Raw genomic sequence first — 57,671 nt, 5'->3', positions numbered from 1 at the left:
GCGCCGCATGAACGGCAATCTATCAGGTGTGCTGATTGTCGAACTCGACGCCGTGTCCGGTACCGATCCTGTCGAAGACGGCCGGCCGGTTCCTGCGCAGCCATTCCCCCCTGATCAGCCCCAGGACACCGGTGAGCAGGATGACTGTCGGCATGCCGATCACCAGCGGGCTGAATCCTTCGGCGCCGACCAGCACATCAAAGTGGATGAGAATTTCGATGAAGACGAATCCCAGGCCGATCATCGCCAGCACCGGGGAGATGACCCGGGAGAAAAGGTTGATGCTCGCATCACCGCGGAAGAAGAAAACACAACTTAATGCGGTGATAAACAACAGGAAGACGATGCCGAAGGCACCGGCGTTGGTCAGCCAGCCGAACATGACGATGACCGGGAACTCAAACGGTGCACCGGTAACCGCTCCGTAGGCGGCGAAACCGATGATGCAGACGAACGCCAGTGCCGACTGGGTCAGCGAGCCACCGATCGGTGCATGGGTTTTCGGGCTGGTGCGTCCCAGAAACTCCGGGAGCACACCTTCCCTGCCGAGAGTGAGAATGTAACGGGCGATCGCATTGTGGAAGGCAAACAGGGCAGCAAACAGGGAGGTGATAAACACCACGCGCCCCAGATCGGCGAGGACGGGATGCCCGGTTTCAGCCAGGTACCAGAAAACGAGTTCGGGACCCATCTCGATGGATTTGTCGATGACCAGGGTTTCGCCGATGCCCACCTGCACCGCCCACACCGAGAAGGCGTAGAACAAGGCGATGATGGTGACAGCCCCATAGGTTGCGCGCGGAATCGTCTTGCGCGGGTTTTTGGTCTCTTCGGTGTAGATCGTGGCGGATTCAAACCCCATGAACGCGGCCATGCCGAAGGCGAGAGCAGCACCCACACCGGGGGATGAGACAAACTCGGGAACATCGAAGCCACCCATGGGGTAGCCGTCAGCCGGAGTCGACAGGGCAAAGAAGTCGACGGCGCCGACGATGAAAAACTCCAGCAGCACCAGCACACCGATGACTTTCGCGGATGCGTCAATGTTCATCGCCCCCAGGATGGCGGTCAAAAGCCAGCCGGTCAGGGCACACAACCACCAGGACACGGTGATACCGGCCATCGCATCCAGGGTGATCGCCAGCACGAACCCAAAAATGCCGTACAGGCCGATCTGCATGGCGTTGTAGCTGACCAAAGCCAGCCAGGCCACCGCCAGTCCCTGCCGTTTCCCCAGCCCCGCCGCCGTGTAGGCGTAGATCGCCCCGGCGTTGGTGACCCGCGAACTCATCGCGGCGTAGCCGACAGAGAAAAACAGGATCACAATACCGAGCACAAGATACCCCAATGGCACCCCCGCCATTTCAGTAACTGCGAAAGATGTGGGGGCACCGCCGGCAACCACTGTCAGTGGCGCGGAGGCGGCAATAATCAAAAAGATCAGCGATCCGGTCCCCAGATGACCAACAAGATCATGCTTGCCGTCATGCAGGGACGGATCCTGCGGATCCAGAATTTGTTGTTGGGTCATAGCTGCTCCTCTAGGGGATTTGAGCGTTTATCCAGCTCTTACGAGTGGCGGTCGTTGCAGTGTAAAAGCAGGACAGTGAGCAGCGAAACACCTTCACTGTCGATGTGCGCCCAATCACAAACTTGCTGCGCTCCTGTCACACAAAACACCCAACCGAAATGGTGGGATAACTGTCAGTCACCCCCCTGTCCAAATAGAAGATGATCCGCTACATTCCGATCAAGGGTCACCTTCGGCTGGTGGGGCACCACAGACAGGAGACAACGAATGGAAAAGAAGAAAAACATCGTCATCATCGGCGCCGGTTTCGCCGGTCTGGTGTCGGCCAGGGAACTCGAGCGGCTGGGGCATACGGTCACCGTGCTGGAGGCCCGCGACCGTGTCGGCGGCCGCACCTGGACTGACCAGCGCATGGGCCACAAGCTGGAGATGGGCGGTACCTGGGTGCACTGGATGCAGCCGTATATCTGGGCTGAAATCCAGCGCTACGGCGCCGAGATCATTTCTTCACCCATCTGCGACGAGGCGTTCTGGATTGTCGGCGATGAGGTGAAAACAGGAACGGAAGCCGATGTCGACCGTCTGCTGGCCACTGCGCAGGCCACCATCTTTGACGGCTCCCGTGCCTTGTTCGAACAGCCCCACTCCCCCTGGCTGAGGGCCGAGGAGGTGGCGGCAGCCGATAAGGGGACTGTCCTTGACCGGGTCCGCGGCGGTGATTTCACCGATGAGGAACTCGCCATTGTCGACGCCTACTGGTCGGCCGGCTACAACGGGTCCACCGCGACGGCATCGCCGATGATGGCCGTCCACTGGGCGGCATTGTCCGACCACCGGCTGTCGCTTCTCGACGACCAGACGCTCAGGTGGAAACTGGTCGACGGGATGAAGGGCATCTACTCCCAGATCGCGGCCGATGTGCGGGGGGATATCCGGCTGAACACTGTGGTGGACAAAGTCCACGACCACGGTAAGGGACAGGGGGTGACTGTCACCCTCACCGGCGGTAGCACGCTGGAAGCCGATGCGGTCATCACCACTATCCCGGTTGGTGCGATGAAGGCGGTGGAGTTTTCCCCCGGTCTCCCCGGCCACATTCAACGGGTGGTTGACGAAGGCTGGAACTGCACCGGGTTCAAAATCTGGGTCAAATGCACAGGCCACAGAAATGTGCTCACCTACGCCGGCTCCGGGCATCCGATCGCCTTGATGCGCACCGAATACTTCCTCGATGACGGCACCATGATCATGGTTGGTTTCGGCTCCGACCACACCGCCATCGACCTCAACGACGTCAAGGATGTGCAACAGGCCGTCAACGCCTGGAATGCCGATTTGGAGGTGGTCGATACCTGCGGGCACGACTGGAACGCCGATGCTTTTACCGGACAGACCTGGGCCACCCCGAAAACCGGGCAGTTTGTCGACGGACACCCCAAAAAGCTGCGTCACGGCAATGTGGTTTTCGCCGGATCCGATTTCGCCGGCGGCTGGAATTCCTTTGTCGACGGGGCCATTGAAACCGGTTTCCGGGCGGCCCGGGAAATCGACACCGAGCTTCCGGCCTAGTCTCCGGGGACACCACCCGCGGGGTGAAGGGCAGTGGCCCCCTGTTGTACACCGCCCACGTTGGCTGCCACCGCACGATGTTCACACCCACTGTGCGGCACTAACGGTGGTACGGGGATTGTCCTGCCGCCGGCCCGTTGTTGTCCCGGCCCGGGTGTGGGCGGTGTCGTTCCGGTTGCCTGTGTGCCGGGGTGTATTTTCCCCGCAAGCGGGTTTTCCGGCCCCAATCCGGGGCCGACCGGGAAGGGACACCAACAGCAGTTGTGTTGTGTTCTCCGTCCGGCCGCGGGCCGAAAACAAGGTTCAGGCCACCGACATCGACATCACGGACATGAACAGCCAGGTGACCATGGCTGCGGGCAGCATTCCGTCGACACGGTCCATGATTCCGCCGTGGCCGGGCAGCATGGCTGACATGTCTTTGATCCCCAGCTCCCGTTTGAACTGGGATTCCACCAAGTCACCCAACGTTGCACAGATCACCAGCCCCAGGCCCATGATCGCGCCCCGCCACCAGAAATCGTTGAGCAGCCAGTGGCTCATCAACGCCCCGGCGACAACACCGGCAACCACCGAACCGGCAAATCCCTCGAGGGATTTTTTGGGGCTGACGGCAGGGGCCATGGGATGTTTGCCGAACAGTACCCCGGCAATGTAGCCGCCGACGTCGTTGGCGATGACACAGACAATGAACGTGATGATAAACAGGGTGCCCGGCACCCCGTCGCGGCTGATCAGCGCCAGCATGGCGGCGAAGGTTCCGAACAGGGGAATCCACGCCAGAACGAAAATCCCGATCGCCGTGTCCCGCATGTAGTTCATCGGCGCCGAGCTGCGCCCGTGGTGGAAAAGCCTGCCGAACATGAGAACCAGCACAGTGGCCACGAAACTGGACACCAATCCCTTGGTGCCGAAAGGCCACGAGGTCCACAGCATCAGCTGCCCGCCGACCAGCACCACCGGGAAAGGAAGGATGTAGCCCGCTTCCTTCAACCTGGACAGGGTCTCAAAGGATCCCAGTGCGATGGCCACGGCCACAAACGGGTACCAGCCGTAGGGGGTGGGGATGAGGAAAATGCACACCAGCACCAGCGCCCCCAGGCTCACGCCGGTGATCACCGCGCTTTTCAGATCACGGCCAGCCGAGTTGCGTGGTTTCGGCAGCGATTCAATAAGCTGCTCCCGCCGGGAACGGTTCACTGCATCGCCGGTGTGTCCGCCCGGTTCGGGTGACGGCGAGGAAGAAGCGTGTCGCTGCATAAAATGGCGCCAAACTGGTGGTGGTTGGACAAGACGTGGGGGGTGGGGAAAACTTTCTGTTTTTTCTGCGGGCCCGCGGTCGGGTTTGGTGACCCACGGCCACCCCGGATGCAACAGATAGCTTGCCACATAAGGGTTGTGCGGTGCCCGTACACAGTCTCCGCCGCCGGATCTACCCGGCAGCGGAGACAAAGGGACGCGCGTGGAAAAAGAGGTCTAGACCTCCAGGAGTTCCTTTTCTTTCTTTTCCACGAGCTTGTCGATCTGGGCGACGTATTCCTGGGTGGTTTTATCCAGTTCCTTTTCCGCGGCGATGCATTCATCTTCCCCGGCGTCGCCGTCTTTCTGCATTTTCTTCAGCACATCCATGTGCTTGCGGCGGATATTGCGGATGGCGATTTTGGCGTCTTCCCCCTTGGAGCGGGCCAATTTCACCATTTCTTTGCGCCGTTCCTCGGTCAGCTGGGGAATAACCACCCGCAGCACCTGGCCGTCGTCGGTGGGGTTGACGCCCAAATCCGAGTTGCGGATGGCGTTTTCGATCAGCTGCATCGAGGACTGCTCGTAGGGCCGGATGATCATCATGCGCGGCTCGGGAACAGAGATGGTGGCCATCTGGGTAATCGGGGTTTGGGTGCCGTAGTACTCGGCCGTGACACCGTTGAACATGGCCGGGTTGGCCCGTCCGGTGCGGATGGTTGTCAGATCCTCGCGGGCGTGGTCGACGGAGGCGCTCATGCGCTCCTCGGCCTCGAGCTGGTTGTCGTCAATCATGGCTTTCCTCGTCAAGTTGTTCGGGCGGAAAAAATCGGTCGGTGAAAAATAATCTGCTGCGGGCGGCAGCTGCGCCGCCGCCCGGGCCGGGTGGGCCGGGCGTGGCTGGACGGTGTTTCAAAAAAACCGGGGGCCAGCCGGGAAAAGACATACCGGGATTGTATCCGGTTGCCCACCCCGGTGGCACCAGCGGCGCGCCCGGGGTGGGGCCAAAACTGTCGGCGGCCTGTCACCCCCACCGTCAACCGGAGCCGGGGCGGGGTGCACAAGTGAAAAAAACTGCCGGTTTCCCCCACCGGTCAGGATGAGACCAGGGTGCCGACATTGTCGCCGCGCACCGCCCGGGCGATATTGCCCTTGGTCAACAGGTTGAACACCAGAATCGGCATATTGTTGTCCATGCACAGCGAAAACGCCGTGGCGTCAGCGACTTTCAGGCCTTTTTCAATGCAGTCCCGGGGAGTGATGCGGTCGTACATGGTCGCATCCGGGTTTTTCCGCGGATCATCGTCGTAGACACCGTCGACGGCTTTGGCCATCAACAGCACCTCGCAGCCGATTTCCAGGGCCCGCTGGGCGGCGGTGGTGTCGGTGGAAAAGTACGGCATGCCCATACCTGCACCGAAGATGACCACCCGTCCTTTTTCCAGGTGACGGCGGGCCCGCAGCGGCAGGTAGGGTTCGGCGATCTGCGCCATGTTGATCGATGTCTGTACCCGGCAGTCAATACCGAGCTGCTGCAGGAAATCCTGCAGCGCCAGGCAGTTCATGACCGTTCCCAGCATGCCCATGTAGTCACTGCGCGCCCGGTCCATGCCGCGCTGCGACAGCTGGGCGCCGCGGAAGAAATTGCCGCCGCCGATGACGACACAGACTTCCGTGCCTTCACGGGCGACTTCCGCAATCTGGTGGGCGACGTTTTCGACCACATCGGGGTCGATACCGACCGTGCCGCCGCCGAACATTTCACCCCCCAATTTCAGCATCACTCGTTTGTAACCTGATCTGGTGGAAGTGTCATCGACCATGGGCTTTGAAACGTTCTCCTCGGTAGGGGTGTGCTGGTGGGCGCTGCTGCGCCGGTCTGCTCCGGGTTCCGTGGCGCTGCCGCGGATCCCGTACCATCACAGCAATCGTAGCGCAGATACCCCGCCGACAGCCGGCCGTAGCCCACAAACCCGGCCACCGGGCAATCAACGGCGGAAGCCACACCAAACAGTCACGGCAGATGGTGGATTCGGCAGCAGTCCCGGTGCACGCCAGTGGGCTGCCCCCACGTCCTCACCGGCGCGGTGGGTGGGATGGGACTCCGGCGGTGTTGTGGTGCTGGCGGGGGCGGGAATGAGCCTCCGGACGGTCGATGCCGTCGGTTCCGTGGGTGCGCATGCGCGACAACGCGCTTTGTGCCCGCACCCCGATAACAGCCGCCAGTGACGACGGATCCCACAGCGGCAGTTGCCCCTCGTGCGGGGCGCACAGATCAGCACGCACAATGGCCAGCGGCTGGTTGTCGCGGGCGGCGATGACATCATCGACAGCCGGTTCGGCGCCGTCGAAAGCAACCTCAACGGCCACGGTGCTGTCACCGTCACCGACCAGGCCTGCCTGCCGGACAAGTTCCCCGTCACCCGCCCGGTCAATGCTTGTCGAAACAACCACCACATAGCTGCCGGCACCGGTATCGCTGCCACAAGCGGTGGCGGTGTCAGCGCCGGTGGTGGTGCCCGCCGCCGGGGCGCCGGGCCTGGTTGACGGCGATACAGCCCGCTGCAGGGCCGCGCTGCGCCGCAGGCGGGCTTTCAGTGCGGAGACCACCTGCGTGGCGTCCCCGAGCGGCTGGGCCAGAACACATCTGACCCCGCCGGTGTTGCGGGCCGCCCGAAGTGTGGCTGCGGTCTGGGTGATGAAAGGCAGGTTGCGTCCGGTGGTGGCGGGCACCACCACAACGGTGCGTGAGGTGGTTTTTTCCTCGTCCAGCAGAGCCGACAGCTGCTGTTGGTCGGCCAGGACACGCACCTGCTGAAGGAAACCGCCGAGCCAGGCGGCATCGGCATCCCGGCCGCAGATCACCGCGACAACAACATCCGCGGCACCGTTACCGGTGGGCTGGTCGGTCAATGTGGTCTCGGGCACGGGCTAGACCACTCCCCTGCTACCGGAAGCCGCCAGGTGACCACCCGCACCGGGGTACCCCGGGCTGCAATGCACGCCGTGTTCTGTCACACATGGTGCGGGAACACACGTGCACACGCAACTGGTTTTTTCGGCAGGGCGCATGGGTCTCCTCATCGGTGGCAGGAACATCAGGGGCCAAAAAAGGGCCACCCGCAGATTATAAAGCCAGATAAGCCCTGTCGCGGGGAAAAGGCCTGCCCCGGCGGGGCGGGGTGGAATCAGCGTTGGACAAACGCCCCGGGCGGGTCTGTCCCGCCTGGTTTTCCGGCCGGCCGAACACGAACCAACATCCCGCACCGGTGGCCGGTGCCTGCTGCCTGTGCCGCGGTGCCGGATGGTTGCCGACGGTGCGGGACACCCCCGACTGTGCCCGCGCTGCAGCTGTTGTCAAGCCGGTCCGTGCCCGTGGTATGTCACCTGCGGCAGCGCCGGTTTCTCGGGCGGGACCACCGGCAGGGCGCTGATACCGGCTTTCTCCCACTGCAGGCCGAGCTCGTGTTCCTTGTCTGCGGTGGCGCCGGGAAAAGGAGTGATGGCGATGCCGCAGTCACCACCGCCCGCCCCGGAGGTTTTCGCCGACCAGCCGAGCTGTTCCGCGCAGTCAATCAGCTGGGCAAGCCGCGGGGTGACAATGGTTGTGGTTCTGACCGCAGCCACCGTTGACAGCACCTCCCGCAGCCCGGCGACCACCTCCCCGACTCCGTCGGCCGGTTGCTGCCCGGCCACCATGGCGGCCATGGTCTCAACCAGCCCATCCGAGCGGTCAAGCAGACTGTCGGGAAAAGGAGTGCGGGCCGGTGTGCCCAGCATCGTGTCGGTTACCGCCGGGGACCCCGTCCAGCCGGGAAGAATACGCAGCCGACCGGCGGCGGTGACCGGGGTAATCGACAACCCCGGCCAGCGGGCCGACACCAGCTCCGCCACCCGGGTGTGCAGCGGCTTTACGAGACGTTGCCGGGCAATCCACTGCCGGTCGGGAGACCGGTAGTGCACGTATCCCCCGGCACTGCTGGCGGCAATATCCCCGCCGGAGGTCGCCGGCGAATCCATCACCGTGGCCAGCATCGCCAGCTTGTAGAGCGTGACAGGGTCGGCTGGCAGGCCGTAGACCCCGGCGATCGCGGCGATCACCGCACAGGTCACCGCAGCAGAAGAACCCAGCCCGTATTTGCGGCCGGTTGCCTTATCGACCAGATCACTTGTCACCGTCACGTCATAGGTGGCCGCGGGCACACCGTTGTGGACCCGCCACGCTTCCACGACCCGGTGGGCGTGAATGCAGTGCGACCAGAAATCGCCGCCGCCGGAATCGATCACCGGGACATTGTTGTGCTGCCGCCACACCAGCGGTGCGGCCCCGGCGGTGGTGAACCTGCCCCGGGGTGAGTCTGTCAGCTGTGCCCTGACGGTGACGAAACGGTCCACGGCCACCACCAGTGCGGCCCGGCCGGGAACAGTGACCGCATATTCGCCGGCCAGATACAGTTTGCCGGGAATCCGCGCGGTGCAGGCGGGTCCCACCGCGCCGCCGGTGGTTGTGCCAGCGGTGGTGTCAGGCACGGTAGACCCCCGGGCCGGAACGGGCGGCAATGGCGTTGATGTCCGGGAAGCGTGCCGTCAATGCCCCGTACACCGCCGGAAGCTCCGCATCGGGACATACCACCGCCACATTGGGTCCGGCATCGGCGGTGGCGAAACACATCAGGCCCCGCTCCTGCCGGATGGTGCGGACAGCATCGACGATCCGGAGGGTTGTGGGCGCGGCAAACACCGTCGGGGGATCATTGGCCATGATCGCCGCATGCATGCGCAGCGCATTTCTTTCCGTGATTTGTCCGATGGCCGACATGTCCTCTTGCTCGAGAGCAGTGACCATAAGCTTTAGATCCCGGCGGGCAGTGGTGATCCATCCTTCGAAATACGGTGAGGTTTCCACCGTCTGCTGCATCGCGGTGCGTGATGACACGGCTTTGGTATCACTGTTGACCACCATAATCACCATCGCCAGCCGGGGTCCTCGTACCGCGCGGGCATACGATGTTTCATCGGCCTGTTGTCCCTCCCCCTGACCAGGATCCCACAGCGCCAGATCCCCGATCACCGACCGGCAGGCCGACCCGGATCCGCGCCTGGCCAGGCGGGACAGTGTGGCTGTATCGGTCGGCAGGCCGTAGGCGGCCGCCCCCGCCAGGGCGGCGGCGGCGAAACCGGCGGCACTGGAGGCAAGCCCCGCGGCGGTGGGAACACTGTTGTGGGAGACCACCGTGGCATGGCGCCCATCACCGGACAAGGAGCGCAGAAGGGACAAAAACCCGCTCATCCGCTGCAGTGCCGCTCCGGTGTGCTGCTGGCCGTTGATGAACAGACGGTCTTTCCTGCCGCCCGGTTCCACGGTGGTGCGGGTGGGAAAAACATCCAGGGTCAGCGACAGGGATCCGGTGTGCGGCAGCACCAGGTCTCGGTCCCTTTTCGTCCAGTATTTGATCAGCGCGATATTCGGGTGCGCCACCGCCTGGCACGGCCCCTCCGGGGCGGTGTCCGCCGGCGGGCACCCGGCGGGACGGCCGGTTTCCGGGGGTGGAGTCGGCGCCAGGGTGAGAGTCCAGGTTTTTTCCGCCCCGGCCCGGATGAGGGCGGCATCGATCCGCCGGGCGGCGGCGGCATCTGCGGCCAGAGCCAGCATGCAGCCGCCGTGGCCGGCCCCGGTGAGCTTGGCGCCGCAGGCACCGGCCCGGCGGGCGGCGTCAACCAGCCGGTCGAGGCTTGGGTGGGACACCCCCAGTGCCTGTAGGCTGGAATGGGCCCGGTCCATATCTTGTCCCACCCGGTCGGTAAGCCCCATGGCCAGATGCTCCCGGCAGTTGCCGGCCACGTTGGACAAATCCGCAAGATGCCGGTGGGCGACAGCCGTGTCGCGCCGGGCCAGATCCTCTACCGCCGAGACGGCACTGCGGGTATTGCCCGCAACACCGGTGTCGGCAACCACCAGATGCACCGGCGCGCCAAGAGACAGCGGGCTGACACTGCCGCCGCTGAAACAGATCGGGGCCCCGCCGAGCACGGTACGGGCATCCAGACCACTGGGGTTTCCGTGGGCCACCCGTTCCCCGGCCTGCACCAGGTTGAAGCGCTGCTCGGCCGAAAGCTCCACCCGGGCGAGCCTGGCGATGGCGGTCACAATGGCCGCGCAGTAGGCGGCACTGGCCCCCAGTCCCCGCCCCGGCGGAATCAGCCCGTGGCAGGACAGCTCGATCGGCTGCCCGTCCAGGCCGACGAAGCTCAAGGTCTTCCGGGCAGCTTCGACAAGCGGCGCCACCACTTCCGGTGCCCGGTCGATCGGCCCATGGTAGTCACCGGTGTTGAGCACCGTGTGGCCGGTGCGGCTGACAACGGCCACGGCCTCCACGCCGACATCCGGGAACGGCACCGCCAGGGCGGTACCGCCGAAAACAACAGCATGCTCGCCGATGAGGATGAGTTTGCCCGGCGCCCAGGCACACCCTTGGCGGGATGCCGGTGGTGGGGGCGGTGGGAAAGCTGCGTCGTCGGGGATGTGCCGGTTGCTCATGGTCGTGGTGGTTGTTTCAAAAACGTGGGGGGCAGCGGGGTTGAGAATCGATCCGGAAAAGCGAAACACCAGTCTAGGCCCGAAACCCGGCCGATGACATCCCCCGCGCTGACGCCGGGGAAAGCGAAAAAATGCAAAAACCCGCCGGCACGTCGTCCACCCTGCCGCACAAAAGGCGGCGGGCGGGACGTGTCCGGCGGGAAATAGGCGCCCGCAAAGCCCCGGCGGCACCCATCCGCGGCGGCTGGTGCTCCCGCACGGCAGCCGACGGGGATGTTTTGTTAAAAGCGGTACCGCTGTGTGTCCGGGGCTTTGTTGGGCCGGATCGGCTAGGAGTGCTGGCCGACCTCGAAGCGGATGAAGTCGGTCAGGGTGACACCGGCTTCGTCCATGACCTGCTTGACGGTCTTTTTGTTGTCGGTGACAGAGGCCTGCTCGTTGAGGCAGACATCCTTGAAGAAGCCCTTCAGACGGCCCTCGACGATCTTCGGCAGGGCCTTTTCGGGTTTGCCTTCCTCGCGGGAGATCTGCTCGGCGATTTCGCGCTCCTTGGCGACGACATCCTCCGGCACATCCTCGGTGTTGAGGAAGCGGGCCTTCATCGCGGCAACCTGCATGGCGGCACCGTGGGCTGCCTGCTCGGCGGCTTCGCCCTCACCGGTGTAGGCAACCATGACACCGACACTCGGCGGCAGGTCGGCGCTGCGGTGGTGCATGTAGACGGCCAGACGCTCACCGGAAATGGTGGCGGCACGGCGCAGCTCCAGCTTCTCGCCGATCTTGGCGGACAGCTCCTTGATGGCTTCCTGGGCGGTCTTGTCGCCGTCGACCTTGGCGTTTTGCAGCTCTTCGGTGGAGTTGGCCTTCACCTCAGCGGCAGCGGCGGCGATCCGGTCGCAGAAATCCTTGAATTCGGGGGTCTTGGCCACGAAGTCGGTCTCGGAGTTGACCTCGATCATGGTGTTGCCGGACACGGCGATCAGACCCTCGGCGGCGGTGCGCTCAGCGCGCTTGCCGACGTCTTTCGCACCCTTGATGCGGAGCAGCTCGACGGCTTTGTCGAAGTCGCCTTCGGTGTCGTTGAGGGCGTTTTTACAGGCGGTCATACCGGAACCGGTGATCTCGCGGAGCTTCTTGACGTCTGCAGCGGTGTAGTTCGCCATCGTGGGGCGATCCTCCTTGGGATATATGTGGAAATTGCTGTGGGAAAGTCTACCCACAGGCCCATGGGTGGTGCCGCGGTGCCCCCGTGTGTTGTCCCTTGGGAGACGAAAAACACGGAAAAAAACAAACACAAACGTGCGTGCGGCACCCGCCGGGCGGGCGTGTGGTGGAAAAAGTCGTCGTGGTCTGCGGTGCGCCCGCAGCTGCCGTCGCCGGCAGGGATGGGGATGCACCGGACAGCTGACCGTCCCCCACAAAAAGTGGGGTGGTCATTTTTTTCGCGGCCCCGCACAAACACCCACCCCCACCGCCTTCGGCGACACCCGGGCACCGGGTGGGTGCACAGGAGTTGGCCAAGGGCGGTGGAACGTCCTTGTGGCTGGATCAGGCGGTGGGGGTGGGGTCAACGCTCAGGCGTGGACCGGGCCGTTGAACAAAGCCCAGCCGGGATGGAACCGGGCCGCACGTGCAGGGCGCGTAGGGCGCCTGTCATCACGGGCGCGGCCCGGGGACTGCATCCCGGTGGTGCTACTCGCTGGCCTGCTCGGTGTCCTCGGCCGGGGCTTCAGCCTTGGCGGGAGCCTCATCCTTGGCGGGGGCGTCAGCGGCGGACTCGTCGGCTGCGGCTTCTTCCTTCGGCTGGGAGGCGTCTTCGACCTTGGCGGCAACTTCGTCGCCGGCGGCTTCGCGGGCGGCGTTGAATTCACGCTCGGCCTTTGCCTTCTTGCCCTCTTCCACAGCGGTGGAGATGATCTTGGTCAGCACATCCACCGAGCGGATGGCGTCATCATTGCCCGGGATCGGGTAGTTGACGACATCCGGGTCACAGTTGGTGTCGAGGATGGCGACGACCGGGATGTTGAGCTTTTCGGCCTCGGAGACGGCGATCTGCTCTTTGTTGGTGTCGACGATCCACATCACGGACGGAATCTTGGTCATGTCGGCGATACCGCCGAGCACGCGCTCAAGCTTGGTGCGCTCACGGGTGAGCATGAGCACTTCCTTCTTGGTGCGGCCGTCGTAGCCGTCCTCGGCCGCGTCCATGGCCTGCAGTTCCTTCATGCGGTGCAGGCGCTTGGAGACAGTCTGGAAGTTGGTGAGCATGCCACCGAGCCAGCGGTGGTTGACGTACGGCATGCCGCAGCGCTCAGCCTCATTCTGGACGGCTTCCTGGGCCTGCTTCTTGGTGCCGACGAACAGCACGGTGCCACCGTGGGCAACGGTCTCTTTGACGAATTCGAAGGCCTGATCGATGTAGGTCAGCGTCTGCTGCAGATCGATGATGTAGATGCCGTTGCGGTCGGTGAGGATGAAACGCTTCATCTTCGGGTTCCAACGGCGGGTCTGGTGTCCGAAGTGGACACCGGCGTCGAGAAGCTCGCGCATGGTCACAACTGCCATGGGTAACAAGCCCTTTCACAAATAGATGTTTGGTTGATGTTTGAAAAAACAAGCGGGTTCTCCCCGCCTCCTGGCGACCGCGCCGACCCGCACCCCGACACCGTGGGGCAGCAACCGTGGCAACTCCCGGGAAAACAAAACCCGGGGAAGTTCCGGTGTGCCCGAAATGTCCGGGACCTGGGCGGAAATCGGCGGTGAACGTGTCCGGCCAACCATCATCGACTACCACCGAAGAAGTTTTCATTCCCGGTGGTGACCACCTCGGTGGCAGAAAACTGCTGCACCGGAGTGGCCGGATGCGGCTGCCGCGGCGGCGGGGGGCTGTTAACCGCAACATCCCGGTCCGCCGTGGAAGACCCATACACGCAAAAACCACGTCAAGGCCGCGCGAAGTCAGCGCACGCACACTGTGCGCACACTGCTAACGCATGATCATAGACCCCGGCAACAGACCCGGCAAAATTCGTGCCCGCCCGGGGTGACGGCCACCCCGGTCACCGGGCACCGCCGCCACCGGGTGGAAAAAACCCGCGCACATGTGCCCGTGGCCCGCCCGCCACCCCCGGGGAACCGGACGCCGCCCCACCCCGGTCCAACAGATACCGGGCGGCGGTCACCGCCCCGCCCTTAATTTGAAAAAACACACGCCAACCATCACCTTCACCACCCCCAAGGATATCCGCCGGACTATGAACACCCTCCACCTTCCGCCAGCCATTTCCCGCCCGCATCCGGATCCGGCGTCACGCCCCGGCCGCCCGCTATCCGGCCGGTGCCACCCGCATTCCCGGTGGCTCCACCGGCTGGCGGCGCTGCTGCTGGTGGTGCTGGTTGCCGCGGCACCCGGCGGGGCCGTGGCGGCGGCAGCCGTGCCCCGGACCGCCGCAGCCGGCGGCGGGTGGGTGAATCCGGTGACCTCTTTTCCCGGACGGCCGGTGGTGGTCAGGGACTTCGATCCGCCGGCCCGCCGCTGGCTGGCCGGTCACCGGGGGGTGGATGTGGCCGCCGCCCCGGGCCAGCCGATCTACGCCGCCGGTGCCGGGACGGTCCGCTTCGCCGGTTTTGTGGCCCTGACACCGACGGTGTCGATCCGCCATCCGGGCGGGATCATCACCACCTACCAGCCGGTCAAGGCTGCGGTGGCGGCCGGACAACCGGTATCGGCGGGCCAGCTGATCGGTCAGCTGTCCGAACCGGTGACCGTCTGGCCCGGATTGTCCTGGGGCGCCCGGCTTGACGGGGTCTACATCAACCCGGTCCACCTGCTCGACCGTCCCCCCATCAGGTTGAAAACCCGTCCCACATTCATCCCCGGCAGCTGACGAGCCCGGGGAGAAAGCGCAGAAAAAACCACCGGTGCCGCACGGTCTCAGGCACGGGGATGGGCCCGGTTGAACACCTCCCGCAGGCGTTCGGTGGACACGTGGGTGTAAATCTGGGTTGTCTGCAGCGAGGAATGCCCCAAAAGCTCCTGCACAATCCGCAGATCCGCCCCATGGTTGAGAAGATGGGTGGCCGCGGTATGCCGCAGCGCGTGCGGACCCACCCCATAAACACCGGCGCCGGCGGCCGCCGCGGACACGATCCGGCGCACCTGGCGGGGGTCGATCCGCCTGCCCCGCACCCCGACAAACAACGCCCGCTCACCCGGGGCGGCAAGGTGCCCCCGGTAATGATCCATCCACAGCCGCAGCACCCGCGCGCACCCCCCGGCCACCGGCACAATCCGCTGCCTGTCCCCTTTGCCGGTGACTTTGATCCCGCCCGCGGCCAGATCAACATCGCCGGGTTCCAGCCCGGTCAATTCACCGACCCGGATACCGGTGCCGTAGAGCACCTCCAGGATGGCGGTATCGCGCACCACCACCGGGTCGGTGCCGGTTTTTTCCCCGGCGCCGACACTGTCGGCGGGGGCGGCAATCATCGCGTCAGCCTGGTCTTCGCTCAACACCACCGGCAGGGCACGGACAGCCGCCGGGCTTTTCAGTCTCCGGCCCGGATCCGACGGCAGGTAGCCCTGCGTGTGGGCCCAGCGGGTGAAGCTCCGGGCGGCGGCGGCGCGCCGGGCAACGGTGCTGCGGGCTTTGCCCTGTGACACCGCGGCAGCCAACCATTGCCTGAGCACCGCCAGGGTGAGGCCGTCGATACTGTCGACCAGTGACAGCAGATCGGTCACATCGGCCCGGTAGGCGGCAACCGTGGCTGCGGAACGGCCTTTGACATACAGCAGGTAATCCAGAAAATCCTCCAGCAGCTCACCGAGGGCGGCATCCGGCTTGCCCGGTACGCCGGCGTCCCCCGGCGCGGTGGTGTCTGTCATGGCACCACTGTAAAACAACCGCCCCCGCCCTCGCCCCGCCCATAAACCGCCCACCCCGGATTCACCCGCCCCTGAAATCTAGGGGGTAACCGACATCATCATCAAAGCCATGCCGTAGTAGGACACCGCGACACAACTGCCGGCGACAAGCAGCAGGATGCTTTTCAATTTCACCGCCAGCGCGATCACCACCAGCCCGGCGGCAACGCTGAAGGCAAGATAGGTCCCCGGCATGCCGGGGGACAGCATCAGCAACAGGACGCTTGCGAAAACCAGCAACCAGGCCACCGCCACCAGCACCCTGGGGCGGTGCTTTCCGTAGAAAGAAAATCCGGACATCGTCTTGCCCTTTTAACCGCACAGGCACCGTCGTCCACAACCCAGACGGCCCCGTAGTTTTCACCCGAATTATTTACAACCTAATAGTACAGACCTTTATGACGCCCCACGGCCAAGCCGCACCCCGACACGAGGCGATACAGTGCGGCCGCATCCCTGCGGCAACCCCGCCAGTGCCTTCCCCACCCCGAGCACGCGGGCCGGAGAATCGGCGCCACAACACACCGCCGCCACTGTTTTCCGGCTCCGCCGCGGCTGCGGGCAACCATTCCGGGGCGGGAAATAGACGGAAAGGCGGCACCGCGGAAACAGTGTTCCGCCGTGCCGCCTTCCGTATCTGACTCACCCATGTGCTAACCCTGGCGCCCCCACACCGACGGTGACACCGCAAGGCGGGGGTGCCACCAGTGGACATCGTCTGTAACGGGCGGCAACCGGACGGTTGCAGCCCACGGTGTGACAAGACAATGGCCACCGGGCGCTGTGGTTGCGCCGCAAGCCGGGGAACCAGCCCGAACCCCGTTGCTTAGGTTTGCCTGCCCAAGGCTATAGGGTTTGACCGCGATCCGCAACCCCCTCCTGCGGTCGTGGCCCGGTCAGTCACCGACCCCGGCCGCGCCCACCACACTCCGTGGCAGTCAACCTCGCCCCGGGCGTGCAGATTCACCAGCGCCCGGGTCACCTGAGCAGGGGGAAGATACGTTGCCGCGCACACCGTACGGTAGGTCAGCGGCTGGGTGCCGATCACCGACAACACCGCCAGTTCCTCACGGCTGTACTCCCCCGGCACCCCCGACCGGTCGCCGGTGTGCCCACAGACGCCGTGGTACCGGGGGTGATCGTCTGCCACACCGGTCAGTTCGGCGATACCACGCCAGTCAGTGACCAGTTGCGCCGCCCCTTCCGCGATCGCCCGGTGGCAGCCGGTCGACCAGCGGGATCCGGCCGGGCCGGGAACCGCCATCGCCACGCTTCCCACAATGCCCGCCCACCGCAGAGTGTTCAAAGCCACACAGGCCTCGGGGGCCTCGACCACAACGGTTCCCCGGGCCAGTGCGGCAGCCAGCCTGTTGCGGGCCAGCATCCGGGCGAAGCTTGCCGGGGTGCCGGGCGGATATTCCGTGACCACTGTGCCGCCGCAGGCCCGCACCTGTCCGGCCAGCCGCCGGGTCCGGTGGTCGCCGATGCTGTCGTGTCCGCCCGCCAGCACCATCACCGCCGGATGCGCCGGGCGGGCCGGGGCGGCCAGCGCCGCCGACACCGCCAGATGCCCGATGCCGGGCATCGCCCCGGAGGCAATGGCCACCCCGTGGCGCGACAGTCCCCCGACCAGCCGGCGGGTGGTGTCGTGGCCGTAGTCGGTGATGCGGCGCGAGCCGGTGACGGTGATCGCGGCCCGGCATCCGGTGGCCAGGGCGGCGCCCGCCACCCACAGGCCCACCGGGCGATGGGCGGTATCGGCGCACTCCCCGGCGCGGTCACCAACCCCCAGGGCAGCGAACCTGAAGGCCCGTTCCAGGCTGGCGGGCCATTCCGCATCGCCCGGGCAGATGAACCGGACGCCCCTGCGGCCCTGCGCCGCGGCCAGCCGGGCCGCCCGCCCGATACCGTCCCGGCCGCCCAAAGCCCGGACCCGGGCCACCAGGGACCCGGGAAGCGCGATCCCCAGTCCGGCAATGGCACCGGCCGCCCCGGCGATACCGCCGCACTCGCCGATGGCACGGTTGATCACCGGATCGCATCCCGGTGCCACGAGGTTCAGGTACGCCCGGCAGGCACGTTCATCCTCCGCTGGCGCTGTCGGGGGCGTTCGGCTGTCTGTCACGGCTTTGTTCTCCGCCGGTTTCGTGTTTGCCGGCCGGTGACCATGGCGCGGGCCAGATCCACATCCCCGGCCGAGGGGATCCCGCGCCCGGTGAGATCCGCCAGGGTGAACGCAACCCGGATGACCGCCTGCCCCACCGGCTCCGGCAGGCCGCGCAGCCGCCCCACCAGCTGCCCGGCCCCGGGCAGGTCATTGAGGAAACCCGCGATGACCGGAAAGTCCACGCGGGCGTTGCTTGCCGCCGACCTGCCGCGGGCGCGCCACCGCCCGGCGGCGGCGCGCCTGGCCGCGGCGGGCGGCACGGTCCCGGCGCCGGTGAATCCGAGCTGGTCCTTCCCGGCAAGCCGGGCCAGGTCGCCGGTATCCGGCACCACCACGGCGCCCGGCAACCGTTCCACCTTCCCCGGGCCGTGGTCGGCGGTGGCGTCGATGATCTGCAGCGGCGCAGCTGCCCCGCCCCATGTCCCGGCCTGCGGCAGCTGCCGCAGGCAGCGGCGTGCGGCAGCCGGAAGATACCCGGTGACAACAACAACGCTTGCCCCGATACCGGCCCCCGCCCGGCCGACGGCCGCTGTTGGGGGCCGGACAGCCTCCGCCAGATCCTCCGGTCCCGGGCAGTCCAGCATCACCACGGTCGACCGCGTGGTGTCGGCCAACAGTTCGCCTGCCGCCCGGGCAAGGATCCCGGCCACCCGGTGTGCCGTGTCCGCCGTCAGCCCCGGCGCGATGAGGTCATGTCCCCCGGCCGCTGCCACCGCCAGCACCAGCTGCGCGGTGACCGCCCGCCGCTCAACCGCCGCACCGGCCGGGCGGACCGTCGGGCCACCGGTTACTGCCGCACCCGGCGCATCTGCCGCATCTGCCGGGGCAGCGGCCGGCAGCGGGGAAGGGACAGGCCACCGGGAGTCGGTTGGCGGCGTGTGCCGGGGGTGTGTCCCGGCTGCGGGGCGGGGTGTGGGGGTGCGTGGTGGTGGGACCTCGGCGGCGGGGGTGGTGCTGTGGCGGGTGGTGTTCCGCGGGCCACGGGTCAGTGCCCGGCCGGCGGCCAGGTCCCGGATTTTCCGGCAGGTGTCACTGATGTCTGTGACCCCGATAACGGTGACCGCATACCCCTGGGCCTGACGCGCCTGGCTGCGGGGGACGAATACGACAGGCGACCAGGCGGCCGCGCACACCATGCGGTCGGCCAGCCGGGTGACCGGTTTGACGGTGCCGCTGGGGGCCAGCCCGCCCAAAAACACGGCTTTTTCGATCAGGGTGCGTACCGCCGGGTCGGTGGTGTGCCTGAAGGTGGCGGCCACCGCGCAGGCCAGGTCGGTGTCGGTGACATCGTTGGCGGGCGGCTTGGTTTTGTGGCTGACGGTCACCAGTGCCGTCGGGGCGGTGGCGGCACGGCGCCGCAGGGCGGTGGCCACCCGCATCGCCTGCCCGACGCGGAAGGGATCGGCCGGGTCGTCGGTGACCACCGTGTGGTTTCCTTTCGTCGACGTCGCCACCAGCGGATGAATGAAACATCCCGGCCCGATTCTGGTCACGGTGAACGCCTCAATTGCGGGCACGGCCGACACCTTTGAACCAGGTGACCACAAACCGCTGCCCACCGGGGGTTTCCACGATTTCTTCCCTCCGGTGGCGGCCGTGGTCGTCTCCGGGGTGGTGCCGTGGGCATGCGCCGGCATCGCCGGTGTCCGCGGGGGTGACGGTGAGCGCATCCAGGCGTATCACCGCCCGGGACCGGTGGGCGGTGAATCTTTTCGCGGCGGTGGCCAGAAGCTTCAGACGGCCCCTGGTGACCGGGGCCGATGATGCGGTGGTGCGCCGCCAGCCGCCCACCACGCAGGCCGCCACGACCGTGCCGTCGGTGTCTTCGGCGATGATGTCGGCTTCCCCGCCGGGATAGCGCACACCGGTGGCCCGGACCGCAAGATTCCGGTCGGTGAGAAATAGCGCCGCCACCTGACGGTTTCTCGGCGCGTGCGGGTGGTAGGTGCGGGTGATGAGCATGGGGTGTGTCCTTTGGCGCGCTGATCCCGCCGGGGGCGGGACATCCTGTGTCGTTGATATCCGCCCATCCCGCCGACACCGTTTGGTATCCGGCGGCACAGGTGGTATCTGTCACCATCGCAGGCGGGCCGCACAGCACGCAGCACGCGCCCGGCCACCCGCAGCGAACCGGTGGACGGATCCGGGTTATCCACAGCTTTTCCCGGCCCGCCGCTGCCCTGCCGGTATCCCCCGCCGGATGGGCGCACACCCGCCCCTGACCCGGGCAGAGGTCATTTCCCGGCACCCATTTGGTGGCGAACCGGCCCCGGGGACGGGGCGGAAGACGACGACAACCATCCCGGCGGTGGGGGGCTGCCACCTTTTCGGGCACGCCCCCGCCCCCTGCCGGGATGGTTGTCGCTGTGTTTTTTATTCTTCCCGCGCCTGCCACCGGCGCCCGTCGGTCCGCTTGCAACCGGTCACACGGGGTGAGTGATCAGGAATCCGGGACGAACATCTCCGGCTTGTCGAGTTCTTCGATATTGACGTCTTTGTAGGTGATCACCCTGACGTAGCGAACGAACCGCGCCGAGCGGTACATGTCCCACACCCAGGCATCGGACATGCGGATTTCGTAGTAGACCTCCCCGCCGTCGTTGTGGGGGATCAATTCCACGGCGTTGGCCAGGTAGAAACGCCGTTCGGTCTCCACGACATAGGAGAACTGGCTGACAACATCCCGGTATTCCCGGTACAGCGACAGCTCGACGTCGGCTTCGTAGTTGTCGAGTTCCTCGGCGCTCACTTTTTCCGCCTGCTCCTAAACGTTGTCAATCGGCTGGGGTACAACAGCATCGCCGGCACTGAAACTTCACGGTGCTGTCCGTGTCCGGTCCACTGCGGGTGACTGTGCTGCGCACCAGTCGCGGTGGGCCGCGGCGACGTTGGCATAAGTGTAACGGTGCACCGGGCTTTTTCCGTGGCGGCGCACCGCATCCATGTGGGCTTTGGTGCCGTATCCCTTGTGCCCGGCGAAACCGTATCCGGGATACTGCCCGTCCAGCTGCACCATCACCCGGTCACGGGTCACTTTCGCCAGCACACTGGCCGCGGCTATGCAGCGGGCGTGGCCGTCACCGCGGATCATGGGGATATGCGGCACCGGCAGGCCGGGTACCGGCACCGCATCGGTGAGCACGTATCCGGCGGGGGTGTCCAACGCGGCGACAGCCCGCCGCATCCCGCACACATTGGCCCACTGGATTCCCCGCCGGTCGATCTCGTCGTTATCGATGAGGATCACCGAATAACTGACGGCGAGCTGCTCAATGACCGGCATCAGCTGCTCCCGGGCGGCGGGGGTGAGTTTTTTGCTGTCGGTCAGCCGTGCCAGCTCCGGCAGCGGCCGGTCGGGCAGGATGCAGGCGGCAATCGATATCGGCCCGGCGCAGGCACCCCGGCCGGCCTCGTCGACACCGGCCACCGGCCCGAGCAGCGCGGAATCGATGGCATGCTCGAATGTGCGCAGGCCCGCCACATGCCGCAGCCGGATCCGGGGGACGTCCCGCACCGCCGAAAGGTCTGCGGCAGAAGCACCGGATGCGGTGCGTGCCCTGCCGCGGGTTGATGCCGCCATGATGGTTGTCTCGCCCTGGCCTTTCGCACTGTCTGAATGAAAACGGCAAAACGATCGCCCCGCCGGCAGGGGCGGGTATTTCTGCCGGTATTTTTTTGCACCTCGCCCTGAAAACTCCCACCCGCTGCCGCACCGGGGGTGCTGTAAAGTCAGTTGCCGTCTTCTGGCGGGTGGAGAATATCGGGGTTGTCGACCGGGCCGATGCGGTTGAGCGGCAGCACGATGGCCTGTACTTTGCCGATGACGTCTTTCAACGGCACACTGCCCTGGTAGCGGTCACCCAGATGGTAGCGGGAATCCGCCGAATTGGTGCGGTTGTCCCCCAGCACATAGACGTTTCCCGCGGGCACCTTGATGGGGCCGAAATAGTTACCGCCGCAGGCCCGGGAACCGTAGTCGATGCTCTCCGGGCGGGACGGCGGGGTGAGGATGTAGGAGGAATCGATCTGTGTGCCGTCAACCATGATCCCGGGATCACCCTCCTGGCAGGAGATGGTCTGCCCGCCGACCGCGACAATCCTTTTGACCAGATTGTTCTCGTCCGGGGCCACCAGCCCGGCATAGGATCCCGCATCCTGGACCGCCTTGATCACCGGATTGGAGCTGCGGCGGGAGACGAAGTGTTCGTTCCACGACGCCGGGCCGCGGAACACAACCACGTCACCGGGTTTCGGGGCGGTGAAATCGTAGATGAGTTTATTGACGAAAATCCGGTCCCCGGTGCAGTCGGCACAGCCGTGCAGGGTCGGTTCCATCGATTCCGAGGGAATCACGTACAACCGCCCGATGAAGGTCTGCACCAGCCCCACCACCAGCAGGGTGAGCACAATGACGACGGGAATCTCGATATACCACGGCTTCCCCTGGTCGGCGTCGGGGTGCTGGTGTTTTTTCAAGTGCTCGAAAACAGACGCCCTGTCGTTTTGACCCGCACGTTTCCGGTGCATACCGATGCGCCGGTAATGCGCACCGGCCCGGCGCCTGCGGTTCGGGGAGGGAGTGGTCACGTCGTCAAAGATTACCAGCCGGCCGGCTGTGCGGGGCGTACCCCGGACAGCGGGAACACAGATGCCGCCGGGCCGCACCGGCACCCGCCGATCAGCGGGTACCAGCACCTGCTCCGGGGATGCGAAGTCGGCTACCGGCCGGCAGGTGTGTGCTGGATATCCGGATCGTCGATGATTCCCATGCGGCCGAAGGGCAACACAATCACCCGCACTTTGCCCACCACATTGTCCACCGGGACCGTGCCCTGGTACTGGTCGCCCAAATGGTAGCGGGAATCAGCCGAATTGGTGCGGTTGTCGCCCATCATGAACAAGTTGTTCTCCGGGACTTTCAGCGGCCCGAAGTAGGGTCCGCCGCAGGCCTGCGACCCAATCTCCGGATTGGTCATGTAGGCCGGCGGGTCAAGAATGAAACTGGAGTCGACCGGTTGGCCGTCCACCAGCACCCCCGGGTCGCCTTCCCGGCACTGCACTGTCTGGCCGCCGACGGCGATGACCCGTTTGACCAGATCGTTTTCGTCGGGGGCCACCAGCCCCACGTAGGAGCCGAGGTTGGCCAGCCCCCGCAGCACCGGATTTGAACTGCGGCGGGATTCGTAGTGTTCGTTCCACGACGGCGGGCCGCGGAACACCAGCACATCCCCCGGCTTCGGATCAGTGAAGTCGTAGACCATCTTGTCGACGAAAATCCGGTCCCCGGTGCAGCCGGCACAGCCGTGCAGGGTCGGTTCCATCGACTGGGAGGGAATCACGTACAGCCGGCCGACGAATGTCTGCAGCAACGCCACCACAACCAGGGTGATCACCATCACCAGCGGAATTTCGATGTACCAGGGCTGCTCTTTGTTTTTCTTTTTGTTTGTGCCCGCGCCCCTGGTTCCCCGGCCGCGGCTGGCCCGGTCCGGCCGGGCCGGGCGGTCCTGTGGCGGGGTGTCCCGGTGTTGCGGCGAACCCGACCGGTGGTCCAGGCCTGCGGCACGGTCATCCCCGGCACCGCGGATCGGGCGGCGGGGGCGTGCGCGACGGTTGGTGGGGCCGGTGGGCCCGGCAGGACGCCTGCGGTTCGGATCAGGAGAGGTCACGCCAGCCAAGGCTACCAGTTGGATTCCCCTTCCCGGACACCAGACCTGAAGGGCCGCATCCGCCCTGGTATCACCCCGGAAAACACCCGTGCGGCATCCGTGCGGACCACCCCGGGGCAGGCGGAGCAACACTTCCCACCAGCTGTGCGGCCGCAGCGGGCCAGGGCAGAAAAAACACCTGCGGCCACGGTGTTGTCCCTTTTTTTTGGGAAAACAACGACCGTGACCGCAGGTGGCAAAAGCTGCGACCGTCATCCGCCGCAGGATCGGGCGGATAACCGGGAAACGCCTTAGCGCTTTTCCTTGATCTTGGCTGCCTTGCCGCGCAGGTTGCGCAGGTAGTACAGCTTGGCGCGGCGGACCTTGCCGCAGGTGAGCACATCGATGTGGTCGATGTTCGGGGAGTGCACCGGGAAGGTACGCTCCACACCGATACCGAAGGAAATCTTGCGGACGGTGAAGGTTTCCCGGATGCCACCGCGCTGACGGCGGATCACAACACCACGGAAGACCTGGATACGGGACTTCTCACCTTCGATGACCTTGACGTGGACGTCAACGGTGTCACCGGCACGGAAATCGGGAATGTCGTCGCGCAGCTGCGCGGCATCGACCTTGTCGAGAATGTTCATGTCTATATCAAGCTTTCTGTTTCTGCAGAGGGAAAGAGGAACCTGGCGGCTTCTCCCACGGGTATCGGGGCGCTCTACCGGTTCGTATCCAGTACGGTTGCTGTGCTCCACAAGAGTGCGACCAATCCTTGACGGAGTTGGACACAGCAGAGTAGGCAACCCGCGTAGTATGCCAAATCTACCCCGGCCAAGGCAAACAGTTCCCATCCGCGGCCTGCCAAGCACCGCGACGGCACCGTACCGGCACCGGAAAGTTTTGGTTCTTTACCACCGACAGCCCCTACTTCTCCTCCGTAAGCAATTCCACCAGCACCGGCATCGCAGTGGACGGATCGGGGCCGACCCTCCCGGCGGACAACCCGGCATCAGCTTTTCGGGCAATCGCGCATGCCGTTGCCACCTTGTCAATCGGAAACGTGGAAGCAAGGTCTTTGCCACTCATCAGGCCCAGCTTTTTCACCCGGGCATCCAACTGCTTCGACGACAAGGGGCCACACCTGTCGTCAGCATGCCAGCAGATCCACACTTCGAATTTGAGATTCGAAACGATCAACTGAATGGACTCTGCACGGGCCAACCGGATCGCTTGGGCCATTGTAGAGTGCTTGTCCACATCAACCAGACAGACACATTCATCAAACTTTTTCTCATCGCCACAGGCAGCTGCCTGCTGCCGGATGATGATGCATTCCTCAACCACCTTCAGGGGGTCTTTGCCAACGCCGACCGACCTCACCACAGTCGTACTGCCCCGACTACGAAGAAAACCGTTGAGGCGCTCCACATATTGCTTCTCAGTGCGCAACCCCTCGGTGACAACGAGGATGCGACGCCGTTCCGCCCTGGCGGGCCGTCGCCGACTGCCACGTTTACGTCTGCGCCCTTCACCTTTTTTACGACCCACGAGTGCTCCCTTATTGATCAAGCGAAGAATCGACAAGCGCCAACAACATGCTGGGCGCCAACCGTGGTGTTCCCCCGTATCTGCCGGCGAGGTAACGGCGCGCCACATTGGCGTCGGGATGTCGGGGAAAATCCGCCAAACAGGTCAGCTCCGTAGCTCCATCAACCGCCTTGTCGGTAAACCACACCTGCTCCGGCTGCAGCTTCACCTCACACATGGGTGACAGCACGAAGGACTCATGGGTACTGAAAATCAATTGCGCATGTTTGCGGTTGATTTCAGGGTCAGCAAAGGCCCCCAGGACCAACTCCAACAGATGTGGGTGAATACTGGCGTCGATTTCATCAACGATGACCAGACCACCGCTCCGCAGCGCTTCGAGAACCGGAACAGACAGTGCCAGCCAGGCGATCGTGCCGTCGCTTTCTTGTTCTATCCTGAACGGCGGACACTGTTTTACTGAGCCTCTGTGGGTCAGCATCAAGCGGCGAGCCACTTGCTCCCGGTGCTTTTCGTCCGTGTCAATGCCAGTTCCCCCTCCAGGAGTATCCTCGTCCAGCGTGTCTGAAGGCGTCGCCGAACCGCCAAGTTCCCGATCGAGAATCCTCAAAAGCCGTCGGACTTCTTCCGGGACATCTGATTGCTCAACGGTTATTCCCTCGACGCCAATGTCTGCGATTTCCAACAGCATCTGCAGGTCACCGAACGTCATATTGTTCTCGACAAGATCCTCGATGATGCCTGCGACCCTGTGCGCACGGTAGGAATCTGTGACCAGAACACAGTCGAAAGCTTCGACAAGCTCTCTGGCGACAGCCCCCAAAACGGATTTACCGCGCTTCAGCAGCAGGGCACGGCTGAGCACCAATTCCCGGTCGGTGACCTCACTGGTGGACTTGACGGTGGAATGGAACTTGAAAGTCTCTTGTTCACGGTCACGGTGAAACAGAGTTCGCCACCGGGTGGTGGGAATATCTTTGAGCCACTCCCGTGCAATACCTTTGCGATCAACCTCAAATCCATAGCAGAAGCGGTGATTTGCAAAGACGAAGTCGATTTCGTAGAAACTGGAGGATGTTTCGGCAGTGCCATCGAGAGCAAATGGCGCCCGATACACGCCCTTTCCGTCCTGCCACACTGTCGCTGAAAAGCGAATTGCGGAAAACATGTAGAGAATGGCATCAAGAAGTGCCGACTTTCCGCTCGCGTTGGCGCCAAAAATCCCCGTGATCGGGTACGACACTTTCTCCCAGTCACCATCGGAGGGTTGCAGAGTCCGCAGGGACGGACTCGTAAGGTCAAGAGTAACCTCATCCCGGATGCTTTTGTGGTTGCGCACCGTAAACGACAGCAGGATCATACGCCCATAATATCAGTCTCTGCTAGTCGTTCTGCACGATTTCCGAGCAATCGGGACCCCACAGCGAAATACAGGCACTGGAGTTTCCCTTATCTGTCACCCTTGCAGAGATGTCGGGTACCGGAAGAGTCAGCCATGGGGCATATCCTTTAAATCCACGGCGAGCCTTTTTGCACGATCTACACCTCACCTTTGCCGGGCAACAGACCTGTGCGGCGTCCTCCGCGTTGGGTCATCCGGTGTTTTTCGTTTCCTTACGCACAGCGGGATCACCACCACACCCACATCTGCTGGTGGTTTGATCGTCCTCCCAGACCCCATCACACCCCACGGCCTGCCTGGGCAACCGTGCGGTAGCGGCAAAGCTGCCTTGTTTTTTCGGATTTCTGTGCCAGACAGTGAAACGGTCAGTCCTTCAGGTGGTAGGCGGCCACCGCCGCCAGAACCCGGCAGTCGGCCGCGGCGGCCAGCTGCTCCAGAAGCTCCGCGGCGGTCGGCGCGGCCAGGGCCCGCAGCCTGGAAATGTCGGCGTCTTTGTCCTGTCTGCAGGCGTCCACCAGGCTTTTCCCGCCGAAAACCAGGCGCTGGCACCACAGGTCGAGAATCTGGCCCACCGAACTGTCCGCCCGCTTGAGGGGCGCCGGTTGCCCGTCGCCGGCGGTGCCGCCACCGGTGGGCGGCCCGGTGGATTCCCGCGGTAACGGTTGATCGAGGCCGGGGAAGATTCTGCCTTTGAAACTGTCGTCAAGATCCGGCCAGGGGGTATCGGGCCACAAGGCCACAAGCTCACCGTCGCGGACAAGGGCGGTCACCGGTTCCCCCAGGTGGCAATTGACCAGGGCGGCAAGTCCCGCCACCCCCAACTGGCGGGCGGGCTTGGCGATGCCGAGAACAATCTCCCGGCCACCGTCATCCACGGTGATCCCGCCGACGGATGCTCCGGTGAGGGTGCCGGCGACCACACCGATGCCACAGGCCGGGTCCAGTCCGCGCACGGCCGCTGTCACCGTGTCTTTGCCGGTGGTGCGCCCGAGAGCGGCATGCACGCCTGCACCCTGCCCCAAACGGCCGTCGCTGGATGCTGTCGCCCCGGTGATCAGCACTGTTGCCCGGGCGATGTCGGAGTGCGAGCAGTGCATGTCCCCCAACCGGACGGGTCCGGCGAAAATACCGGGCACATCGGCCGCTGTCCCGGGCGGGGTTTTTGTGATGCTCAGCAGGGCGCCCTCGTCACTGGCGCACACAACGACCACCCCGGCGAATCCGGAGCCGGTGATCACAGGTTCAGCAAACAGTGCCGTCAACACCCCGGTTGCCGCCCCGCTGGTGGTGTCCAGCGGAAGATACTGCCGTCTGGCCCGGCCCACGGCCATGATGTCGGTCGGGTCGCGGCGCAGAAGATGGGCCGTCAACGCCAGCTCCGCGGCGGCTTCGGCGGTGGCGGCCCGGCCGACCGGACGGGCGGCCAACAGATCAGCCGAAGCCGACACCACAGCGGTGATCTGCCGTTCCGCCCGGTGCAGTCCGGCCACCCGGGCTTTTTGCAGGACAGCGAGCAGTCTGGCGTGTCCCCTCGCCCCGGTGCCGGTGATTCCGTGGGCGATGACGGCCTGGAGCACCCGTTCAATCTCGTCGACGGTGTCCAGAACCTGCCGGGTGTTCACCCGGGCCGCCGCGACGGGCGCAGGACCGGCGGCACCCCCGCGGCCGTCATCCCCGCCGCTGCGGCCGGTAGACGCTGCATCTTCTGTGCCCTCTGGTGTGCCCGCAGCCGGGGGTGCGGCCACACACACCGCCCCGCAGTGGGCGCACCTCGGGCTGAGCAGACAGTCACAGACCACCTGGTCGGGCCCGGTGACGGTAACCGTGGCGGTGCCGATGGTGATGGTGGTGCCGCCGGGCTGCGCTGCCACCGCCCAGTCGGAGTGGGTTTCGGCCAGTTTCCCGGCGCGGGTGGACAGTCGGCGCGGAAGACCGGACAGAAGCTCACCGGCATAGCCGGGGTCGATGGGGGGAAGGGTGCTCACCGGTTGACCACCTGCGCTATCCACCGGCCGAGCGCCAGCGGCGACAGGCTGGCGGTGTGCATGCCGGCCCCGGCACACAGCTGCGCCACCCCGGCGTTGTGGGCGGCCAGGCCGGTGTCGTCGAGGGCCGCGCAGCCGATGGTGGTGATACCGCGTTCGGTCATCTCCCTAATTGTCCCGACCAGCCGGTGCGCGGAACCGGATTCCTCGAAATCGGTGACCAGCACCACCATTGTTTTCGCCGGAACCGTCACCCGGGACAGGGCGTAGGCCATGGCTTTGGCGATGTCCGTGCCACCGCCGACCTTGATTTCCAGCAGTGTGGCCAACGGGTCGTCGACGGTGCCGGTCATGTCGATGATGTCTGTGTCGAAGGTGAACAGTTCCACCCGCAGGCAGTCGACGGCGCTCAAAATCGCCGCGGTCATGGCCGCGTACACCGTGGAGGCCTCCATGGAGCCGGACACGTCCACCGCGACGATGATGTGCCATTCGGAAGATTGTTTCACCGGGGTGCAAAACACCGGGTTAACCGGAACGATTTGGACGCGCCCGTCAATCGAGACCACATGGCTTAAGTTTTTGCGGATGGTGGCCGGCAAATCCAGCCGCCCGGCCGGCCGCAGGCTGCGGCGTGCGGAACCGATGCCGGTCAGGGCCGGCCGCATCGTGGTGGCCAGGGCCCTGGCCAGTTCATCCACCACGCGGGCGATCAGCGGCCTGATCCGTGCCACGGTTGATTCCGGCAGGGCCCCTTTCAGGTTCAGCAGGGTGGTCAAAAGTCCCACCGACGGCCGGGCGGTCTCCGCATTCAATTCGAGTGCCGCATCGGCCCTCCCGCGTTCGGCTGCCACCCCGAGGATGTCGTCGACCCGGTCGGGGCCGAAGAGAACCTCAATCTGGTTTTTCCACCGGCGCACCGCCAGACTTCCGGGCCCTGAGCCCGCCGCCCGCACCCGCCCCTGCGCTTCCCCGGTCCGGTCGTCGCCGGTGCCGCCGTACAACTCGTCCAGGGTTTCGGCCATCTGCCAGCCGGTGCCGGACAGTTGTTCCGGATCAGCCCCCAATACCAGCCGCCACCTGGTTGACGGGTCAAACGACAGGTCGAGCAATCCCAACGCTTCCAGCCGTTTTTTCGCCTCCTGGTCGGCGGTGGCGGTGGCAATGAGAATCTCCGGGGCAATTTCCGGTTGGTCGATGCGGCCGATGTCTTGTGCCAGCCGGTCGAGGAAACGCTCCCGCTCGCCGGGGGCGACGGTGTCGAATACCGCCCGCAGCCCCGGCAGCGCCGCAATGAAGGCTCCGTCACTGATGCCGCTGACCCTGGCTATCAGACCGTCCAGGCCGGGGTGGTCGCTCCACACCGGCCCCAGTGCCGCCAGAAAACCGGTCAGCCAGTCCCGGGCGGCCACCCTGGTTTCTGCCACGGCCAGCCGGTCCACCAGTGCCCCGGTGCGGGTGCACAGTGCATCCCACCGGCCGGTCTGCACACCGTGCCCACCGGCACCGGTTCCGCTCGGGGAACCGGTGCCGGTGGTGTCCGCCCTGTCTTCGAAGGCGGGGGCGTCCCGCTCTTCCAGAAGGGAGTCCACGGCGCAGGCGGCACCGGCCATCAGTGCCGAACCGGTGGCGATGACATCGGCCAGGGCGTGGCCGACAGCCAGTCCCAGCCGCCCACTCAACCCGGCCAGAGTCCCGAGCAACCGCGCATCAGCGATCTTTGCGGAGCCTTTCACCCCGTCGATGGCCCCCACCACGGTCCGGGCGAGTTCATCGACCATCCGGTCGCAGCGTTGCAGCAACTGTTCCGGCAGGCAAGCGGCCGCCGGTTGCCTGCCGCCGGCAATTCCGGCCAGCACCTGCATGGCCGATACCGCAGCCCGGAAGCCCAGTTGCACGGCGATCTCCTGTTCCAGCAGATCAATGGCCTGCGACAGTGCCTGCGGGGCGGCACAGGCGGCCGCCCGGTCGACGATACCGGTCACCACTTCCGGGTCGGGGCCTTCCGGGGAACCCGCCGCCCGGTTCAGACGGGACACCAGAACGGTGTCGGCGGCTTGTTCCAGTGTCACCCCGGCTGCGGCGTGCCGGTCCAGTTCCGCCGCGGTCATGGGGGTGAAACGGCAGTCGATGGTGTACGACCGGTTGTCCATGCCGCGGGTGGTTCCGCTCCCGCCCTCCCAGTAGGGAACATCCAGGGCTTTCAGCCGCGCCAGAATCAGGTGCCGTTTCAAATCGGTGGGTCCGGAAAAAGGCGCGATCTTTTTGCTGGCCCGCGGCTGCTGTTCGGTGGAAGGCAACGACAGCGCAGCCAACTGCCCGCGGGTGTGTTTCTGCAGTTCGGCAACCGGGCAGTCAGCGGGAAGGTCGCCGACCCGGTCACCGGCCATGGCGGCGGCCACCGCCCGGGCAACCAGCCTCCCCCGCCCGGTGACCTGTGACTGGGCCATCACCGTGGTGGCCGCATCGAGTATTTCGCGGCGGCCGGGGGCGGGCAGGCCCCGCAGCTGCGCCAGATCGCGGGCAAACCGGAAGGCTTCGGCCACCTCCCCGGTTCCCGCGGGCTCGCCCTCTTTGCGCAGCCCACGGGCAATATCGGTGAGAATGTCCCCGGCCACCTCCTGGGCGGCCGCCGCCTGCGCTTTTTGGTCATCACCTGCAGCAGCGATCCTGGTCAACAGTTCCTGGTGGTAGTGCGGATCCCGGATACCCGATGCGTACCCGGAGCGGGTGTCGAGCCGTTCGAAGCTGTAGCGCACCACCGACACCGTGACCGGCTGGGGCACGAGGGAAAAGAGTTCTTCTTCGCGCCCGGGGGCGGTGTCACCGCATCCACCGGGAACAAGGGCGGCACAGTGGTAGGCACCGACCACCACCAGCACCGGACCGGCGGAAGATGGCGTCGCCGAAGTGCCGGTCAACTGCTGCAGTCTGCGGGCCATCCAGGCTTCACGGGCCCGGGTCACTGCATCGGCAGGGGTGCCGTCGTGTGTCTCGGCATACCTGGCGGCTATCCCCACAGCCAGCGCGGCCCGCCTGATCTGCTGCCAGGTGCACCCCACCGACGGGGCTTCAACACTGGTGTCCCAGGCTTCCTGGCCGATCAGCGAAGAAAAACCCGCCGCCGCACAAGAAGTGGATTGTTTCCCCGCGTCGGTGGAAGCCGCAGATGCGTCCGGATCCGTGTCGACGGCGTGGCGCAGGCCGACGGGAAGATCGATGAATTCCACCGGCACCCGGTTGGCGTGCGCCCACCGGCAGATCGCCAGTTCCGGGGAAAAGTCGGCGAAAGGATAGAAACCACCTGCTCCCCCGTCGGTGGCTGCGGCCACCGCCACCGGTGCCCGGGTGTCCGGATGCACCAGCCAGGTGACATAATCGGCCAGATCGGAGGGCATTTCCACGGCGACAGCCCGGGGGCAAAGGTGTTCGGCTGCCTGCACCACCGCGCGGGCGCAGGCCGGGGAATGGTGCCGGATACCGAACAGCACACTGTCACCGCCGGTGTCGGTCATCTGCTCCAGCAGATCCGTCCAGTCACCATCGTTGCCGAAGCTCGCGGCGGCAGCGGGACCACCGGCGGCGTGGAAGGGGTGCGGGCAAGCCATGGGGGTCAGCGGACGATGTCGGTGCGGGCCTGCCACAACACCGTCCACGGATCGGCGGTGTCGCCGGTTGCGCCGGACTGGTTTTGTTCCGCCCGGCGTTTGACGACCGTGTCGAAGTAGGCGGCCAGGCGGGCGGTGTCTTTGTCGTCGTTGGTGCGTACCGCGCCGGCAATATGGCCGGGAATATCGGCCACCGGGTCTTTTCCGGACGGGAAATAGACACCGTCAAAGGCCAGCGACGAGGAGATCGCCACCGCTTCGGCCGTCGACATGGTGGTGGAGGGCTTGTCGACCGGCCACCCTTCGTCGGTGATGCCACGGCGTAAATCCCTGAATATTGTCACCAGGGTGTCGACGACCCGGGTGTCGACCGGCACATGCACCGCAGCTTTGTCCAGCGCCTGCCGGGTGGCGCGGGCAACCAGCCGGCGCTCGGCATCCCGGTCGGCGATCGGGTCGATGCGTTCGAAGTTGAAGCGCCGTTTCAGGGCAGCCGACATGTCACTGACCCCTTTGTCCCGCAGGTTCGCCGTGGCAATGACACTGAACCCCTCCCGTGCGTAGACGGTTTCGTCACCGAGTTCGGCAACCGAGATTCTCCTCTCGGACAGCACCGGCACCAGTGCGTCCTGGATTTCGGGCAGCATGCGGGTGATCTCTTCGACACGGACGATTGTTCCCTTCCGCATCGCCGCCATCACCGCGGAGGGAACCAGCGCCTGGGGTGAGGGACCCTCGGCCAGGAGCTGCGCGTAGTTCCACCCGTAGCGCAGCTGGTCTTCGGTGGTTCCCGCCGATCCCTGCACCACGAAAGCACTGGTGCCGGAAATAGCCGCCGCCAACAGTTCGGACAGCATCGATTTGGCGGTTCCCGGCTCCCCGGTGAGCAGCAGCGCCCTGGCGCCGGCCAGGGTGACCACGCAGCGCTGCACAATGGCCTTGTCACCGATGAATTTCGGGCTGATGTCCCTGCGCGCCGGCAGATCCGGGTGCTTGGCAGCGGCGGCTTTGTCCAGTCGCAGCCCCTGCACACCACAGATGAAATCCACCACCGCCCGCGGGGTCATCGCCCATCCGGGCGGCCTGGGACCGGTGTCCTGGACGGCAAGAAACGCCAGCTCATCGGCGAAGCGTTCTTCCGCGGCCTGAACTTGGGTGGCGGTGGTGTCGGCCATATCGGTGGTGCCCTGTCTGTCTGGTGGAAAAACCGGTGGCGGATAACAAAACAAGAAAACCGCGGCCTGCCCGCCGGTGGGTGCACTGGCGGGCGGCGTGGTCAGTCCATGGTGCCACGATCGGCGCGGCCATGTGCCTGACGCGGGTGGGGCCGGGAAGAAAACGGCTGTCCCCCGGCGGTGCCGCAGCTGACCGTGAGTCACAGACGTGACCCGCCCGGGCCGTGTTCCCTGCGGTACCGCTCGACCGGGTCATCGTCGGTGCGGCCGCCGATCAACCGGGACAACAGTCCTCGGGCACCCCGTGACGGGTGGCCGCCGGCCGGATAGGTGTCACCGGTGTCGTAGGAGACGGTGTCGGTGGTGGTATCCCGCATCTCACACGGGGTGTGCCCGGTAAGGTGGATGATCTCAAAATCGTCGTCGAAGCCATCGTCGATGTCTTTGTCGTCGATGTCGTCGAGCCCCTTGTCAACAGCAATGTGGGCCGGGTTGCTGTCCCAGGCCGCGACACGTTCCTCCATGATTTCGTTGTACATCCGTTCAGCTTCGCGCTTGAGCTGTTCGTCCTTGCGCAGATACGAGACCAACCGGCCGACCACACCATTGACCGGCAACACCGACGCCTGCGGCGGCAAACCGTCTGATGCAGCCGCAGGCCCCTCCGTCGTGCGGGCACCCCGGCGTTTTCTGCTGACCACGGTTGCACCCCACATAGCCGACATCGCCAGGGCCATGCCCGCAGCACCCCACATAGCCGCAGTATCACCGTCGCCGGAGGTGCCGGTGTCACGGACATCCGGCGGCAGGTAACCGTCACCGGTTGCAGCATCAAAACTGCCGAAGTAGAAAACATCCGGCTGCCCGCTGCCGGAGCCGTCCACCGGACATTGTTTACGGGTATCAGTCCTGTCACCGACAGTCGGCGGGGTGTGTATTCCGGGTACTGCTGCAGCGTCGGCGGCATCCGACTCCCCGAACAGTGACTCGGAGGATATCCGCAACTGTTCATCCCCCAGAGGTGGCGCCGGAATTGCTCCTTCTTCAGCCGAATCCGCCTGCTGCTTCCCGGAAGGGTCAAAGGGAATCCCGGGCACCGGGTTATCGCCGTCGGCTTCGGGCTGGCCGGTGGCCTCCCGGTAGGCACCGTCACCGGTTGCACCATCACTGCTGTTGTGGTTGCCGCCGGCCACTTCCCCGGGGTAGCCGACATCGGATGGTTCCGGCCGCTCGTTGCGGCCGGACTCCGCCGCAAGATTGTTTCGCGGGCTGCTGTCGGTGACGTGGCCTGCAGTAAGCCCGCGCACATAAACGCCGGCAATCGTGTCCGGGGAGAAAACGAGGCCCAGCATTGCCGACAGGCACACCGGGCAACCACCACCGGGATGCGGTCAGGCCGGGACCGCCCGTGGGACTGCAGGGGCGGGGAGTTGCATGGTGTGGCCATTGCGCTCCAATACTACAGCCCGCGGCAGGATGCTTACCGGCGTTTCCGGCGGTACTGGCTGGTCCGCAACTCCTCATACCCCGGCTGATCACCATCAACAATCCGCTGCCACACATCAGCAAACAACTCGTGTGCAGGCACCAACGGCGGACACCCCTTCACCACCGCTTTCACCCGCGTATCCTCCCACAACAGATAATGCGGCGCCTTCCACACCTCCATCGGCTTATTCGGCGCAGACGCCTCCAACCAACCACCCGGCAAAAACACCTTCCGCCCGGCACCCTTCCGACTGCCCTCAACCACCACACCAGCAGCAACCAACTCCCCCGCAGCCTGATCAATATCCCTCTTCTTCCACCCATTCAACTCCCGAACGATCTTGTCCGACGGGAACTGCAAAGCCAGAAGCTGCAGGTAATAGCGCGCCGCAGCAGAAGAAACACCCTTAACTTTGGAAACCTCTTCCACCAACCCCGGCACACTGACAACCGGATCAAAACGATTCCCCGCCGCCGGGAACTGCGACGTACGCAACCACTGGATCAACCCATCAGCCCACCCGGCGGCAATCATGCGGCACACATTCGGCACCTGTTTTTCATCGACGTATTTCTCGGCGTTGTCGAAAGGACTCGGGATGGGAACTTCCGCGTCCCACTTTTTCCGCAGCTCCTCCGGCTGGGAGAATACATGGTCTTTCGCTGCCTGCAGCTGTCCTGCAAGCCAGGCGGCACTATCCGGATCCAGGCGGCATTCGGCAGCCAGACGAACAATCAACGACAGGTACTCGTCCCGCGGATGATTACCGGTGTAGTTGCGGCTTTCCTCCGCAATCGACTCGCCGTGCAGCACACTGCCAATACAGCTGCACCAGTAGCTGGTGCCTTCGACTGCGATCTGGCGGCTCCATTCTTCAGCTGACAGGCGAACCTTCGGCTCACCCATCAGCCGGTTGGCGGTGGCGATCACCCGCGCGGTGTTGAGGTGGCCAACCGCAATATCCGCCGGCCTTGCCGGGTTGAAGGCAGCCGCCAACAACTCCCGGACTTCGTCGGGGGTGAGCTGCTGCATGAGGCTTTTCGCTGCCGCGGCTTCCGCCACCGTGAAACCGAGCAGTTCCCGCTGCTCTTTACTTAGGAAACTGTGCTGCCAGCTGTGGCGGCCCACATAGGCACCGAACAGGTAGCGCAGCGCAGAGACCGGGAAAACCGTGGCCTGCGAGATTTCCTCCAGTGATTTCTCCAGGTTCGCGGCCACCACGGCCTGGGCACCGGACGCCTCAGCCGGTTCATTTTCTGCTGTCGAAGTGGCGGTGCGGGCTGTCTCGATTGCTTCCAGTGCGACGGTGAAGGTGTCTTTGTCAAGGGTTGTGTCTGTCGCCTGCGGCAGCGCCACCGACTGCCACCGGGTCAAAGCGACAGGGGCGAGAAGATGGCGTTCTTCGTGCCGGGATCCGTCGCGCCAATTCCAGTCGCAGCCCCACACCAAAACCCCGTCGTGGAATCCTTTCCGCGGCCAGTTTCCCGCTTCCTGGTCCGGTGAATGGGCGATCACCCGCCGCCAGCCGGTACAGGTTGCTCCCAGGGCATGGATGGCACGGACAAACCCCACAAAATCGTTGCGCACCGGTTCGGCCAGAAGCGGGGATGCCGCAATCGTCAGCAAGGCCTGCTCGTAACCCATGAAACCGGGGTTGAAGTTCTCTTCCGGCTCGTAGTCGGACAGCGTGTTGGTGGTGATGGCGTCAACGAGCTTGGCAAGTTTGCGCCCGTAATCGATGGTGTTTCCGTTGCCGAGCAGTTCCAGCAGGTCTTCGACTTGTTCTGTGGGCTGCGGTACACCGTGGTCGGTCTCCACGGCCGCATCCAGGGTGGCGCGTTGTTTTTTGATTTCTTCGTGCACCTGGTTGACCTGCACCACAACGCCGTCGATGGCTTCGATCAACACCGGGTCGGCAGTGGCAAACACCTTCCCGATCCGGTCTTTGCGTTGCTGTTCACTGCGGGTGGGATCAAGCAAATCACGGGCCGTGTCAGCGGTCACGCTGCGCAGCAGGCGGCTGACGTTTTCGTCCCTGGGGGCAATAAAGTGCAGCTGGTTGATCAGAAGACCATCCAGAAAGCTTTCCCGGCCGTCGGCTTCCAGGGTTCTGGGCACCTGTTTCAACGTCTCGGCATCAATGAGACCTTCACTGGTGTGCAGCCACACTCCCCCGCCGGGACGCGCGATCGCCGCCCCGATCGTCAGGCCTTTGCCGGTGGTGCGGAACGTACCAAGAGCTCCGACCACGCAGTTATCGCCCGCCTGATCGACGGGGAAGGACAGGTGCCAGCCACCGACAGATCCCATGGGGGAAGCGGCTGTCAGATCAGTCACCGGCATACAGGTCACATATCCCAGGTCGCATTGTGCCCTGTCTTCGCCGGCGCGGTAGAACTGTTCCGGGCTGTCGAATGCCGGAAGGCCGTCCATATCGAGTTTATCGACCGGAACCCCCAGGTTTTTCAGCGTTGCAGGCCAAGTGTAAAGGTTGACTTCCCCGGTTTTTTCACCGGTTTTCCGGTCGTAGACCCTGGCATGGGCACGGTCCCAGTGGGGAACACCGATAATGCTGTTTGGGGTGACCAGAACATTCGAGTCGCATCGGTCGTCTGCTGTGTCGCCGTCGGCGACAAGACCATTGGCAACCACACGACCGGCCCCGATTTCGTAGGAATAGGATCCGCCATTGGAATGCCACACATAGTTGTCGGTTTTGTGGGCGGCCTGCTCACCCAGCCAGTAGATGTGCTCCACATACCCGTTGCTGCCGCGGTAGCTGACCCGCACCCGGTCTTTGACGGTGCGCACCCCGACCACCATTTCCACTCCCCGCGGAAGCGTGCCGGTAGCAATCATTTTCTTCGGCGTCACCACCGCAATGTGGTCGCCGCAGGTCACCGCCTGGTTGGGGAATGATTCGTGCAGTTGTACCGGATCCTGTTCCCAGTTTCCGGGCACGGCATTGTCGCCGGTGTCTTCCAGGTGGCGGGCACGGACGTAGGCTACGGCTTCCTCCAGTGCGGGGAAGGTGTATTCGGCGGCCACACCGGTGCGCAGACTGGAGGCAACCTCCGCAACCTGGTCGAAGGCGAAGATTTTCTCCATCGCGTCCGGGTTGACGTCTGTCAGCCGCGGATCGTTCAGGTGGGGCAGGATGTTGTCGGTGAACTTTTCCAGTTCTTTGATGCTGCCGGTGCATGTGGCACGGTCGCCCGCGATCACATCCAGCGCCCGGGCCAGCAACTCGCGGGATCCGGGGTGCGCGAGCAAACTGTCCAGGTGTTCATCAATGGCATTCGCGTTCAAATCGTGGGCGGCCCGCACAGACAGCGTGGGATGGGCCGCCAGTGCCATAAGATCACGGTTGCGGTTGTCCGGTTGTTTGCCTGCTTGAAGCCACCCATCCCAGGAGGTGCCCAACCGTGCGGTGTAGTCGGTATCGGATGAATCAACATCCGGGAACTGAACCCCTGCCGCGGCCAGCGCATCGAGCAGATCAAGGCTCAATCCCCTGATGGCTTTGGGCCGGTAGTCCACCCCGTTCAATGCGTCATGGTGGCTGTCGATGGCGGCGATGAGGTTGGCGGGGCGCACCGACTGCCAGTCTGTTTCCAAATATCCGCACAGCCGCAACAGCAGGTCGCGGGTTGTGGTGTGGTCTTTGTCGGTCTCTTTCGTCACCCCGGCATCAATGAGCAGCTGGAAGTAGTCTTCGACCTCCATTTCGGCGGGCCTGTCGTCACACAACCATTCCTGGGCGTCCGGATGTTTTCTCGCCCAGTGGGCCAGGGATTTTCCGACGGCTTTGAAAAACCCGGCCGGTGCACGGCGCACAGCTGCCAGGCCGATAATGTGCTCGAACAGCAGGGCATCGGCTTCGGCGGGTGTCAACCCCGCGGCTTTGCCGATTTTGCGGGTATCCCGGGCCAAGTACGCATACGGCGGCTGCCCGGCGGTGATCCGGTCGGTGTTGAGTTCAATGAAATAGTCGAGGGCGTCTTTCGGATCATCGAAACGCTCCAGGCAGGCCGTGGCTTCCGCGGTCAACTCCCGGGCACCGGCAACACCCAGGGCCGCGAATTCGGTGAAGGCCGCCCGGTGACGGACCGGATCAATATCGATGTTGTAGGCACGCTCGGCTTCCCGGGCTTTGCCGAAAAACTGTTTGGCAAACTGCTGGTTGCCGACCCCGTGGAACAGACGGGCCACTTCCTCCAGAAGCGGCGGCACAAAATGCGGGGCCGATTTACCCAGTTCAGCGGCCAGGGTGTCGAAACGGTCTTTGACATCCTTGGCGCGGGAATTCACCGCTCTTTTCGCCCACTGCACATCCCCCACCAGATTCAGGGCGTGGCGGGCGTTTCCCGGATCCACCAGAATCGGCCAGGCGGGAAAACCCACGGCCACCGGACGGGTGCGGCCGACGGGTGTGACCTTGTGGTTGGTGTATCCCAGGGTTTTCATGGCAATGTCTTCGGCCTGGATCAGCGGCTCGGGCACCAGGCGCACCATGGTTCGGGTACCGGAGGTATAGGTCACCGCCATCAACACCACGGCTTTGGTACCCGGATCAAGGGGGTGGCCCGGCGGCAGGGTATGTCCGGCACGCAGTTTCTCCGCGGCACTGGGGGTCGTCGGCGCAGTCATGTGGTGGTCCAATCGGTTGTTGTTGTTCCCGCCCGGGGATACACACCTGCCGGTGGCGGGCCTGCCGGGGAATCCGGCCGACAGGGGTGGTGGAAAACTGGTGCTGAAAAGTCGTTGCAGACGCTAGTTTTTGGTGTCTTTTTCCTTGGTGCGGGCGGAGTAGATGTATTCGGCCATGCGGATGCCCTCCGACCAGGCGACCGGGCCGACATCGGCGAGTGCCACCGTGCGCCCGGAACGGGTAAAGCCCAGAGTGCCCAGTGTTGCTTCGTCTTCCGGGGACCAGGCTGTGACGTCCAAAACGGCTGTGGTGTTGACCCCGTTTTCGGTGACGGTGACACTGATTTCCTGCAGGCTGGTTTTGAATCCGCCGCCCCTGCCCCGCCCCAACAAGTGGGAGGCCTGCTCATAGACGCCCCCGTCATAGGCCCGGACTGCTTCCCGCTGGGTTTTCTCATCGGCCGGTTTGGGATGGATTTCCCGCAGCAGCTGGTCAAGGTTCTGGTGCACGCCGAGTTCAACGGCGAATTCCCGCCAATCGTCGATATCCACCATGCCTGCCGGGTGGGGAATCGTGGCAACTGCCGTATCAGTGACGGTGACAGTCACGCTTTCGCCGTCAAGATCAACCAGGTGCAGATTGTTCTCATCCGCACCTTTGAGCAGGCCGACTGTGCCGCTGCTGCACACCACCAAATCCTCAAGCCAGTGCCGCCACGCCGGATCCGTCCACACCTGTCCGAGTAATACGACCGGTATTTCCTCCCCTGCCAAAAACCAGGCCAACACAGTGGATTTGCATTGGTCGGTGTGCTGGTCAAGAAAATCCCGGGTGGCGAGAAGCTCCTGGTACTGCCCGGTCTTGCGGGCTTTCGCCGGCACGGTTTTAAGCTTCGTGCCCTTGGCATTGCGGCAGACAATCTCGCTGCCGTCCAATGCCAGGTGGTAGCCCTCGGCTTCAATCCAGTCGAGCTGGTCGTCACAGATGGTCATTGTTGGTGTCCTTTATCTTCTGCGTGACACAAGGGCACGTGGCATACCGGATACCACACCGCCGGATACGGCGGCAAAACAAGTGGTTGTGCCTGAACTTTTTTACAACACCCTACGCGACAGCCTCTATCCGGGAAGTCCCGGACACTACTGCCGCCCACCTGCCTGATGCGCCATTGCCCCTTGCCGAAAGAGATTTCTTCAGTTCCAGACAGCCCGTGTGACGGGGGTGGGTGGCCGCTTGGACAGTGCCTGCGCCGCCGGTGACCACCCCCGGTTGGACGCAAACAACCCGCGGACCTTAAAAAAGATGGGTCCGCGGGTTGTTTTCAACCGGTGTGCCACCGCCGGTTGCTGCACCGCTTTTTCCGGGCTGGCTATTTACCGAAACCGGCTTGCCTCAGGGCATCAGCCATGGATCCCTTCGGTGCCCGGGTTTTACTTCCGCGCTGGTTGCCGCGGGGTTCTCCGCTGTTTCCCCGGTTGCCGCGCCTGCCGGAAGTGGACTGTTTGTCGCGGTTGCCGCGGGGTTTTCCGCTGCCGGTTTCTTCCGGATCGTCATCCAGCCGCAGCGACAGAGAAATGCGTTTGCGGTCGACATCGACATCCATGACCTTGACTTTGACGATGTCGCCGGATTTGACCACCGAGTGCGGGTCATCGACAAAACCTTTCTTCATCGCCGAGATATGCACGAGGCCATCCTGGTGGACTCCCACATCGACGAACGCACCGAAAGCGGCGACGTTGGTGACTGTTCCCTCCAGGATCATGCCGGGGTGAAGATCGGAGATTTTCTCCACGCCTTCTTTGAAGGTGGCGGTAACAAATTCCGGGCGGGGATCCCGGCCGGGTTTGTCCAGTTCGGCGATAATGTCGGTGACGGTGGGCACACCGAAGGTGTCATCGGCGAAATCTTCGGGTTTCAGTTTCGCCAGCACCGGCGAGTTGCCGATCAGCCGGTCGATGGTCAGTCCTGTGGCGGCGACGATTTTTTCCACCACCGGGTAGGCCTCCGGGTGGACGGCGGAGCGGTCCAAAGGATTGTCCCCGCCGTTGATGCGCAAAAAGCCGGCGCACTGCTCGAAGGCCTTCGGCCCCAGTCGCTGCACGTCGAGCAGTCCTTTACGGCTGGTGAAAGCCCCGTTGCTGTCGCGGTGGGCCACAATATTTCCGGCAAGTGTGGCGCTGATACCGGCCACCCGGCCGAGAAGGGCGGCCGAGGCGGTATTCAAATCGACCCCCACCGCGTTGACGGCGTCTTCGACCACGGCGTCGAGGGTGGTGGCCAGATTGGTCTGGTTGACATCATGCTGGTATTGGCCGACACCGATGGATTTCGGGTCGATTTTGACCAGCTCGGCCAACGGGTCCTGCAGCCTGCGGGCAATGGAGACTGCACCACGCAGGGAGACATCCATGTCCGGGAATTCTTCCGCCGCAAGTTTGGAGGCCGAATACACCGAGGCACCGGATTCGCTGACAGTGACCACCACCGGTTTTTCACCGCCTGCCGCGGCAAGAAGGTCGGCGACTTTTCCGGCCAGCTGCACTGATTCCCGTGACGCGGTGCCGTTGCCGACGGCAATAAGTTCCACCCGGTGGGTGGCGGCCAGGGAGGACAACACCTTCACCGCATCGTCGAAACGGTTCTGCGGCTGGTGCGGGTAGACAATGACGGTGTCGAGCACTGTGCCGGTTTTACCGATCACGGCGCATTTGCAGCCGTTGCGGTAGCCCGGGTCAATGCCCAGGGTTGCCCTTTGTCCGGCGGGGGCTGCCAACAGCACATCGCGCAGGTTGGTGGCAAAGACCTTCAGGGCTTCGTCCTCGGCGACGTCCTTGAGTTTCATCCGCGCATCCAAACCGGCCGATACACCGAGTTTGGTGCGCCAGCCGCGGGTGGCGGCATCACGCAGCCAGGAGCCGGGTTCCATCGTCCAGCCGGTGTGGTTGGCGATTCCCGAGACGAACATCTCGTCATCCCCGCCGGACAGGGTCACGGTGAGCACACCTTCGGATTCCCCGCGCAGCACCGCCAGAATCCGGTGGCTGGGCATGGAGGTAAACGGCTCCGAATAGTCGAAGTAGTCGGAAAACCGCTGTCCTTCCTGCTGTTTTCCTTCCACCACGGACGATGTCAGTGATCCCTTGGCAAAGAAGTCGTCACGCAGCCCGCCCACCAGATCGGCGTCGGTGGCCAAACGGTCAATGATGATCGCCCGGGCACCGTCGACGACCGCCTTCGGTTCCGCGAAACCCTCGCAGATGAATGCTTCGGCTTCACCGGCTGCCGTCTCGGCGGTGAAGGTGGCGCTGCCGCCGCGTTCGATCAGTAGATCAGCCAGCGGCTCCAGACCGGCCTCACGGGCGGTGTCCGCCTTGGTTTTGCGGCGTTTTTTGTACGGCAGGTACAAATCTTCCAGGCGGGCTTTCGTCTCGCAGCCGACAATCAGGGCTTTCAGGTCGTCGGTGAGTTTTCCCTGCTCGTCGATTGCCGCCAGGATTGTGTTCTTGCGGTCTTCCAGTTCCCGCAGATAGCTGAGGCGCTGGTCGAGTTCACGCAGTTGACTGTCGTCAAGGCCACCGGTTTTTTCTTTCCGGTAGCGGGCGATGAACGGAACGGTGTTGCCTTCGTCAAGAAGATCAATCGCGGCCTGGACATGGTTTTCTGGGACACCCAACTCGCGGGCGATGGTCGAAGAAATCACCCGCCCCACTATAGGGGCGCGACAGAACAAGCCCGACAGCGGGCCGGGGGGCACACAACACCGGCACAGGGTGTGGGCGCCGACTGGTCCGGGCACAGCCGGGCGGGCGGATGTTTTGCGGTGTTTTGCCCACACCGGTGTGCCCGGTGCACCTACACTTGGGAACACAACGGATGCGGCGTGTCAGGCGCCGACAGCTTGTCCCGGATACGATTTTCTTTTTCGAAGGAACCATGCAACCCAACGCCACCAGGTTTCGCACCGTCGCCATCGGTGTGCCCACCGTGATTGCCCTTGTCTGCGGCATCTACTCCCTACTGAAGGTTCCGTCGATGCCCGACGAGATCGCCGTCCATTTCAATGTGCACGGCCAGCCCGACGGCTTCGGGGCGGCGCTGCCCTACACGCTGCTGCTGTTCGCCATTGCCCTGGCGTTGGCTGTGGGCATGGGGTTTTTGGGCGGCACCGTCAACCGTGGCCTGGTGGGCATCAATACCGCTGTCGCAACGCTGATGGGTGGGATCATGGTCAAGGTGGCGTCGATCAATGCCGCGGCCACTGACCCGCACACAGTCACATTGCCGGTCGCCCAGATTCTTGTGTGGGGTGCCGGGGGATGTGTGGTGGGACTATTGGCCGCCTGGCTGGCCGGCCCCCCGGTCAGACGGGATGCCCGCTAGAAAAATCCCTGCGGCCGGCACCGCCGGTGACAGATGCCGCAAAGTGCATGCGGCAGGCACCCGATGGCACAAGAAGCAGTCAGCGATCCGGATTCCAGTCGCAGGCTGCCCGGCCACCCGGTTCGGTACGCCCCTCATGGGAGGTGCCGTACCAGTAGATGTCCTCCGGCAAACAGGCCACCACCGCGGCGGTGAGCTGCCGCGGAGTCAACGTTGACCGGCCGTTGATGACCACCCTGTGCAGCACTTCCGCAACCGGGGAATGGCCCTGCTGCTGCTCGTACTGGGTGACCAGCATATTGTCCGGCTCACACGACAGTGAGATTTCTTCCGCGTCCACGGTTGCCCCGTGTATGCCCCGCTGCTCAAGCCGGGAGACCAAATCTTTCGCGACTGCCGCCCACTCGCCGGGGGTGATCAGCACATTGATGTCTGTGGAAACTTCCCTGTCCATATCCCCATTGTGCACCTGTGCGCGCTCAGCTGTGGTGTTCGGCATCATCTGCCAGCTGCGCCAGATATTCCAGATCGTCGGTCGACAGTGCATTGTCATCGGCCAGCCGGTCGATGATGTCAGGGCGCACCGACAGTGTGCGGCGCAGTGACTGTTCGCGCCGCCAGGTGTCGATGAGTGCGTGATTTCCGCTCAACAACACCTCGGGTACGTCCCGTCCCCGCCACCGGGCGGGTTTGGTGTAGCAGGGCCCTTCCACCAGGCCGTCGGAGAAACTGTCCTGCTCATGCGAGGTGGCATTGCCCAGCACCCCGGGGATCAGGCGGACCACGGCCTCGGCGATGACCAGCACCGCCACTTCCCCGCCGATGAGAACATAGTCGCCGATGGAGACCTCCCGCACCCGGTAGCGTGCGGCGGCCTCATCAATGACCCGCTGGTCGATGCCTTCGTAGCGCCCGCAGGCAAACACCAGGTGTTTCTCGGCCGCCAGCTGTCTGGCCTGCTCCTGGGTGAAGGGACTGCCCGCCGGAGTGGGAACCACCAGGACGGGTTTGTCCCCGTCACAGGGTGCTTCACCGCGGGCCGGATCAATCCAGGCGGTGTCGGTGTAGCCGGAAAAACCGGTGCCGGAAAGATCATCGTGACGCGGTTTATTGGCGTGCGGTGCCGCTGAGGTCAACCGGCAGGCGGTGGACACAGGGCCGGTTCCGGCTGCCACATCGTCGAGCGCCGGACCCCACACCGTCGGGGTCATCACCATGCCCGGTCCACCGCCGCAGGGGGAATCATCGACGGATTTGTGGTTGCCGGTGGCCCACTGGCGAAGATTGTGGATGTAGACCTCAAGGAGGTTTTTCTCCACTGCTTTGGCCACCAGTGCGTGGCGCAGCGGCTCGAAATAGCCGGGGAAAATGGTGACGACGTCAATGCGCATGGGGATGGGGTGTTTTCAACTGGTTGTGGTGGTTTGCCGTGTGCCGCGGCCGGAGTAGCAACGGGTGGGTGATCCCCCCGGGGAAAACCGGCAGCAACCGTGCGGGACGGGTTTTTTCAAAGGGGGGAAGTGTTTGTCTCACAGATCCAGCAGGCCCTCCGGCGGGGTGATGGTCACGCTGTGCCCGGCCACATCCACGGTGGGGACAATGGCGTGGACGAAGGGAACCAGCACCTGTTTGCCGGTGTCTGTGATCCCAACTTCCAGCAGCGTGCCGCCGGGACCGGTCACAGTCCCGGTGACAGTGCCGATTGTCGCGCCGTCACAGATGACATCCAGGCCCTGAAGCTCGTGGTCGTAGAAGCCTTCCTCACCGCTGTCGTCGTCCAGTGGCGGCGCGTCGAACACCATGCCGCGCAGCCGGTCGGCCCGGGTGCGGTCGGTGATCTCCTCGAATAAGACCAGCAGACGGTTTTTGTGTTCCCGCACCGATGCCACCGTCAGCTCGGTGGTGGACCCACCCTGTCTGCCGGTCAGTACGCTCCCGGGGGCGAAACGGATTTCCGGGGCGTCGGTGGTCGCGTCAACCACCACCTCACCTTTGATGCCGTGTGATTTAACAACTCGGCCGATTCTGACATCCATGGGGCAAAAGCTTAGCCGCTGGCCCGGCCCAGGACGCCACCCGCACCCCGGGGCCGCAGCCGCGTGTTTTTGTGTGTTGCTTTTTCTTCGCCGCGGCTTTTTACCAGGAGTGGACGATCTCGGCGAGTTCCCGTACTGCCGCAGCGTCGGTGATGGTGGTACTCACCGATCCACCGCCCGGGCCTGTCGGGCCGGTATCGGGTCCCTGACCGGAACAGGAGGCATGCACCGCGCAGATACCGGTGTCTTTGAGTGCCCCAACAGTGGCCGGGCGGATCGACCCGCCGGCCTGGATACCGATGCCGTGGCGGTTGGCCCGCGCGACCATCTCGGCCATGGCCTGTGGATCATCGCAGGCCCCGGCCGCCCCGGCAGAGGTGAGAATCCGGGCCACCCCGATATCGGCGACCGCATCAATGGCCGCCAGCCGGTCGTCGACGGTGTCGATGACCCGGTGGACGGTCACATCAAGTCCCCGGGCCGCGGCAACCATGGCACCCATGGCGGCAATATTCACCGTGCCGTCCGGGCTGGCCGCCCCACAGACCACACCGGCGCAGCCCGCGTCAACACAATCGGTGATCTCCTGGCACATGATCGCGATCTCTTCGTCGGTGTAGATGAAGCCGCCGGGCCGGCACCGGATGAGAACATGCACATCAATACCGGTGGCCACGGCTGCTTTGACCACCGGCAGTGTCGGGGTCAGCCCGCCGGTCAGCGCCAGCGCCGCGGCCAGCTCCACCCGGTCGGCACCGGCTTGTTTGGCTACCCTGGCACCGGCGGCGTCCTGCACCGCCACCTCCAGTTTCGTCCTGAACGATCCCATTTTTAAAAAATCCTCTCCACTGGGGTTGTCGACTATCCGGGGCATCTCGCCCACGCCCCGCCTTCCATTGTGGCCCACCCCAAGCCCCGGCGGGTGGAAAAACACGACAAGCCGCCGACCGTGCACCGGTGACGGTGGCATCCCGCGGCTTTGGAGCAGGCACAGATCCCGCCTGTGGCCACCCCACCTGCTCGGGCGGGGCCTGTGACAGCCCGGGCGGTGGCGGAAGCGGTGGCGGAAGAAAAAAGCCAACCTGCCGGTTGCCGCTGCCGACGTGGCGCCTGCGGCTGGCGGGCTGTGTCCGACACAGACACAACAATCCCCGGCTGATCCTTTCAGTACCGGGATCAGCCGGGGATGTGGCAGGGTGTGACGGACACAGCCGACAAAGAAGGTGGTTTATATCACACCGATGGGTCAACCATGGAGGCAAAAACAATGAACGGGTCCCCTTTCCGGCCGGCAGCGCCGCCGGGTGTCGGGACCCGTTAATGCCCCGCTTAGAACAGGTCCGGTCAACCGGACCGCCGCGGCGGGAAAAGAGAGGACGGGGGCAATCCTATTCGGATGCTTCCTCGGCCTTGGCCTCGTCGGCTTCAGCCTTCTCGGCAGCCTCGTCAGCCTTCTTGGCTTCCTCGGCGGCGGCCTTCTTGGCGGCTTCTTCCTTCTTGGCCTTTTCTTCCTTGGCCTTCTTCTTCTTTTCGGTGAACGCCTCGACGGAGGGTCCCTTGTTGGCTTCTTCAAGAGCCTGGTTGAACAGATCCAGCTTGGTGGGCTTGGGTTCCGCAACCTTCAGGGTGCCTTCGGCACCGGGCAGGCCCTTGTACTTCTGCCAGTCACCGGTGATCTTCAGCAGAGCCAGAACCGGTTCGGTCGGCTGGGCGCCGACTCCCAGCCAGTACTGGGCGCGCTCGGAATCGATCTTGATGACGGACGGTTCCGATTTCGGCTCGTAGACACCGATGTTTTCGATGACCTTGCCGGAACGGCGGGTGCGGGCATCGGCGATGACGACGCGGTAGTGCGGGGTGCGGATCTTGCCGATACGCTGAAGCTTGATTTTGACGGCCATGGTGATGGCTCCTTTTCGTAGTGTCGGTCACTGGGCAGTACAGGCACCCGGAAAAACCCTCCGCATCGCGGCTGACATCTCCAGGCCGGTTCAACCCTTGGATTGGTTACCCTGCGCGTGACCACCGTTCGACCGTGGTCGATTGCGGTGATACGCAGGAAAAGCTGTCCCTTTTTCATGGTTGTGCCGGACATAGTGTGACATAGTGTGCAGCAGACCGCCGGATGTGCCCATCCGTTGCGGGGCGCCGATACACATGATCCGGCAGGGACAACCCGAAAAACACTAGCAGCATCCGGCAGCCGGGGGCAACTTAGAGCGTCGTTTCGGGCGGTCGGCTGGCCGGGCTAACCACCTCATCATCGAGGTAGCGGGCCACCTGCCCGGCGGTGAAACGGGCCATGCCACCGGGGGTGGCCAGTGCCTGCGCCAGAGTGGTCAACCGCGGGGTGCGGCGGTTGTTCCACTCAGCCAGGGCCGTGGCGGTGATCTGCCAGCGGGAACCATCGTGGCTGGCGCGAAGGTCACCGGATTCCAGCAGGGCAACCACCCGTTGGTCGTCCAGCCCGGGCAAAGCCGCGGCTTCCGCTACGCTGAGCTACCCCGCGGCGGGTTCACAGCCGGTCAAGGTATCCCTCCTCCATGATGGCCGCGGGCACAAAACGAGCCTGGTCATCGGTGATGATCCTGGAGGATTCGCGGATTGCCAGACCGGCGAATGCCGAGCCGACCATCCAGCAGCCGATTACCGGCAGATTGATCCGGTGGTCCTCCCCTTCGAACGCAAACGGCGGGCAGTACTGCTGGAAGGCGTAGCGGCCCAGATCCTCGAAAACATTGAAGCCGGAGTCGTCGGGGCGGTTGGTGTCGGCGGTCACCCCGAAAGTCGGTGCGTTGACGGTAATGCCGTCGCCTTCCCGGCCGAAGAAGGGTTTTTTCACCCAGTCGGTCATCTCCCCGGGATCATCGACCCGGGCGGGAAGAAGCGAGGGATGGGACGGGAACGCATCCCATAACGCGGGCAGCAGCAGCTTGGTGGATGAACCCATCGTCCAGGCGGGGTTGATCCACTGGATGTCGCGCCCATGGTCAAACAGCAGCCGGTCGTAGCCGGAATCATTGTCGGTGACCAGGTCCTCCCACGGGTAGAGCTTGTAGAGGTTTGTGATCTGGTCGTCGGAGCCGTCCAGCCACAGGCCCTTGTCCTCATCCCAGAATATCTCCGACAGCGGGATGACCTTGACATGCCAGCCGGCCAATCTGGCCGCATGCGCGAGCACCGCCACGTTCATCCGGTCTTCGGCCAGCTCATCGAGTTCATCGTCGACATGGGCCAGGTGCAGCTGGGGGGAGTCGGACTGGTCGAGAATCTGGCGGAATTTATCCACCAGCATCGACCCCAGCTGCCCGGTGTCACGCAGCCCGGGTTTGTCGGCGATCCACGACTGCTGGCAGACCGCCGACTCGACCACCGCGGTGGGTGTGTCGGAGTTGTATTCCAGCAGTTTGATCTGGTCTTCCTCCGGGTTGTAGATGACGTCGAAACGCGAATACAGGTGAATATCGCCGGCGTCATAGGAGGCTTTGGCGAAATCGATGGCTTCTTCCGGAACCCCGGGATCGCCGTAGCGGCGGTCGAGAATCCGGGAGGACGCCTCCAGACACATCCAGTACAGTTCCTCGCACTGCTTTGCAATGGAGGCGATCTGCTTCTCGGTGAACAGGTAGGCGTGGGTTTCGTTCCAGTAGTGCTCGGTATCGGCCGGGGAATCCAGATCGTAGGTCAGGCCCTCTTCGGCGATGGTGGTCTGCCAGCCGGGCCGGGGTTCAAAACGGTGTCGCAGCATACGGGTGTGTCCTTGTTTTTAAAAAAGCGTGTGTGGTCGCAACAGTGCGGTGTTGTGAAGGCACACGGGTCCGGCTGACCCGCTGTCTGTCAGCCGCCGCGGTGTCCGCCCCCGGAGCGTTTGCCGCCGCCGAACCCGCCTGTGCGGTTCTGGGTCCTCGACCCTTTGTTGGCCGGGGGTTTCTGACCGGAATTGTTGTTGGTCTTGCCCTCGGGACCGGTTTTGCCGTCCGCGGGTTGTTTCGGCTTGCCGAAACCACCGGTGCGTTTGGTCGATCCCGCGGTTCCTGCCGCAGCACCCGCGGCAGCACCGGCCACAGCCTGCTTGCGGGTGACTGACCCACCGCTGACCGTGTTGACGGTGCGGGCACTTTTCACCGAGTCAGCGAAACTGCCGCCTGTCTGCGGGGCACCGGTGAACACCTTGCCCTGCACGGGACGCTGTGTGGTGACGGTTCCCGCATTGGGCCCGGAGGTCTGGACAGGGGAACCGACCGGCGGAATGAACGGCTGGCGGCCACCCAACTGGGTGCCGAGGTAGAACCACAAAAACGGGGTGATCGGGGATCCGCCGTAGTAGTGGACATGCTGATCAGTCTGCTCGAAAGAATCCTGGTCGGGACACTCTTCATCGTCAACCCGCTGGCCGGTGTCCGGGTTGACGCACACGGCCACATAATCATCCGGGCCGGGTTCGGGCTGGTCCTCCACGGGCGCGGCAGCCTCCGGAGCGACCGATGACACCTCGACCGGGGCTTGCTGGACCGCGGTGTCCGAGGCCGAACAACTGGCCACAAACGGGGCGGTGACCACCAAAGATGCGGCCAGCAGACAAATCCTGGTGTGCGGACGGTGACTCATGGAAAAACCGACAACTCCCCTGCGGTAGGTCGACTACGGTTGATGTCCCACCGATCCTAGCCGAAAAAACCGTGCGGGCACCCCAGGCCGGACGCGCCGACCCGGCTTCCGTTCCGCCGGACAACGGGCCGCGATACACCGTTTCACCGGCGTGTTTGTCGCACACGTGCGGTCGGTTGTGTGGCAGGGTAAAAGATGTGTCACTCCCCAAACGCCTGAAAGCGGACGACAAAGCACTGCTGCACATCCAGCAGGCCGCGGTCGCGGAGGCTGAAGCCAGCCAGGTTCTCAAAGACGCGGTGGCCACCGCCGTCATGCGCGGTCTCGGCTGGGACGTCATCGCCCAGTATCTGGGAGTCAGTGAACGCCAGGCCCGGCACCGTTTCGGTGGCCCGAGAATCGAAGACGCCCAGCAGTCGCTGTTTTGAACCACCTGTCTTTATCACCACAGCCCGCCAACGACACTGTCCCCGACCACACCGGGAGTGGTCGGGGACAGTTCTAAATTATGCGGGCTTGCCCGCTACAGCGGGTTTTCTACTTGCCTTTGCCGCCGAAATCGAGGTTGTCCAGGTCGATGCCTTCCATGCCCTTGGGCATTTTCGGCATTCCCGGAATCTTCGGCATACCGGGAATATTCGGCATCCCGCCGCCTTGTTCCATCTGCTGCTGCAGTTTCTGCAGTTCAGCCATATCCGGCATGCCGGGCATGCCGGCGGGCATTCCGGGCATACCACCGGGCATCTTCGGGGTGTGCTGTTTGCCGCCGCCTTTGCGTTTGCCCTTCTTGTTTTTGCGCCCCTTGGGCTTTTTCTTGGTGGCGCTGCGGCCGCCGAAGCCGGGCATACCCATCTGGCCCGCCATTTTGCCCATCATCTTCTTCGCCTCGAAGAAGCGGTTGACCAGCTGGTTGACTTCCTGGACGGTGACACCGGAGCCGTTGGCGATGCGTTTCCTGCGGGAAGCGTTGAGGATTTTCGGGTTGTCGCGTTCTTCCGGGGTCATGCCGCGGATGATCGCCTGAATCCGGTCGAGCTGTTTCTCGTCGACCATGTCGGCGACCTGGCTCATCTGTTTGCCGCCGGGCAGCATTTTCAGGATATTGCCGATGGGACCCATTTTGCGGATCATCAGCATCTGGTCGAGGAAGTCTTCCAGGGTCAGTTCCCCGGAACTCATCCGGGCCGCGGTTTTTTCCGCCTGCTGCTGGTCGAAGACGGTTTCGGCCTGTTCGATCAGCGACAAAACGTCGCCCATGCCCAGAATCCGGCTGGCCATGCGCTCCGGGTGGAAGACATCGAAGTCTTTGAGCTTCTCACCGGTGGAGGCGAACATGATCGGCTTGCCGGTGACCTCCCTGATTGACAGGGCGGCACCGCCGCGGGCGTCACCGTCGAGTTTGGTGAGCACCACACCGGTGAAGTCGACACCGTCGCGGAAAGCCTGGGCGGTGTGCACCGCATCCTGGCCGATCATCGAATCGATGACGAAGAGGACTTCATCCGGGTTGACCGCATCCCGGATATTGCGGGCCTGGGCCATCAGGGTTTCGTCGATGCCCAACCGGCCGGCGGTATCAACAATGAGCACATCGTGTTTGGTGCGCTTGGCCTGTTCGACGGAGTCTTTGGCCACCTGCACCGGATCGCCGTGGGAGGTGCCCATCTCATGGTCGTGGGAATCGATGGCGGTTCCCGGATCGGGGGCAAAGCAGTCCACACCGGCGCGTTCGGCCACAATCTGCAGCTGCTGCACCGCACCCGGCCGCTGCAGGTCACAGGCCACCAGCATCGGGGTGTGCCCCTGACCTGCCAGGTGGTGGGCCAGTTTGCCGGCCAGGGTGGTTTTACCGGCACCCTGCAGACCGGCCAGCATAATCACCGTCGGCGGGGTTTTGGCGAACACCATCCGGCGGGTTTCGCCGCCCAAAATGCCGACCAGTTCGTCGTTGACGATTTTGATGACCTGCTGGGCGGGGTTGAGCGCCTCAGAGACCTCGGCACCGGCGGCACGGGTTTTGATGCGTTTGATAAATCCCCGCACCACAGGCAGGGAGACGTCGGCTTCCAGCAGTGCCAGACGGATTTCACGGGCGGTGGCATTGATGTCCTGCTCGGTGAGTTTGCCTTTGCCGCGCAGGCCTTTCAACGTTTCTGTCAGGCGGTCTGACAAAGACTCGAACACTTCGGGGATCAACACCTTTTGCTTCTCGGGGATGGATGGCCGGCACACAACCGGTGTGCCGATCCATCCTAACCCACGGCCGCTTCCACCTGACATCGACTACCGCGCCCCGGTTGGGCGGTACCGGGGCTTGGGCCGGTCGGGGGCGGGAGAGCATAAAAAACCGCTGTCCCCGACCAACGGGCGCCACGGTGGACAGGGACAGCGGTCAGCCGGGAAAAACAAGTTCCCGGGGTGTCAATCAGTAGCCGGGTTTTCCGTCACTAGCACCGGGCAGCTGCGGGGGCTGCTGCTGGTTGGCCGGGGCGGCAGGCTGCGCCGGGGCGGCAGGCTGCGCCGGGGCGGCAGGCTGGGCCGGGGCGGCAGGCTGGGCCGGTTCCGGCTGGACCGGAGAGACGGTGTCGACCACTTCACCGGCCACCGACGACACGGCAGACGATGCGTCACCGGCCAGGGAGGTGGCCGCTTCAGAGGCGTCCCCGGCCACCGACGACACAGCAGAACTCACCGACGAGGCCTTCGATCCGGCGGTCTCGGCGGCCTCACTGGCCACCGACGACACAGTCGATGCCACCGAACCAACCGGGTCGACGGTGACCGTCGACGACGCTTGGGTGGTCTTGTCCACCGTGGTGGTGGCTGTGGCGCTGGGTTTGGTGGTGGTGGCTGTGGTGGTCGCCACCTCGGCGGTGGTGGTGGTCCCGGTGGTGGTGGTCTCCGGGGAGTCCTTGTCGTCGGAGTTATTGCAGGCGGCAAGTCCGGTCACCATCACGCAGGCGGCGATGACGGCGCCCACAGGTTTACGGGCTGTTGAAAAAGTCATGGGTTTTCTCTCACACGTCTTTCACGTCGGTTGATGCGGACTTTCTCCGGCTGTGGCGGGCTGGCCCGCCCGGTTACAGGCCGCAAGCATGGTCGACGGTGTCGGCCGCTGCGGTGATGTTTTTTTCATCGACCCACAGCTGCGGCCGGTACCGCGGTTTGTCCGCACAATCTACCGCCCGACGACGCCGGTTGTGTAATCAGGCTCACCGGCGGCTGTGTACCCACCACCTGCAGCAGGTGGTGACCAGGGCCTATTTGTTTTTTCCCGGGCGCACAGTCACCGGCGAGAAGCGCCCGAGCATAATCGCGGTGTCGCGCACCAGCGGGTGCGGGGTGTCGGCCAGGTGGGGTCGGGTGTCCCCGGTTTTTTTGGCCGTCGCTTTCATCAGCGGCTCGTCGACGAAGGTGAAAAGAATCCAGGCCAGGATGAAGCTGGCGGCAAAAGCGATGGCTGCGGCGGCAAGCCACAGGCCCAGCCCGCCGTGTTTACCGGCCAGGACATAGCGCTGGACAAACACCATCACCGGAAACTGCACCATGTAGAAGGCAAACGAGATATTGCCCAGCAGCACCATCCGCGGGCCGCTGATGCGCCCGGAGACCCCGCTCATGTCGCGCACCGCCAGGGTGGCCACCACCAGCGTCATCGGCAGGGACATAACCACCGACATTTTGTAGGCCACCGGCACAAACCAGGTTGCCGCAAACGACAGCGCCAACAGCCCCAGCGGCCAGGCGATGCGGGTGTTTTTGAACTGCCCCTCCCACACCAGCTTCGCGGCGAAGACCCCCAGATAAAACTCCACCAGGCGGGTGGGCGGGAAATAGTAGGACAGCCAGTAGGTGTGGTCGACGGCGATGCTGTCCTGGATAAACCACAGCGGGTGGGCGTGCACGTCAGCCACCGGGGAGACTTCCCCCGGCCACAGGCGGGGGACAAAGAAGTTCCGGGTGTCTTTCGATCCGTCGGCGAGACGATGGATGGCGGTGATCAGCGCCAGCGAGAGGAGGAAACATCCGATAAGCCCGGCCCAGTTGCCGCGTCCGCGGATGGCCCGCAGCAGCGGCACAAACAACGGAAAAGACAGGTAAAACAGCATTTCCGACGCCAGTGACCAGGCGGGAACGTTCAGCCCGCCGATCATCACCCAGTCGGTGTTGAAGGTGTGGATGAGCAGCGCATTGGGCAGCCAGCAGATCAGCCGGGAGACGGGAAACGGGGCCGCCACATCCAGCAGGCCGGGTTCACGGCCCGCCTGCTCGGCCTGCACGTAGCCGGCCACGGTGGCTGCCGCGAGAATGAACAGCCCCATGGTGATCAGGTGCATGGGATAGATTTTCGTGATCCGGCGGCGGCAGTAGTACAGCCCGGCGCGCACACTGTCCAGCTGTGAGTTGGACCAGTAGATCAAAAATCCGGACAGGATGAAAAAGAACGTCACCCCGGCGCTGCCCAGCTGCATCGGCACGATGGCGTGCAGGGTGGAAAACAGATCCGATTTCTGGAAGGGGTAGACGGCCAGAAACACCAGGGCGTGCAAAACGAACACGGCGGCGGCAGCCCACCAGCGGGCGCCGGTGAGGCTGGGAAGATTGGGGCGGCGTGCCGGTTGTGCGGGTGTTGCCATGAAAATCGGTTACCTGCCAGCGTGAAAATGTGTGGACAAACGATCGGTTCGGGGAGAAAAGACCGTGTTTCCCGCCCCGGCCGGTGGGGCGGGTGCGGTGGGCTGCGCCGTGTCAGCGCAGACGGGAGGCGACCAGGTCGCCGGCCACCCGGTTGCCGGTGACCGACGGGTGGTAGATCGCCCCGCCCAATCCGGCCCGGATATCGCCGATGCCGCTGATCCACGGGTCGGCGCTGCAGGAATGGTGTCCGGCGGTGGCGGCGGATAGGTCAATGAAGTCCAGGCCCAGTCGGGCGGCGGCCTGCTGCTGTGCCTTGTGCAGGGCGGCGAATTCCTCACCGACCAATTCTGTTCCGGCCAGGCGCAGCGGGGCACCGGCGATGGTGGCGCACACGGCGGGGTCACCGGCCGGGTTCAGCGAGGCGTAGCCGAGCAGGTGGATGGTGGCGTTGGGCGCATAGTAGGCCAGGTAGTCGGTGACCGGTTTGAGCCGGGCCACATAGGAGTCAGCGGTGATGTCGGCCGGGTTGATCACCTGCTGCGGGGCGTGCCCCCGGTTGCAGGCCGCCCGGTTGGTGATGCAGGTGACAGCGGTCTCCAGCATGGTGGTGCCGTGCCCGGACCAGGTGTCGTTGAATCCCATCTGGATGATGATGTCGCGGGTGGACTGCCCCAGTCCGGAGACCGATTCGGCGTAGCGGACCTGGTCGGCCAACGGGATACCGTGCCCGGAGTTGAGTCCACTGCCCCAGCAGGAAGCGTCCAGGACGGCATTGCCGCCCAGCCGATCGTTGAGCTGGCTGGGCCACGAGCGGGCCGAATGCATGCAGCCGCGGGAGTCGGCGCTGATCGGCAGGACTGTGCCGCCGGTGTGGGAATCACCGAACACCAGCACCGGGAAACCCCCGGCCGGGGCCTGGGGCTCGGCGGCATTCCAGGAGCTGGCCGCGGATTTGTTGAATTCCCCCAGCCCGTAGTGGCCGCTGATCAGCGCTTGGGCGGATCCGGTGGAGGAAAAACCGGCCGGGTCGGATGAGGTTGCCCCTACCGCGGCGGGCAGGGAAACGGTGGCGGTTGCCACGGCAAAAAGGCACGCGGCCAGGGCACGGGTGATCGTCATCGGGGTGTAGGGGCCTTTCCTGAGGAAAAATTTAGGGTGTGGCACTTTTTCCGGGCATGGGGTGATAGCCGACATGCCCTCACCACCACGGCACCGCCACGATGGTGTCGCGGCGCCACACGTGTGCCGGGCACAACCGGTACAGGCCGGGTTATGCGAGGAATCTATCACGCTGCACAGGCTGTGGCGGCACCCGCCCGGCGGGGTGGTTTTTCAGGTTCCCGCCAGCGCGGCCATGAGGGATTTCTCCACTGCGGGACCACTGCTGCTGCCGGGAAGCTGGAAGCGGGCGATCACCGTTGATCCCGGGGTGGTTGCCGAGGACCAGTGCACGACGGGCAGAAGTTTCAAAAGCTGGCCGAGCACCCCTTTGCGGTCGGCGGTGCGGACCTCCCCGATCGACGGGGTGTACCAGTGGACCACGGTCGGCGCCGGGGCCACCTCGGGCAGCCGGGTGAATACCCCGGATTTGTGGGCTTCGACAATGAGCTTTTCATCGACGGCTCCCGGGGAGGTGGTGCGCACCCCCACCACCGCGTTGTAGATTCCCGGTTGCCGGTCCGCGGCCTGCACCATCCGGTAGTCGGTGATCAGCCAGCCTTTCGCCCCGATCAGTGACACCAGCCGGGCAATTTCTTCGGCGGTCACGGCCCGCAGGGTCATCTCGCAGCCGGGATCGCGGCTGACGATCCGCAGTGTCCCGCCGGGCGGCAGCCACACGTACGGCCGGGAGGGAATCGCCGGGCTGAGATGCGCTTTGGCCCCGGCGACCAGGGATCGGGCAGCCTGTTCGACCGGGCGGGTCCACACCCGGGGTCCGGTGGCCAGCCCGTCGGCCCGGGTCAGTTCGAACAACAGGTCGATGATCAGCGGATCCCAGTGGCAGGCCTCGACCAGGCGGTCAACCGCCCGCGGATCATCCGGGGCGCAGGTCACCGCCAGCCGCATCAGGGTGGTGTGTTCGGCAACCAGGTTCTGCACGATGGCCCGGTCTGTCAGCACCAGCCCCATGCGGGCGCCGGCCCGGGCGGCGATCTCCGCGCCGACCTGGCTGTGCGGACGGACCGTACCTTTGCCCATGTCGTGGAACAACGCCGCCAGCAGCAGCAGATCGGGTCGGGCCACCTGCACGGTGTGACGTCCGCAGTTGGCCACCGTGTGCACCAGATGGGTGTCGACGGTGTGGGTGTGGCTGGGTTCGCGGGGCACCAGCCCCCTGACCACCGGCCATTCGGGGACGAAATTTTCCCACAGCCCGTTGGCGTCCATGGCGGCAACCAGCGGCTGCAGTGTCGCCGGATTCGACAGCACCGCCAGGAAATCTTCTGTCGCCCTTTTCGGCCACGGTGCCGGCAGGGCGGCGATCCCGCGCATTTTCTTCCATACCGGTCCCGGCACCGGCAG

General features: G+C 64.5%; 43 protein-coding genes and 2 pseudogenes. 4 read left to right on the top strand and 41 right to left on the bottom strand.

The window, feature by feature from the left end; genetic code table 11:
• Positions 1 to 22 precede the first annotated feature (22 nt).
• Positions 23 to 1,531, bottom strand: coding sequence for an APC family permease (locus JZY06_RS00985; protein ID WP_207117642.1), 1,509 nt, complete (start codon positions 1,529 to 1,531; stop codon positions 23 to 25).
• Positions 1,532 to 1,795: 264 nt separating this feature from the next.
• On the opposite strand from JZY06_RS00985, the pseudogene JZY06_RS00980 reads away from it, so the two are divergent.
• Positions 1,796 to 3,100: pseudogene (locus JZY06_RS00980) on the top strand (flavin monoamine oxidase family protein); the annotation flags it as partial.
• A gap of 303 nt (positions 3,101 to 3,403) precedes the next feature.
• On the opposite strand, the gene JZY06_RS00975 reads toward JZY06_RS00980, so the two are convergent.
• The 8 genes from JZY06_RS00975 to rpsB form a co-directional block, all read right to left on the bottom strand.
• Positions 3,404 to 4,360, bottom strand: coding sequence for a phosphatidate cytidylyltransferase (locus JZY06_RS00975; RefSeq protein ID WP_207117638.1), 957 nt, complete (start codon positions 4,358 to 4,360; stop codon positions 3,404 to 3,406).
• A 216-nt stretch (positions 4,361 to 4,576) separates the two neighbouring features.
• Entirely contained in the window at positions 4,577 to 5,134 is a 558-nt protein-coding gene (gene frr / locus JZY06_RS00970) for a ribosome recycling factor (protein ID WP_207117637.1), read from the bottom strand.
• Between the two features lie 299 nt (positions 5,135 to 5,433).
• On the bottom strand, positions 5,434 to 6,162 hold the full coding sequence (gene pyrH / locus JZY06_RS00965; protein WP_207117635.1) for a UMP kinase: 729 nt from the start codon (positions 6,160 to 6,162) through the stop codon (positions 5,434 to 5,436).
• A gap of 253 nt (positions 6,163 to 6,415) precedes the next feature.
• On the bottom strand, positions 6,416 to 7,267 hold the full coding sequence (locus tag JZY06_RS00960) for a hypothetical protein (RefSeq protein ID WP_207117633.1): 852 nt from the start codon (positions 7,265 to 7,267) through the stop codon (positions 6,416 to 6,418).
• Between the two features lie 429 nt (positions 7,268 to 7,696).
• Positions 7,697 to 8,869, bottom strand: coding sequence for a phosphomevalonate kinase (locus JZY06_RS00955; protein WP_207117631.1), 1,173 nt, complete (start codon positions 8,867 to 8,869; stop codon positions 7,697 to 7,699).
• Positions 8,862 to 10,877 carry a diphosphomevalonate decarboxylase gene (mvaD, locus tag JZY06_RS00950; protein ID WP_207117629.1) on the bottom strand — a complete coding sequence of 672 codons (2,016 nt, stop codon included), beginning with the start codon at positions 10,875 to 10,877 and terminating at the stop codon, positions 8,862 to 8,864. The genes JZY06_RS00955 and mvaD overlap by 8 nt, the downstream gene beginning before the upstream one ends.
• Positions 10,878 to 11,206: 329 nt before the next feature.
• The gene (tsf, locus tag JZY06_RS00945; protein WP_207117627.1) at positions 11,207 to 12,040 is read right to left on the bottom strand and encodes a translation elongation factor Ts; all 834 of its coding nucleotides are present in this window, start codon (positions 12,038 to 12,040) and stop codon (positions 11,207 to 11,209) included.
• A gap of 529 nt (positions 12,041 to 12,569) precedes the next feature.
• Positions 12,570 to 13,442, bottom strand: a complete 873-nt coding sequence (gene rpsB / locus JZY06_RS00940) for a 30S ribosomal protein S2 (protein WP_207117625.1) — start codon at positions 13,440 to 13,442, stop codon at positions 12,570 to 12,572.
• Positions 13,443 to 14,131: 689 nt separating this feature from the next.
• Here rpsB and JZY06_RS00935 point away from each other — a divergent pair.
• Positions 14,132 to 14,764 (top strand): M23 family metallopeptidase, encoded by a 633-nt coding sequence (locus JZY06_RS00935; RefSeq protein ID WP_207117623.1) that lies wholly within the window; start codon positions 14,132 to 14,134, stop codon positions 14,762 to 14,764.
• A 47-nt stretch (positions 14,765 to 14,811) separates the two neighbouring features.
• Here the strand turns inward: JZY06_RS00935 and JZY06_RS00930 are convergent, their stop codons facing one another.
• The 19 genes from JZY06_RS00930 to JZY06_RS00840 all read right to left on the bottom strand — a co-directional run bounded on the left by JZY06_RS00930 (position 14,812) and on the right by JZY06_RS00840 (position 43,186).
• The gene (locus JZY06_RS00930) at positions 14,812 to 15,762 is read right to left on the bottom strand and encodes a tyrosine-type recombinase/integrase (RefSeq protein ID WP_207117621.1); all 951 of its coding nucleotides are present in this window, start codon (positions 15,760 to 15,762) and stop codon (positions 14,812 to 14,814) included.
• 78 nt (positions 15,763 to 15,840) lie between these two features.
• The gene (locus tag JZY06_RS00925) at positions 15,841 to 16,101 is read right to left on the bottom strand and encodes a hypothetical protein (RefSeq protein WP_207117619.1); all 261 of its coding nucleotides are present in this window, start codon (positions 16,099 to 16,101) and stop codon (positions 15,841 to 15,843) included.
• A gap of 526 nt (positions 16,102 to 16,627) precedes the next feature.
• Entirely contained in the window at positions 16,628 to 17,926 is a 1,299-nt protein-coding gene (locus JZY06_RS00920; protein WP_207117617.1) for a DNA-processing protein DprA, read from the bottom strand.
• Positions 17,923 to 19,485, bottom strand: a complete 1,563-nt coding sequence (locus JZY06_RS00915; RefSeq protein ID WP_207117615.1) for a hypothetical protein — start codon at positions 19,483 to 19,485, stop codon at positions 17,923 to 17,925. The genes JZY06_RS00920 and JZY06_RS00915 overlap by 4 nt, the downstream gene beginning before the upstream one ends.
• Positions 19,472 to 19,930, bottom strand: coding sequence for a PDDEXK family nuclease (locus JZY06_RS00910; protein WP_207117613.1), 459 nt, complete (start codon positions 19,928 to 19,930; stop codon positions 19,472 to 19,474). Before JZY06_RS00910 ends, JZY06_RS00915 begins: the two co-directional genes overlap by 14 nt.
• A 478-nt stretch (positions 19,931 to 20,408) precedes the next feature.
• Positions 20,409 to 20,717, bottom strand: a complete 309-nt coding sequence (locus JZY06_RS00905; protein WP_207117611.1) for a DUF2469 domain-containing protein — start codon at positions 20,715 to 20,717, stop codon at positions 20,409 to 20,411.
• A 66-nt stretch (positions 20,718 to 20,783) separates the two neighbouring features.
• Positions 20,784 to 21,458: a ribonuclease HII gene (locus JZY06_RS00900; RefSeq protein WP_242516493.1), complete on the bottom strand. Its 675-nt coding sequence runs from the start codon at positions 21,456 to 21,458 to the stop codon at positions 20,784 to 20,786.
• 239 nt (positions 21,459 to 21,697) lie between these two features.
• Positions 21,698 to 22,495, bottom strand: coding sequence for a signal peptidase I (gene lepB / locus JZY06_RS00895; RefSeq protein WP_207118294.1), 798 nt, complete (start codon positions 22,493 to 22,495; stop codon positions 21,698 to 21,700).
• Between the two features lie 191 nt (positions 22,496 to 22,686).
• Entirely contained in the window at positions 22,687 to 23,523 is an 837-nt protein-coding gene (gene lepB / locus JZY06_RS00890; protein WP_242516491.1) for a signal peptidase I, read from the bottom strand.
• A 404-nt stretch (positions 23,524 to 23,927) separates the two neighbouring features.
• Complete coding sequence (gene rplS / locus JZY06_RS00885; protein WP_207117605.1) at positions 23,928 to 24,269, bottom strand: 50S ribosomal protein L19; 342 nt, start codon at positions 24,267 to 24,269, stop codon at positions 23,928 to 23,930.
• A gap of 280 nt (positions 24,270 to 24,549) precedes the next feature.
• Positions 24,550 to 25,173: an RloB family protein gene (locus tag JZY06_RS00880; protein WP_207117603.1), complete on the bottom strand. Its 624-nt coding sequence runs from the start codon at positions 25,171 to 25,173 to the stop codon at positions 24,550 to 24,552.
• 10 nt (positions 25,174 to 25,183) lie between these two features.
• Positions 25,184 to 26,533, bottom strand: coding sequence for an AAA family ATPase (locus JZY06_RS00875; RefSeq protein WP_242516419.1), 1,350 nt, complete (start codon positions 26,531 to 26,533; stop codon positions 25,184 to 25,186).
• A 407-nt stretch (positions 26,534 to 26,940) separates the two neighbouring features.
• Complete coding sequence (locus JZY06_RS00870; protein WP_207117599.1) at positions 26,941 to 28,560, bottom strand: hypothetical protein; 1,620 nt, start codon at positions 28,558 to 28,560, stop codon at positions 26,941 to 26,943.
• Positions 28,557 to 32,168 carry a DUF5682 family protein gene (locus tag JZY06_RS00865; protein ID WP_207117597.1) on the bottom strand — a complete coding sequence of 1,204 codons (3,612 nt, stop codon included), beginning with the start codon at positions 32,166 to 32,168 and terminating at the stop codon, positions 28,557 to 28,559. The genes JZY06_RS00870 and JZY06_RS00865 overlap by 4 nt, the downstream gene beginning before the upstream one ends.
• Positions 32,169 to 32,173: 5 nt before the next feature.
• Positions 32,174 to 33,343 (bottom strand): ATP-binding protein, encoded by a 1,170-nt coding sequence (locus JZY06_RS00860; protein WP_207117595.1) that lies wholly within the window; start codon positions 33,341 to 33,343, stop codon positions 32,174 to 32,176.
• Positions 33,344 to 33,543: 200 nt separating this feature from the next.
• The gene (locus tag JZY06_RS00855) at positions 33,544 to 34,695 is read right to left on the bottom strand and encodes a hypothetical protein (protein ID WP_207117593.1); all 1,152 of its coding nucleotides are present in this window, start codon (positions 34,693 to 34,695) and stop codon (positions 33,544 to 33,546) included.
• 128 nt (positions 34,696 to 34,823) lie between these two features.
• Positions 34,824 to 39,482 carry a hypothetical protein gene (locus tag JZY06_RS00850; RefSeq protein WP_207117591.1) on the bottom strand — a complete coding sequence of 1,553 codons (4,659 nt, stop codon included), beginning with the start codon at positions 39,480 to 39,482 and terminating at the stop codon, positions 34,824 to 34,826.
• A gap of 123 nt (positions 39,483 to 39,605) precedes the next feature.
• The gene (locus tag JZY06_RS00845) at positions 39,606 to 40,475 is read right to left on the bottom strand and encodes a DUF4132 domain-containing protein (RefSeq protein ID WP_242516417.1); all 870 of its coding nucleotides are present in this window, start codon (positions 40,473 to 40,475) and stop codon (positions 39,606 to 39,608) included.
• A gap of 377 nt (positions 40,476 to 40,852) precedes the next feature.
• Entirely contained in the window at positions 40,853 to 43,186 is a 2,334-nt protein-coding gene (locus tag JZY06_RS00840; protein ID WP_330616993.1) for a Tex family protein, read from the bottom strand.
• A gap of 233 nt (positions 43,187 to 43,419) precedes the next feature.
• Here JZY06_RS00840 and JZY06_RS00835 point away from each other — a divergent pair, with 233 nt between their 5' ends.
• Positions 43,420 to 43,866: a DUF1648 domain-containing protein gene (locus JZY06_RS00835; protein WP_207117589.1), complete on the top strand. Its 447-nt coding sequence runs from the start codon at positions 43,420 to 43,422 to the stop codon at positions 43,864 to 43,866.
• 79 nt (positions 43,867 to 43,945) lie between these two features.
• On the opposite strand, the gene JZY06_RS00830 is transcribed toward JZY06_RS00835, so the two are convergent.
• The 8 genes and pseudogenes from JZY06_RS00830 to JZY06_RS00795 form a co-directional block, all read right to left on the bottom strand.
• Positions 43,946 to 44,320: a hypothetical protein gene (locus tag JZY06_RS00830; RefSeq protein WP_207117587.1), complete on the bottom strand. Its 375-nt coding sequence runs from the start codon at positions 44,318 to 44,320 to the stop codon at positions 43,946 to 43,948.
• 25 nt (positions 44,321 to 44,345) lie between these two features.
• Positions 44,346 to 45,257, bottom strand: a complete 912-nt coding sequence (gene trmD / locus JZY06_RS00825; RefSeq protein ID WP_207117585.1) for a tRNA (guanosine(37)-N1)-methyltransferase TrmD — start codon at positions 45,255 to 45,257, stop codon at positions 44,346 to 44,348.
• A gap of 138 nt (positions 45,258 to 45,395) precedes the next feature.
• A complete protein-coding gene (gene rimM, locus JZY06_RS00820) occupies positions 45,396 to 45,902 on the bottom strand; it encodes a ribosome maturation factor RimM (RefSeq protein WP_207117584.1) in 507 nt (168 codons plus the stop codon).
• Positions 45,903 to 46,002: 100 nt separating this feature from the next.
• Positions 46,003 to 46,731, bottom strand: a complete 729-nt coding sequence (locus tag JZY06_RS00815) for a copper homeostasis protein CutC (protein ID WP_207117583.1) — start codon at positions 46,729 to 46,731, stop codon at positions 46,003 to 46,005.
• Between the two features lie 559 nt (positions 46,732 to 47,290).
• Positions 47,291 to 47,803 carry a 30S ribosomal protein S16 gene (rpsP, locus tag JZY06_RS00810; protein WP_207117582.1) on the bottom strand — a complete coding sequence of 171 codons (513 nt, stop codon included), beginning with the start codon at positions 47,801 to 47,803 and terminating at the stop codon, positions 47,291 to 47,293.
• A 313-nt stretch (positions 47,804 to 48,116) separates the two neighbouring features.
• Positions 48,117 to 48,389 (bottom strand): annotated as a pseudogene (locus tag JZY06_RS00805) (hypothetical protein); the annotation flags it as partial.
• 28 nt (positions 48,390 to 48,417) lie between these two features.
• The gene (locus JZY06_RS00800) at positions 48,418 to 49,650 is read right to left on the bottom strand and encodes a glutathionylspermidine synthase family protein (protein WP_207117580.1); all 1,233 of its coding nucleotides are present in this window, start codon (positions 49,648 to 49,650) and stop codon (positions 48,418 to 48,420) included.
• 89 nt (positions 49,651 to 49,739) lie between these two features.
• Positions 49,740 to 50,510: a hypothetical protein gene (locus JZY06_RS00795; protein ID WP_207117579.1), complete on the bottom strand. Its 771-nt coding sequence runs from the start codon at positions 50,508 to 50,510 to the stop codon at positions 49,740 to 49,742.
• 197 nt (positions 50,511 to 50,707) lie between these two features.
• Between JZY06_RS00795 and JZY06_RS00790 the strand changes: the two genes are divergently transcribed.
• Positions 50,708 to 50,938 (top strand): hypothetical protein, encoded by a 231-nt coding sequence (locus JZY06_RS00790; protein WP_207117578.1) that lies wholly within the window; start codon positions 50,708 to 50,710, stop codon positions 50,936 to 50,938.
• 109 nt (positions 50,939 to 51,047) lie between these two features.
• Here JZY06_RS00790 and ffh read toward each other — a convergent pair whose 3' ends face one another.
• The 5 genes from ffh to JZY06_RS00765 form a co-directional block, all read right to left on the bottom strand.
• Positions 51,048 to 52,694: a signal recognition particle protein gene (gene ffh / locus JZY06_RS00785; protein ID WP_207117577.1), complete on the bottom strand. Its 1,647-nt coding sequence runs from the start codon at positions 52,692 to 52,694 to the stop codon at positions 51,048 to 51,050.
• Positions 52,695 to 52,935: 241 nt separating this feature from the next.
• A complete protein-coding gene (locus tag JZY06_RS00780; protein ID WP_207117576.1) occupies positions 52,936 to 53,517 on the bottom strand; it encodes a hypothetical protein in 582 nt (193 codons plus the stop codon).
• A gap of 253 nt (positions 53,518 to 53,770) precedes the next feature.
• Positions 53,771 to 55,147: an acyltransferase family protein gene (locus JZY06_RS00775; RefSeq protein WP_207117575.1), complete on the bottom strand. Its 1,377-nt coding sequence runs from the start codon at positions 55,145 to 55,147 to the stop codon at positions 53,771 to 53,773.
• Positions 55,148 to 55,259: 112 nt separating this feature from the next.
• Positions 55,260 to 56,267, bottom strand: a complete 1,008-nt coding sequence (locus tag JZY06_RS00770; RefSeq protein WP_207117574.1) for an SGNH/GDSL hydrolase family protein — start codon at positions 56,265 to 56,267, stop codon at positions 55,260 to 55,262.
• A gap of 213 nt (positions 56,268 to 56,480) precedes the next feature.
• The coding region (locus JZY06_RS00765) for an HD domain-containing protein (RefSeq protein ID WP_207117573.1) at positions 56,481 to 57,671 on the bottom strand (1,191 nt) is incomplete at its 5' end.

Origin of the sequence: Corynebacterium mendelii (assembly GCF_017307055.1) — a bacterium.
GTDB lineage: Bacteria > Actinomycetota > Actinomycetes > Mycobacteriales > Mycobacteriaceae > Corynebacterium > Corynebacterium mendelii.
This window is presented reverse-complemented; position numbering and strand designations above follow the sequence as displayed.

Excerpts from the sequence above, each read along its gene's own strand:
- JZY06_RS00985 (WP_207117642.1), bottom strand. The coding sequence starts at position 1,531 with ATGACCCAACAACAAATTCTGGATCCGCAGGATCCGTCCCTGCATGAC.
- JZY06_RS00975 (WP_207117638.1), bottom strand. The coding sequence starts at position 4,360 with ATGCAGCGACACGCTTCTTCCTCGCCGTCACCCGAACCGGGCGGACAC.
- frr (WP_207117637.1), bottom strand. The coding sequence starts at position 5,134 with ATGATTGACGACAACCAGCTCGAGGCCGAGGAGCGCATGAGCGCCTCC.
- pyrH (WP_207117635.1), bottom strand. The coding sequence starts at position 6,162 with ATGGTCGATGACACTTCCACCAGATCAGGTTACAAACGAGTGATGCTG.
- mvaD (WP_207117629.1), bottom strand. The coding sequence starts at position 10,877 with ATGAGCAACCGGCACATCCCCGACGACGCAGCTTTCCCACCGCCCCCA.
- tsf (WP_207117627.1), bottom strand. The coding sequence starts at position 12,040 with ATGGCGAACTACACCGCTGCAGACGTCAAGAAGCTCCGCGAGATCACC.
- rpsB (WP_207117625.1), bottom strand. The coding sequence starts at position 13,442 with ATGGCAGTTGTGACCATGCGCGAGCTTCTCGACGCCGGTGTCCACTTC.
- JZY06_RS00935 (WP_207117623.1), top strand. The coding sequence starts at position 14,132 with ATGAACACCCTCCACCTTCCGCCAGCCATTTCCCGCCCGCATCCGGAT.
- JZY06_RS00930 (WP_207117621.1), bottom strand. The coding sequence starts at position 15,762 with ATGACAGACACCACCGCGCCGGGGGACGCCGGCGTACCGGGCAAGCCG.
- JZY06_RS00925 (WP_207117619.1), bottom strand. The coding sequence starts at position 16,101 with ATGTCCGGATTTTCTTTCTACGGAAAGCACCGCCCCAGGGTGCTGGTG.
- JZY06_RS00910 (WP_207117613.1), bottom strand. The coding sequence starts at position 19,930 with ATGCTCATCACCCGCACCTACCACCCGCACGCGCCGAGAAACCGTCAG.
- lepB (WP_207118294.1), bottom strand. The coding sequence starts at position 22,495 with ATGCACCGGAAACGTGCGGGTCAAAACGACAGGGCGTCTGTTTTCGAG.
- rplS (WP_207117605.1), bottom strand. The coding sequence starts at position 24,269 with ATGAACATTCTCGACAAGGTCGATGCCGCGCAGCTGCGCGACGACATT.
- JZY06_RS00875 (WP_242516419.1), bottom strand. The coding sequence starts at position 26,533 with ATGATCCTGCTGTCGTTTACGGTGCGCAACCACAAAAGCATCCGGGAT.
- JZY06_RS00865 (WP_207117597.1), bottom strand. The coding sequence starts at position 32,168 with ATGGCTTGCCCGCACCCCTTCCACGCCGCCGGTGGTCCCGCTGCCGCC.
- JZY06_RS00860 (WP_207117595.1), bottom strand. The coding sequence starts at position 33,343 with ATGGCCGACACCACCGCCACCCAAGTTCAGGCCGCGGAAGAACGCTTC.
- JZY06_RS00855 (WP_207117593.1), bottom strand. The coding sequence starts at position 34,695 with ATGCTGGGCCTCGTTTTCTCCCCGGACACGATTGCCGGCGTTTATGTG.
- JZY06_RS00850 (WP_207117591.1), bottom strand. The coding sequence starts at position 39,482 with ATGACTGCGCCGACGACCCCCAGTGCCGCGGAGAAACTGCGTGCCGGA.
- JZY06_RS00845 (WP_242516417.1), bottom strand. The coding sequence starts at position 40,475 with ATGACCATCTGTGACGACCAGCTCGACTGGATTGAAGCCGAGGGCTAC.
- JZY06_RS00835 (WP_207117589.1), top strand. The coding sequence starts at position 43,420 with ATGCAACCCAACGCCACCAGGTTTCGCACCGTCGCCATCGGTGTGCCC.
- JZY06_RS00830 (WP_207117587.1), bottom strand. The coding sequence starts at position 44,320 with ATGGACAGGGAAGTTTCCACAGACATCAATGTGCTGATCACCCCCGGC.
- trmD (WP_207117585.1), bottom strand. The coding sequence starts at position 45,257 with ATGCGCATTGACGTCGTCACCATTTTCCCCGGCTATTTCGAGCCGCTG.
- rimM (WP_207117584.1), bottom strand. The coding sequence starts at position 45,902 with ATGGATGTCAGAATCGGCCGAGTTGTTAAATCACACGGCATCAAAGGT.
- JZY06_RS00815 (WP_207117583.1), bottom strand. The coding sequence starts at position 46,731 with ATGGGATCGTTCAGGACGAAACTGGAGGTGGCGGTGCAGGACGCCGCC.
- rpsP (WP_207117582.1), bottom strand. The coding sequence starts at position 47,803 with ATGGCCGTCAAAATCAAGCTTCAGCGTATCGGCAAGATCCGCACCCCG.
- JZY06_RS00800 (WP_207117580.1), bottom strand. The coding sequence starts at position 49,650 with ATGCTGCGACACCGTTTTGAACCCCGGCCCGGCTGGCAGACCACCATC.
- JZY06_RS00795 (WP_207117579.1), bottom strand. The coding sequence starts at position 50,510 with ATGAGTCACCGTCCGCACACCAGGATTTGTCTGCTGGCCGCATCTTTG.
- JZY06_RS00780 (WP_207117576.1), bottom strand. The coding sequence starts at position 53,517 with ATGACTTTTTCAACAGCCCGTAAACCTGTGGGCGCCGTCATCGCCGCC.
- JZY06_RS00775 (WP_207117575.1), bottom strand. The coding sequence starts at position 55,147 with ATGGCAACACCCGCACAACCGGCACGCCGCCCCAATCTTCCCAGCCTC.
- JZY06_RS00770 (WP_207117574.1), bottom strand. The coding sequence starts at position 56,267 with ATGACGATCACCCGTGCCCTGGCCGCGTGCCTTTTTGCCGTGGCAACC.